The organism is Bradyrhizobium sp. WSM4872 (genome assembly GCF_055811715.1).
In genome coordinates this window covers 274,156-323,898 of sequence record NZ_JBVVPT010000004.1, presented here as the reverse complement: position 1 = coordinate 323,898, position 49,743 = coordinate 274,156, and the positions used below count along the sequence as shown (strand labels likewise).

The window sequence follows — 49,743 nt, the reverse complement described above, 5'->3', positions numbered from 1 at the left end:
TTGGCCATGCGGTCGGCGCTGGCGCGCGCCGCGCGGCGCCGCGGCGCGGCCGGGCGGGCGCCGGCCCCCCGGCTGGCGCTAGCGCCGCGCGGCGGGGCGCGCCCCGCGCGCGCCGGCCCCCCCTCGCCGAAGGCCAACTCGACGAGGCCACGGCCATGCTCGGCGCGCCCTGGTTCATCACCGGCGAGGTCATCCACGGCGAGAAGCGCGGCCGCGACCTCGGTTATCCCACCGCCAATATCCGCCTAGATGCCAATTGCGGCCTCAAGCACGGCATCTACGCGGTGCGGGTCGGCCGCGGCGCGGAGCGGCTGGACGGGGTCGCAAGCTTCGGCCGCCGCCCGACGTTTGATAATGGTGCGCCGCTGCTGGAGATCTTCCTGTTCGACTTCAAAGGCGATCTTTACGGACAGACGCTCGACTGCGCCTTTATCGGCTTCATCCGCGAGGAGCTGAAATTCGACAGCCTGGAGGCCCTGATCCGCCAGATGGACGACGATTCCGCCCGCGCCCGCGCCATGCTCGCCGCCGCCCCGGACGCGTTTCCGAGGCTTGGTGTCATCGATTGAGGTCGGAAACCGGCCCGCCGAACCTTTTGCGCTTCCCCCGCCCCCCTGCTATGGAGAGCCCATGTTTGCGCGGCGCATCATAGGGATTAGCGGCCCGGCTTCCGCCTGAGCCTTCGGCTCGGCGCAAGACCGGGATGTTGTCGTTTCACCCGCGATTCCGCATCGCCATCCGTTCCCGCGCCTTTCCGAGCCAGTCAGCCTCATGTCCGACAAGCCACAAAAGTCCCAAAAATCCGAAGCCAAAGACTATTCGAAAACCCTGTTCCTGCCACAGACCGAATTCCCGATGCGCGCCGGCCTGCCGCAGCGCGAGCCGGAGCTGCTGAAATACTGGAACGACATCGGCCTTTACGACAGACTGCGCCAGGAAGCCCAGGGCCGCGCCAAATTCGTGCTGCATGACGGCCCGCCCTACGCCAATGGCAACATCCATATCGGCCACGCGCTGAACAAGATCCTCAAGGACGTCGTGACCAAGAGCCAGCAGATGCTCGGCTTCGACTCCAACTATGTGCCTGGCTGGGACTGCCACGGCCTGCCGATCGAATGGAAGATCGAGGAAGAGAACTACCGCTCCAAGGGCAAGCAGAAGCCCGACTTCCGCGACTCCGCTGCGATGGTGGCGTTCCGGAAAGAATGCCGCGCCTATGCGACACACTGGATCAACGTGCAGCGCGAGGAATTCAAGCGCCTCGGCATCATCGGCGACTGGGATCATCCCTACCAGACGATGAGCTATCCCGCCGAAGCGCAGATCGCCCGCGAGCTGATGAAGTTCGCCGCCAACGGGACGCTGTATCGCGGCTCCAAGCCGGTGATGTGGAGCGTGGTCGAGAAGACCGCGCTCGCCGAGGCCGAGGTCGAGTACGAGGACTACACCTCCGACATGGTGTGGGTGAAGTTTCCCGTCACGTCCCCGGCCCATGGTGCGCTCGCCAATGCTTCGGTCGTGATCTGGACCACCACGCCGTGGACACTGCCCGGCAACCGCGCGATCTCGTTCTCACCGAAGATCGCCTACGGCCTCTACAAGGTGACGGATGCGGCCGCGGACAATTGGGCGAAGACCGGCGATCTCCTGATCCTGGCCGACGCGCTTGCCGCAGAGGTGTTCAAGCAGGCGCGCGTCACGGCCTATGAGAAGCTGCGCGACATTCCCGGCGACACCTTGGACGCCGTGGAGTGCGCCCATCCCTTGCGCGGCCTCGATGGCGGCTACGAGTTTATCGTGCCGCTGCTCGCCGGCGAGCATGTTACGGACGATACCGGCACCGGATTCGTGCACACCGCGCCGAGCCACGGCCGCGAAGACTTCGACGTCTGGATGGCCAATACCCGCGAGCTCGATGAGCGCGGTATCTCGACCGCTATCCCCTACACTGTCGACGAGAACGGCGCCTATACCGCGCAGGCCCCCGGCTTCACGGGCAAGCGCGTGCTCAACGACAAGGGTGAGAAGGGCGATGCCAATGAAGCCGTGATCAAGGCGTTGATCGAGGCCGGCAAGCTGCTCGCGCGCGGCCGCCTCAAGCACCAATATCCGCATTCCTGGCGCTCGAAAAAGCCGGTCATCTTCCGCAACACGCCGCAATGGTTCATCGCGATGGACAAGGACGTCAGCGAGAATGGCCATGCAAAAAAGGGCGATACGCTGCGGGCCCGCGCTCTGCATGCGATCTCGGTCACGCAATGGGTGCCGCCGTCGGGTGAGAACCGCATCAACGGCATGATCGCCAACCGCCCCGACTGGGTGATCTCGCGCCAGCGCGCCTGGGGCGTTCCGATCGCCGTGTTCGTGCGCGAGAAGAGCGACGGCTCGGCCGAGATCTTGCAGGACGAGATCGTCAATCAGCGCATCACTGAAGCCTTCATGGAGGAAGGCGCCGACGCCTGGTACATGGAAGGCGCCCGCGAGCGCTTCCTTGGATCGCGCGCGAAGGAAGACTGGAAGAAGATCGACGACATCTGCGACGTCTGGTTCGATTCCGGCTCCACACATGCCTTCGTGCTCGAGGATCGCCAGAACTTCCCGCAGCTCGGCAATATCGTCCGCAAGGTCGATGGCGGCGACGACACCGTGATGTATCTGGAAGGCAGCGACCAGCATCGCGGCTGGTTTCATTCCTCGCTGCTGGAAAGCGCCGGCACGCGCGGCCGCGCGCCCTACGACATCGTGCTCACCCACGGCTTCACGCTCGACGAGAACGGCCGCAAGATGTCGAAGTCGATCGGCAACACCGTCGAGCCACAGAAGGTGATCAAGGATTCGGGCGCGGATATCCTGCGCCTGTGGGTCTGCGCCACCGACTATGCCGACGACCAGCGCATCGGCCCGGAGATCCTGAAGAACACCATCGAGACCTATCGCAAGCTGCGCAACACCGTGCGCTGGATGCTGGGAACGCTGGATCACTACAAGCCGGCCGATGCAGTCGCCCCCGCCGACATGCCTGAGCTCGAACGGCTCATGCTGCACGAGCTCGCGGTGCGCGCCAATGTTATCCGCAAGGCCTATCAGGAGTTCGACTACAAGACCGTGGTCGCAACCCTGTCCGCCTTCCTGAACAGTGAGCTCTCCGCGTTCTATTTCGACATCCGCAAGGACACGCTGTACTGCGATCCGCCGTCCTCGCCGACGCGCAAGGCGGCGCTGACCACGATCGATCTGTTGTGCAGCTCGATCCTGAAATGGCTGGCGCCGATCCTCAGCTTCACCGCGGAGGAAGCCTGGCGCATGTACAGGCCCAACGCCGAGCCCTCGGTTCATCTGACGCAGTTTCCCGACGACCTCGAAAGCTTGCGCGACGACAAGCTCGCCGCGAGGTGGGAAGCGATCCGCAACGTCCGCCGCGTCGTCACCGGTGCGCTGGAGCTCGAACGCGCCGCCAAGAACATCGGCTCGTCGCTGGAGGCCTCGCCGGTCATCTATGTCGCCGACCGCGACATGCTTGCGACGTTGTTCGACGCCGACCTCGCCGAGATCTGCATCACCTCGAACTACGAGGTGCGGGAGGACGAGGCGCCGGCTTCCGCATTCCGTCTCGATGCCGTGCCAGGCGTCGCAGTCGTGGTGGAGAAGGCCGTCGGCACGAAATGCGCCCGCTCCTGGAAGATTTCGCCGGCGGTGGGTGAAGACCCCGAATATCCCGACGTCACCCCGCGCGACGCCAAGGCGCTGCGTGAATGGAAGGCCCTGGGGGTCAGCGTTTAACTCTGCGTCGTCCCGGCGAAGGCCGGGACCCATAACCACGACCGCCAATTGCAGCGAAGGCCGATGACCACGAGTCCCTCAAACAACTTCCGCCTCGGAGTATGGGTCCCGGCCTTCGCCGGGACGACGGCGGTGTTTGTGGTGGCGACAGAGATCTCCCCTGCATGACCCCGCTCCGCGCCGGCATCCTCGCGGCCCTGGTCACGCTCGTGGCCGACCAGGCCTCAAAGCTCTGGCTGCTGAACGTGTTCGACCTCGCCCGTCGCGGCGCGGTCGAGGTGACGCCGTTCTTCGACCTGGTGCTGGCCTGGAACATCGGCATCAGCTTCGGCTGGCTCCAGAACGACGGCCAGGCTGCGCAAATGGCGCTGATGGCCGTCAAGGTCCTCGCCGTGGTCGCGCTGGCGATCTGGATGGCCCGCTCGCACACCCTGCTGGCAACCATCGCCCTCGGCCTGATCATCGGCGGCGCCATCGGAAATGGCATCGACCGCCTGGCCTACGGCGCGGTGGTCGATTTCGCCCTGTTTCACGTCGAGATCGGCGGAAAAACCTATAATTGGTACGTGTTCAACCTCGCGGACGTCGCCATCGTTGCTGGCGTGGCGGCGCTATTGTATGATTCCTTCCTGGGGGTACCCGCCGCAAAAGCGCCCTGATCCCGGCCGATACGGACCGGCAGGCGGAACCTTGCTTTTGCGAGGGATTATGCCGCGCGAGAGCGGCAAACTGCCACAATTTGGAACAGGTACAGTGATGCGCAGCTCGAAGACCAGCAGTTCGATGGTTGGAGACCCCCGGCAGGGGTTCTGGCGGGCGTTGAAATTGTCCGCTGTCGCGCTCGGCATCGGTCTCGTCATGTCGGCTGGCGCCGCTCGCGCCGGCGACGACGGCGAGGACGATGACGACATGACCTTCGAAGAGAAGCTCATCGACAATCTGATGTCCGGCATCGGCGCCAAGAGCATGGAGAAGAAGGGTATCGAATACCGCGAGCGGTCGCCGCTGGTGGTACCACCCAAGCTCGACCTGCCGCCACCCGCCGGCGTTGAAGCCAAGAACGCACCGAACTGGCCGAAGGACCCTGACGAGAGGCGCCGCAAGGAGGCCATCGCGCAGCGGAAGAAGGCCGTCAAGGCCACGGAGAGCTGGCAGGCAGGCCGGGCGTTGTCGCCCGCCGAGATGGAGGTCGGCAGGACAGCCGCACCCGAGCGCACGAGCAATGATCCTATTCAGCCGGGCACCAACGGCAATCCGTCGCTCAGCCCGGCCCAGCTCGGTTTCACCGGCGGCCTGTGGGGCATGATGTCGAACAACAAAGGCGAGGCCAAGCAATTCACGACCGAGCCGCCGCGCCAGTCCCTGGTCGAGCCGCCGCCGGGCTACCAGACGCCGTCGCCGAGCTACGCCTATGGCGCCGGAGAGGACAAGACGAGGCGGACCTATTTCGACATCATGTCCGGCAAGGACAAGGAACAATAGCCTCCTGTCCCTTTGCGACATCCCGACAGACCCGGTCCCGCGCCGGCGGCTCGTGTGCGCCGGACGCGGTCTTTAATTGCTTATCAGTAACTTGCGCCCGAGTTGAGTTCTCTGCTTCGTGACGCGAAGCGTTTGCCGCACGGTGTACCATGCCGTGCCTCCGAGCCGGACATCCGGGCTCGGCCTTTCAGAAGGATCATGATGTCCTCTTACCGATCGGCTGCCCGCCTCCTTGCCGCGCTGCTTTCGACGAGTGTTCTGACGGCCGGCGCATCCCTTGCGCAGACCACGGTGACATCGGCTCCGCCCGCCAGCTTCACGCTTGCTAATGGCATGCAGGTCGTGGTGATTCCCGACCACCGCACGCCCGTCGTCACGGAAATGATCTGGTACAAGGTCGGCTCGGCGGACGAGACGCCGGGCAAGTCCGGGCTCGCGCACTTCCTCGAGCACCTGATGTTCAAGGGCACATCGAAGCATCCGGTCGGCGAATTCTCCCAGACCGTGCTCCGCGTCGGCGGCAACGAGAACGCCTCGACCTCGGTCGACTACACCAACTACTACCAGCGGGTGCCGAAAGAGCAGCTGCCGAAGATGATGGAGTTCGAGGCCGACCGCATGACCGGCCTGATCCTCAAGGACGAGAACGTGCTGCCGGAGCGTGACGTCGTGCTCGAAGAGTACAACATGCGCGTCGCCAACAATCCGGACGCGCGGCTAAACGAGCAGATCATGGCCGCGCTCTATCTCAACCATCCCTACGGCCGGCCGGTGATCGGCTGGCACCAGGAGATCGAGAAGCTCGATCGCGAGGATGCGCTAGCCTTCTACCGCCGCTTCTATGCGCCGAACAACGCGACCCTCGTGATCGCCGGCGACGTCGAGCCCGCCGACATCCGCCCGCTGGTCGAGCGCAATTTCGGGTCCATCCCGGCCCAACCGGCGATCCCGGCGCGCCGCGTCCGCCCGCAGGAGCCGGAGCCCGCGGCGCCGCGCACCGTGACCCTGGCCGATCCGCGCGTCGAGCAACCCGGTTTGCGGCGCTATTACCTGGTGCCCTCGGCGACCACGGCTGCAGCCGGCGAAAGCGCGGCCCTCGACGTGCTGGCGCAGCTGATGGGCAGCGGCAACAATTCCTATCTCTACCGCGCGCTCGTGGTCGACAAGCCGCTCGCGGTCTCCGCCAGCGCCAGCTATTCGAGCATCTCGCTCGACCCGACCCAGTTCGCGATCTCGGCTTCCCCCAAATCCGGCGTCAGCTTCGCCGAGGTCGAGCAGGTGATCGACGGCGTCATTGCCGACATCGCGCAAAATCCGATCCGTGCCGAGGATCTCGAGCGGGTCAAGACCCAGCTCATCGCCGAGGCCATCTACGCCCAGGACAACCAAGCGGTGCTGGCACGCTGGTATGGCGGTGCATTGACCACAGGCCTGTCGATCGAAGACATCCGGAGCTGGCCCGATCGCATCCGCGCCGTCACCGCCGAGCAGGTCCGCACCGTCGCGCAGAAATGGCTCGAGAAGAAGCGCTCGGTGACGGGCTATCTGATCAAGGACACCGGCGCCGCCAAGCGCGAGGAGAAGCGTTCGTGACCTATCCCTTCCTTCGACGTGTTGCATTCTCCTTTGCCACCGGCGCGGCACTCGCGCTTGCTACCGTCTCTCCGTCGCAGGCGGCTGCAAAGATCCAGCACTTGACCTCGCCGGGCGGCATCGAAGCCTGGTTCGTGCAGGATGCGACCGTGCCGCTGATCGCCATGGAATATTCCTTTGCCGGCGGCTCGGCCCAGGATCCCAAGGACAAGTCGGGCGTCGCCAATCTGGTCGGCGATCTCCTCGACGAAGGCTCCGGCGATCTCGATTCCAAGACCTTCCATGAGCGGCTCGATCGCCGCGCCATCGAGCTCTCTTTCAGCGCCACCCGCGACACGTTCCGCGGCAGCCTGCGCATGCTGCGCGACAACAAAGACGAGGCCTTCGACCTGCTGCGAAGCGCGCTGACCTCGCCGCATTTCGAAACCGCCGACGTCGAACGCATTCGCTCGCAGGTAATCTCGGGCCTGCGCCGCGAGACCACCAACCCGACCTCGCTGGCGAGCCGCAAATTCCTGGAGGTTGCCTTCGGCGATCATCCCTATAGCCGGCAGTCCAACGGCAACCTCGACAGCGTTCCAACCATCACGGTTGCCGACATGAAGGATTATGTCGCCCGCGTGCTCGCCAAGGACACGCTCAGGATCGCGGTGGTTGGCGACGTGGATCCCGATTCGCTCGGAAAGCTTCTCGACCACACGTTTGGCAGCCTGCCCGCCAAGGCTAACCTCGTGCCGGTCCCCGACGTCGAGGCCGCCAAGCCGCCGCAACGCGCCTTCGTGGCGCTCGACGTGCCCCAGACCGTGATCACCTTCGGCGGCCCCGGGGTGAAACGCAGCGATCCGAACTTCATGGCAGCCTATGTCGTCAACCACATCCTCGGCGGCGGCGGGTTGTCCTCGCGGCTCTATCGCGAGGTGCGCGAGAAGCGCGGGCTGGCCTATTCGGTGTTCGAATCGCTGCTCTGGATGGAGCATTCGGCGGTCTTCATTGGCAATACCGGCACCCGCGCCGACCGCGCCGGCGACACTATCGACGCGATCGACAAGGAAGTGCGCCGGATCGCCGAGGAAGGCCCGACGCAGAAGGAGCTCGACGAGGCCAAGTCCTACCTCAAGGGCTCGCAGATGCTGGCGCTCGACACCTCCTCGAAGCTCGCGCAGGCGCTGCTGCAATATCAGCAGGACAAGCTGCCGATCGACTATATCGAGAAGCGCAACGCCGTCGTCGATGCGGTCACCATGGACGACGCCAAGGCGGCCGCAAGGCGCCTCTGGGGCCAGGGCCTGCTGACCGTCGTCGTCGGCCGCGCTCCGCAGGCCGCGGCGCAACCGGCAGCCACACCGGCGACGAAGTCGAACTGACGTCTTTCTTACGCTTCCTGAAATGGCCGGGCTCGCCCGGCCATTTGCATTTCGGGGCGCCATTGCCGAACTTGGGCGTCCGGGATATGTCCGGGCATCACGAATGGTGCCACCATGCTGCGGATATCCCGCGATCTCGTCATCGACGAGGACGACATCGAGATCGGCTTTGTCCGCGCCTCCGGCCCGGGCGGGCAGAACGTCAACAAGGTCGCGACCTCGGCGCAATTGCGCTTCGACACCCGGAAGCTGACGCTGCCGGAGGATGCCGCGTTGCGCCTCGCCCGGCTCGCAGGGCAACGCATGACCAAGGACGGCGTGATCGTGATCCAGGCCCAACGCTTCCGCACGCAGGAGCGCAACCGCCAGGACGCCATCGACCGCCTTACGGAGATGCTCGGCGAAGCCATGGTCCGGCCGAAGCCGCGACGCGCGACAAAGCCGACCTTTGGCTCCAAGCAGCGCCGGCTCGAGGGCAAGAAGCGCCGCAGCGACATCAAGTCGAAGCGCGGCGGGCATTTCGACGACTAGCAGAGACTGCAAAAGAACTCCGGCCGCACGGCGACCGGAGTTCTGCCGTCTCACTCCATTGGCTAGTAGCGCTTGCCCGTGGCTGCACCGCCTGTCGCGGACTCGTCGGCCGTCCCTTTGTGTGCAGCACTGCCCGTGGTGCCAACCGTGCCCCTGGTGCCCTTCGTCGGCTTCATGCCCGTCGTCTCGCCTCCCGCGCCCGGCTGGGCGCTCATCTCCTCGTCGCCGCTGCCCATCGTGCTACCTTGCATGGGTTTGCTTTGCACCGTGCCGCTAGACTTGGCGCCAGACGACGTACCTTGCGCGAGAGCCGGTGTCACAATGAGGGCCGAGACGGCGCATGCGATTGCGGAGGTCTTCACCAACTTCATCCATTTCTCCTGGATTTTCGCGATGATCGGTTCGGCGGCTTGATGCGCCGTCCGCCCGAGCCGAACCAATCCATCGCGTTGAGCTCGAACGGCGCGACCGCGATGCAATCTGCCTCGTGTGGTGATCGTTTAGGGATTTGACGGCGGTTTCGCGGAATTGTCCTCCGCATATGCGGCAGCGCGGAACAACGCTGCCCGCGCGCATCTCCGCACGCAGCGAAACAGCCCGCTACTACCACGGCTTGTTTTGCCGCGCCTAGAATTTGCGCACGCTGAATTGACGTGGATGGGCGGACTTTTGACGATGCGCGCGATCGTGCTGGGGTTGTGCACCGCGATGGTGCTGGCGATGCGGGTGGCCGAGGCGCAAATGCCCTTGCCGGCTGCAAAGCCGCCGGATGGCGCGACACTGTTCAAGCAGCAATGCGCGGTGTGCCACACCATGAACCTGTCAGAACCGGTGCGGCAGGGTCCGCCGCTGGTCAGGATCGTCGGGCGGCCCGCCGGCAAGGTCGAAGGCTTTCACTATTCAGAGCCCCTCGCACAAGCAGCCTTCGCCTGGGACGAGACGAAGCTAGACGCCTGGCTGACCGATCCGCAAACCGTGATTCCCGGCGTGGTCATGGTCTACCGGCAGGCGAAGCCGGAGACGCGCGCCGCCATCATCGCCTTTCTTAAGGAGCAGAACTGAATGGCAAAGCCGGTCCATTCCATGATCCGCGCACTCGACGAGGCGCGCTCGCTCGACTTCTACCAGCGGGCCTTTGGCCTGGAAGTCACCGACCGTCTGAAGTTCGCAGACTTTGCCCTGATCTATCTGCGTCATCCCTCCTCATCCTTCGAGTTGGAGCTGACGGTCAATTTCGATCGCAAGGAGCCGTATGCGCTCGGCGACGGCTACGGACATCTCGCCGTGGTGGTCGAGGATCTCGATGCCGAGCATGCCCGCTTCGGGCGCCAGAAGCTCGCACCGGGCCCGCTGCGCGACTTCAAGCACGACGGCAAAACGCTCGCGCGCTTCTTCTTCGTCAGCGACCCCGACGGCTACAAGATAGAGGTGATCCAGCGCGGCGGACGTTTCAACTAACCAAATCAAAAATCAAGATCAACGGAGGAATGCCATGAGAGAAGTCGATCGTCGAAGCAAGCACAGCCGCCGCGTCTTTCTCAAGGGCGCCGCGACCGCCGTGCCGGTCGCGGCAGTCGCGGCCAGCGTCGCCGTCAGCGTCGAGGGCGCATGGGCCGACGAGACCAGTGCGCTTTCGCCCACAACGATGAAGACGCTGCTGAAGGTCGCGCGCGACATTTATCCGCACGACGTCCTCGGCGACAGCTACTACATCACCGCGATCAAGCCGTGGGACGGCAAGGCGGCGAAGGACGCGTCCGTCAAGTTGCTGATCAGCGACGGCATCACACGGCTCGATCAGAATGCGCGTGATCGCCACAAGGTGGCTTACGCCGAAGTGCCCTGGGAAGCCGACCGCGTGGTGCTCCTGAAGGAGATCGAGCAGAGCGAGTTCTTCCAGAAGGTGCGCGGCGATCTCATCGTCTCTCTCTACAACCAAAAAGAGGTCTGGCCGCGGTTCGGCTACGAGGGCTCCTCGGCCGAGCACGGCGGCTACATCAACCGCGGCTTCGCCGACATCGACTGGCTGCCGAAGGCTTAACGTCCACCCCAACGGTTCAGGAGAACGCATATGGCAAAATTCGATCTGAACGACTCCGGCGTTGTGGTGATCGTCGGCTCCGGTGCCGGCGGCGGCACACTGGGCAACGAACTCGCACAGAAGGGCATCAAGGTCGTCATTCTCGAAGCAGGTCCCCGCATCGAAAATCAGGACTTCGTCAATGACGAGTGGGAGAGTTTCTCCCAACTCGCGTGGACCGATGCCCGCACCACATCGGGAACATGGCGCGTCGCAAAAGACTTCTCGGGTCTTCCCGCCTGGATCGTCAAAGCGGTCGGCGGCTCGACCACACACTGGGCCGGCGCATCGCTGCGGTTCGAGGAGCACGAGTTCAAGGTGAAGAGCACCTACGGCAACCTTCCCGGCGCCAACCTGCTGGACTGGCCGGTCACGCTCGCCGAGATGGAGCCGTGGTACGCCAAGGCCGAGAACAAGATGGGCGTGACCCGCACCAACGGCATTCCCGGACTTCCCGGCAACAATAACTTCAGGGTGATGGAGGCCGGCGCGAAAAAACTCGGATACAAAACCGTGCATACCGGCAACATGGCGATCAACAGCCAACCGCGCGATGGCCGCGGCGCCTGTCAGCAGATCGGCTTCTGCTTTCAGGGCTGCAAATCAGGCGCGAAATGGTCGACGCTCTACACCGAGATCCCCAAGGGCGAGGCGACCGGCAATCTCGAGGTCCGCCCCGCGAGCATGGCGGTCAAGATCGAGCATGACGCGGGCGGCAAGGTCACCGGCGTGGTGTACGCCGACGAGACTGGCGCGATGCAGCGCCAGAAGGCCCGCATCGTTGCGGTGGCCGGCAATTCGATCGAAAGCCCGCGGCTGCTGTTGAACAGCGCATCCACGATGTTTCCGGACGGCCTCGGCAATTCATCAGGCCAGGTCGGCCGCAACTACATGCGCCACATGACCGGCAGCGTCTACGCCGTGTTCGAGAAATCGGTGCACATGTATCGCGGCACCACCATGGCCGGCATCATCCGCGACGAGGCCGCAAATAATCCGAAGCGCGGCTTCGTCGGCGGGTACGAGATGGAGACATTGTCGATCGGCCTGCCCTTCATGGCGGCGTTCCTCAACCCCGGCGCCTGGGGACGCCCGTTCACCGCAGCGCTCGACGGCTATCCCCGGATGGCCGGTATGTGGCTCGTCGGCGAGGACATGGCGCAGGAAACCAACCGCATCACGCTCGATCCGACCGTGAAGGACAAGTTTGGCCAGCCGGTCGCAAGCGTGCACTTCGACGATCATCCCAACGATCTCGCGATGCGCGCTCACGCGTACAAGCAGGGTGCGGCGGTCTACGACGCCGTCGGCGCCACCGTGAGCTATCCGACACCGCCCTATCCGAGCACGCACAATCTCGGCACCAACCGGATGAGCGAGAAGCCGCGAGACGGCGTGGTCAACAAGTTCGGCCAGAGCCACGACGTCAAGAACCTGTTCGTCTCCGACGGCAGCCAGTTCACCAGCGGCGCAGCCTGCAATCCGACGCTGACCATCGTCTCGCTCGCGATCCGGCAGGCGGATTACATTGCGGGTGCGATGCAGAAGAAGGAGATTTGATCCAATCTCGTTCGTCGTCCTGGCGAAAGCCAGGACCCGTTGCCCCGGGAAGGAGTTCGGCGAAGGCTCGTTGTTCGGGACTCATACCGCCCATCGCTGATGGATTCCGCGGTATGGGTCCTGGCCTTCACCAGGACGACATCAGGGCTATTCCGCTGCATCGAGGATGGGCGCAACCGTCGTCTTGAACGCCTGCACCGGCGCTGCCGTCTTGGAGCGGTAGATCAGGCAGGAGCAGCGCAGCAACGAAGCGAAATTGTTGACCTCGCCGTGATGGTCGAGCACCTCGGTGTAGAGCGTCGTCAGGAACTTGCCGACGCTCATGTTCTCCTTGGCCGCGATCTCCTCCAGCGTGTCCCAGAATGCCATTTCCAGCCGGATCGAGGTGCAATGCCCACCGATCCGCAACGAGCGGGTCTGGGATTCGTAGTCGCCTTGGGGCTGATGCGCGAAGAGATGGCACATGGCGTCCTCCCGTCCTGTTGCCTTTTTTCGCGATTCTACACCGCAGCCCGGCACCCCACAATCGGGACGGCAGCCGGGTATTGATCCATCCAGTTGCGCGATTTTCTCGAACGTCCAATCCCTTCAATGCGATAGACGGCCCTTTTCCCCAACCCGCCATGTTCCTGTTGCCCAACACATGCTTTTGACGCAACACGGCCTAGAATATCGCTGTCAGCGAATCCAGGTCGAAGCCCAAGTTTCATGCCCGTCCGCCAATTGCCAGAACAGGTCGTCAACCGCATCGCCGCCGGCGAGGTGGTGGAACGGCCCGCGAGCGTGGTCAAAGAACTGGTCGAGAACGCTATCGATGCCGGCGCGAGCCGGATCGACGTCTTTACCGATGGCGGCGGGCGTCGGCGGATCGGCATCACCGACGACGGCGGCGGCATGACCGCCAGGGATCTGTCGCTGGCGGTCGAGCGTCACGCCACCTCCAAGCTCGACGACGAGGACCTGCTCCAGATCCGCACGCTCGGATTCCGCGGCGAGGCGCTGCCCTCGATCGGCTCCGTGGCGCGGCTCGCCATCACCACGCGGCACGCCGGCGAGCCGCACGCCTGGGCGCTCAATGTCGAAGGCGGCGAGAAGTCCGAGATCATGCCGGCCGCGCTCGCGCATGGCACGCGGGTCGAGGTCAACGACCTCTTCTACGCGACGCCGGCGCGGCTGAAGTTCTTGAAGACCGACCGGACCGAGGCGGAAGCGATCCGTGAGGTGGTGCGGCGCCTCGCGATGGCGCGGCCCGAAATCGCCTTCACGCTCGCGGGCGAAGAGCGCGCCCCGGTGACCTGGGCTGCGGCACTGCCCGGCGTCGCCGGTCGCCTGACGCGTCTCGGCGACATCCTGGGGGCGGAGTTCCGCAGCCATGCCATCGAGGTCCACGCCGAGCGCGAGGGCGTGGTGGTCGCCGGCTATGCCGCGGCGCCGGCGCTGACCAAGGCCAACGCGCTCGGGCAATATCTCTTCGTCAACGGCCGCCCGGTGCGCGACAAGTTGATCCTAGGGGCGGTACGCGGGGCCTATGCCGACTATCTGCCGCGCGACCGTCATCCGGTGCTGGCGCTGTTCGTCACGCTCGATCCGCGCGAGGTCGACGCCAACGTGCATCCGGCCAAGACCGAGGTGCGGTTTCGCAACGCCGGCCTGGTACGCGCGCTGATCGTGCACGGATTGAAGGAAGGGCTGGCACGGGAGGGCCGGCGCACCGCCGCCAACAGCGGCGGAAGCGCGCTGTCGTCGTTCCGCCCCGCATTCACGCAGCGCCCGGCAAGCTGGGACTGGCGGGCGTCGCCAGCCGCTCCGGTCGCGCCGATGCCGTCATTCGACGGCTCCGCCGTGCCGGCATTTACCGAACGCGCGCAAGCGGCCTTCGATGTCGGCGCACCCAGCGCGGACGTGCGGGTCGAATCCCAGCCGGTCAGTGACTTGGTCGATCGCCCGCTCGGCGCTGCGCGCACCCAGATCCACGAGACCTATATCGTCTCGCAGACCCGCGACGGCCTGATCATCGTCGACCAGCACGCAGCGCATGAACGCATCGTCTACGAGCGGCTGAAAGCCTCGCTGGCTGCCAACGGCGTGCAGCGGCAGATCCTGCTGATCCCCGAGATCGTCGAGATGGACGAGGCCACGGTGGAGCGCCTGCTCGAGCGCAGCGAGGAGCTGGGGTCGTTCGGTCTTGCGATCGAATCCTTCGGCCCCGGCGCGGTCGCGGTGCGCGAGACGCCGTCGCTGCTGGGCAAGGCCGACGCGGGCGGGCTGTTGCGCGATCTTTCCGAGCACATGGCCGAGTGGGACGAGGCGCTGCCGCTGGAGCGCCGGCTGATGCACGTCGCCGCCACCATGGCCTGCCATGGCTCGGTGCGCGCCGGCCGCAGGCTGCGGCCGGAGGAGATGAACGCCCTGCTCCGCGAGATGGAGGACACCCCGAACTCCGGCCAGTGCAATCACGGCCGCCCGACCTATGTCGAGCTGAAGCTGTCGGATGTCGAGAAGCTGTTCGGGCGAAGGTGACCTTCGAAGTTACGGCCGCTTCAAAAACACGAACTCCGTGTCGTCATAAGCGCGCCGCTCCAATTCCTCGAAGCCCTCCGGCGTGACGAACTGCGCCGCCTTCGCCTCTTCCACGACGAGCAGCGCGCCCGGCGTGAGCCAGCCGCCGTCGCGCAAGCTCGCAAGCGCCTTCTCCGCAAACCCGTTGCCATAGGGCGGATCGAGGAACACCAGCGAGAACGGCTCGACCGGATGCGCAGGCCCGAGATCGGTCGCGTCTCGACGATAGACTTTTGTCACGCCACCCAAGCCCAGCGTCTCGACATTGTTCCGCAGCAGGGCGCGCGCTTCCGCGCCGTTGTCGACGAACAGCGTGAACTTCGCGCCGCGTGACGAGGCCTCGATGCCCAGCGCGCCGGTGCCGGCGAAGAGATCGAGCACGCGCGCATCCGCAATCGGATCGTCATAGGCGTGCACGAGGATGTTGAACACGGACTCGCGCAGGCGGTCCGCCGTGGGGCGGATGTCGCGCGAGGACGGTGAGGCCAGATTGCGCCCCTTCAATCGACCGCCGACGACGCGCAACCTCAGTCCTCCTTCGGCGCCAGGTCGCGCTTGCCGTGATAGCCGCGCTTGGGACGGCGCGGCGGACCGTAGCCGCTCGCCTCAGCCTCGTTGCGCTCGCGCGCTTCCTCGCTCCCGGTGCGCTGCACCAGCACGCGGCGGCCCTTGCGGTCATTGATCACGCCGCGCTTGCTCGCCGGCTTCTTCTCGCGCGGCGCGTCGTCCCCCTCATGCGAGGCAGATTTCTGCGGCACGTCGAACTGCGCGCCCGATTTCTCGATGATCTTTTCGCCGAGCTGGTCGCGCAGCACGCGGGACTTGATCTCCTCGACCTGACCTTCGGGGACCTCGCCGAGCTGGAACGGGCCGTAGGACACCCGGATCAGCCGGTTCACCTCGAGTCCGAGATGAGCGCAGACGTTGCGCACTTCGCGGTTCTTGCCCTCGCGGATCGCGAACACCAGCCAGACATTGGCGCCCTGGTCACGCTCCAGCGTGGCGTCGATCGGACCATATTTGACGCCCTCGATCTCGATGCCGTTCTTCAGTTCGTCGAGCTGCGCCTGCGTGACGTCGCCATGGGCGCGGACACGGTAGCGGCGCAGCCAGCCGGTGTCCGGCAGCTCGAGGGTGCGCGCGAGCCCGCCATCATTGGTGAGCAGCAGCAGGCCCTCGGTGTTGAAGTCGAGCCGGCCGATCGAGATCAGCCGCGGCAGGCCTTCGGGCAGATTGTCGAACACGGTCGGACGTCCCTCGGGGTCGTCATGCGTCGTCATCAGGCCGCGCGGCTTGTGATAGAGGAACAGCCGCGTACGCTCGCGCTCCGGCAACGGCTTGCCGTCGATGGTGACGACATCGTTCGAGGTGATGTCGAGCGCAGGCGAATTGATCACCCGGCCGTTAACGCTGACGCGGCCCTGCGTGACCATCTCCTCGGCATCGCGGCGCGAGGCGAGGCCCGCACGCGACAGCACCTTGGCGATACGCTCGCCGGCCTTCTTCGGCTTGGTCTCTTCCTCGCGGCGCGGCCGCCGCTCGGAATCACGATCGCGCTCGCGATAGGCGCCGCGACCGCCGAAGGCGGGACGCTTCTTGAAGATCCTGCTCTCGTCCTCGTTTTCGCGGCGTGGACGATCGCCGGAACGCGCTTCGCTGCGGGGATGCTCGTGCCAGTCGGAGCGGCCTTCGGAGCGCTCGCGCGGACGATCGAATTTCGGGCGATCGCCGCCGCGATCGAACCTCGGACGATCATCGCGTGGCCGATCAAACTTGGGCCGATCGAATTTGGGCCGCTCACGGAACGGACGATCACCCGATGGACGATCGTCGCGCGAACGCGAAAAGCGCGGACGGTCTTCGCCGCCGCCTTGCCGATCCTCACGCTTCTGCCAGGGCTTGTCCTGACCGCGGTCGCTGCCGCCAAAATCCTTGCGCGGACCCCTGCTGAAGTCCTTGCGCGGCGGCCGGTCGCCGCGCGGAGCCGCATCGCGCTTCTGCCAGGGTTTTGAATCGCTGCGCTCGGTCCGATTGCGGTCCGGTGCGCCGCGCGAAAACTTTCGCTCGCCGTCGAACTTGCGTTCCGGACGGTCGCCACGTGGCGCGTAAGGTCGCTTGTCGCCAAACTTCGCGTCACCGGTTCGGCCGGCCGGACGGGACTCGTCGCGATCCCTGCGCGGCGGACGGTCATCACGCCCATAGGACGGGCGATCACCGCGCGGCTTGAATGGCCGCTTCTCGCCATCGCGCGAGGGGCGATCGGAAAACGGACGGTCTTCACGCGGCTTGAAGGGCCGATCGCCACGCGGCTTGAAGCTGCGCTCGCCACGATCCTCGCCGCGCGGCCGGTCTTCGCGCGGCCGGTCTTGGCGATTGAACTTCGGGCGGTCGGCGAAATCGCGTCGGGGCGCATCACCGTCCTCGCGGCGGCGGACCGGACGGCTGTCGCGGTCGCCTCGGGGCGGGCGGGCATCGCCCTTGCCCTCGAAGCCGCGCTTGGCGAACTTCTTGTCGGGCCCGCGGGGCTTGCCGGAGCGGCCCTTCGCCGGGCCGCCCTTGGCCGGGCCGCGATCACGCCGGCCGCGGGAATCGTTGTCTTTGTCGCTGTCGCGAGGCATGAATAATCTCACTCAGGGGGTGGCCAGAAAGCATTGTGCGCGCTCGTCTCGAGCCGCATGCTCAGGCAAATTCGGTAAGCACTTCTGCTGAAGGCGCAGCTACTAGCAGGTTTCTCGCGATGATACGAGGCTTGAAAGCCCCCTCTTTCATGGATTTGGCGCTCAAAACGGCCGAAAACGCCGGAAAGGCGGGCGAAGTTCCGATCGGATGCGTCGTGGTCCGCAATTACGAGGTCATCGCCACCGCGGCGAACCGGACGCTGACCGACTACGACCCCACGGCGCATGCCGAGATCGTCGCGCTGCGCGAGGCGGCCAAAAAGATCGGCAGCGAGCGCCTGGTCGACTGCGACCTCTACGTGACGCTGGAGCCGTGCACCATGTGTGCGGGCGCGATCTCGTTTGCAAGGGTGAGGCGCCTGTATTACGGCGCCGCCGACCCCAAGGGCGGCGCGGTCGAATCCGGCGTGCGGTTCTTCACCTCGCCGACCTGCCATCACGTCCCGGATGTCTATTCCGGGGTCGGCGAGAGCGAGGCGGCGCGGCTGCTCAAGGACTTCTTTCGCGAGCGGCGCTGATTGCTCCACCCTCCGTGTCATGCCCCGCGAAAGCGGGGCATCCAGTACGCCGAGGCGTATCGATCAATCATGACCGCCTCGGAGTACTGGATCGCCCGCCTTCGCGGGCGATGACAGTTGAGTGTGTGGCGAGCAGCGGGGCCTAAGCCGCGAAGAACTCGCGCAGCGCCTTCGCGGTGACGTCGGGGTTCTCCTCGGTGAGGAAGTGCCCCGAATCCACCGGCATGCCTTCGACGTTGGTCGCCCATTGCTGCCAGATGTCGAGCGGGGTGGCGGCGGCTTGGGCCACGCCGGCATTGCCCCACAGCGCCAGCATGGGAATGGTGATCTTCTTGCCGGCCTCGAAATCGGCCTTGTCGAGATCGTAGTCGAAATAGGCGCCGGCGCGATAATCCTCGCACATCGCGTGCACGCGGGCGGGATCGCGGAACGGGGCGATGTAATGTTCGAGCGCGCGCGCGTCGATGGCATCGAGCGTCTTCGACTTGGTCTGGCTCGCCATCTTGAAGCGCAGGAAGAACTCGCCGTTGCTCGCAATCAGCGTCTCCGGCAATGGCGCGGGCTGCGCCAGAAACGTCCAGTGATAGATCTTCAGCGCATAGGCGCGGTTCATCCGCTCCCAGTAATTATAGGTCGGCAGGATATCGAGCACCGCAAGCTTCGACAGCCGGCCGGGATGATCGAGCGCCAGGCGATAGGAGACGCGGCCGCCGCGATCATGGCCGGCGAGCGCGAAGTGCACGTGGCCGAGACGCTCCATCGCCTCGACCATGGCCTTGGCCATCGCGCGCTTGCTGTAGGGGATGTGCAGCGCGTCGCTCTCGGGCATGTCGGACCAGCCATAGCCGGGCAGATCGGCGATGATCAGCGTGAACTGGTCGGCCAGCTGCGGCGCGACTCGGTGCCACATCACGTTGGTCTCGGAGAAGCCGTGCAGCAGCAACAGCGGCGGTCCCTTGCCGCCGACGCGGGCGAAGATGCGGCCGAAGGAGGTGTTGATCCATTCGGAGGCGAAGCCGGGATAGAGGTCGGCGAGATCGGACATCTTCTGCATCCTTATCTGTCAGCGCTGGATTTGCTCGGTCTTGGGGTGCCCCAAAACAAAAAGTCGAAAAACAACCCCATGCACAGTAGCTAAGTCCAACCGCCGCCTACACAATTTCGGAGTGCCGGCGGCGCAGCCCCACATTGCGCGCGTGTGCGAAAAAAGCCTGTCAGTTCTTGGCTTTCTCGGCGTCCACCGCCTGCCAGCCAATGTCGCGGCGGCAAAAACCTTCCGGCCAGTTGATGCGGTCGACGGCCTGATAGGCGCGCGCCTGCGCCTCCGTCACGGTCTTGCCGAGCGCGCAGACATTGAGCACGCGGCCGCCATTGGCGAGGATGGCGCCGTCCTTCTCGACCGTGCCGGCGTGGAAGATCTCGGCGGTCTCGACCCTGGCGGCGTCATCGAGCCCCTCGATCCGCGTGCCTTTCTGATAGTCGCCGGGATAGCCCTTCGCCGCCATCACCACCGTGAGCGCGGCCTCCGGATGCCAGCGCAGGTCGAAGTTCTTCAACTGCCCGTCGCAGGCGGCGAGGAAGGCCGGCACGATGTCCGACATCATCCGCAGCATCAGCACCTGGCACTCGGGATCGCCGAAGCGCACGTTGAACTCGAACAGTTTTGGGCCCTGCGTCGTCAGCATGATGCCGGCGTAGAGGATGCCGCGAAACGGCGTGCCGCGCTGCTTCATGCCTGATACCGTAGGCCTGATGATCTTGGCCATGATCGCGTCATGGATCGCCGGCGTGACCAGCGGCGTCGGCGAATAGGCGCCCATGCCGCCGGTGTTCGGACCGACATCATGGTCGAACACGCGCTTGTGGTCCTGCGCGGAGGCCAGCGGAATGGCGGTCTCGCCGTCGCACAGCGCGAAGAAGCTGATCTCGCGGCCCGGCAGAAACTCCTCGATCACGACCTCGGCGCCGGCCTCGCCAAAGGCGCCCTCGAACATCATGGCGATGGCGTCCTCCGCCTCGCGCACCGACTTGGCGACGACGACGCCCTTGCCGGCCGCAAGACCGTCGGCCTTGACCACGATCGGCGCGCCCTGGCTCTGGACGTAGGCACGCGCATCGGCGGCGTTGGTGAAGCGCTTGTAGGCGCCGGTCGGAATGCCGAATTCGGTGCACAGCGCCTTGGTAAAGCCCTTCGAGCTTTCGAGCTGGGCCGGGATCCTGTCCGGCCCGAACGCCTTGATGCCGGCGGCGGTGAGGTCATCGACGATACCGGCCGCCAGCGGCGTCTCCGGGCCGACCACCACGAGCTCGACCGCATTCGCCTTGCAGAACTCGATCACGGCGGCATGGTCGGCGACATCGAGCGCCACGCATTCCGCCTCGCGCGCGATCCCGGCATTGCCCGGCGCGCACCAGAATTTGGTCACCAGGGGGGAGGCCGCGATCTTCCACGCCAGAGCATGTTCGCGGCCGCCGGAACCAAGCAGGAGAATGTGCATCGAAGGCTCGAAAATGAGGGGTTTGCTGCGGGCGGAGGTCGCACGAATCGGGGTGGGGCTCAAGGGGGGCTGACAATACCCCACCAAAAGGTATCTCTTCGAATCCCAGCAGTGCGCCCCCGCGCTCATAAAGAGACATTTTGACTATTTGGATCTAGTACAAACGGCGATTAGAAATCCCTGCGATTCCATTTTGCATATGTGCCAGTCGTGAGGCCAATCCATTCCCGACTTTTGCGGTCAATAAGCGCTGATCTGGATTGGCATTCTTTTACGACTATCAATCCGGCGCGGGGCAACGTTCTTGTACCGCTTTACGTAAAGGCGTCTGAATCTGAGCGGGCGCGTTCCCTATGTAACGCAACGCAGATTGGCGCTTAGTGGTTTGAAGGTTCTCCAAATATCGAATCCCAGCCGCGACTGAGAACGTATCGTTGGCCTTTTGAAGGAAGTTGCTTGCGAGCGCAGTCCAAATAACCGCGGGTTGGCCGTTTGTGTTCGACCACTGTCGAATTGCGTCAACGGCGCGTGGATGTCTTTGCAAAGCTACAGCGCTCTGTTCATTCGTCTCAGGGTTTATGAAGCCAATCCCTTTTCGGCTCGGCATATCCTCTCGTAAGCGCAAGTCCTCTTTGGCAGCGGTCAGCTGGCGATGCGAGCAAACTGCAGTGTACGTTGTGCAGAGCGCGCCCGAAGTTTCGTCGATGACTAGCGTGAGCCGGCCGTCTCGCGAAACGCGACTAAATTCAAGATGAACCATCGGCCCATTCGGTTCGAATGCTCCAGCAATACCAAGGTCGCGAGGATCCCAAATCAGCGACCCCCAGCCCAATACCAAGACGGTCAATTTCAGAAACTCCATTTTCGAGCGTCCACACGCTTTTTCAGTGTACAGGCCCATTTTACTCGTATATATGAAAAATGTACGCAATAAATAATCATGGAAGGTGTAATATGCCTCCTCAGGCTAGAGAAAAATTCGTAGATTTGGCAGAAAAGCGAGTAAATAAGGCGATCAAAGATATCCAGCTGATTGGAAATCTGTCTAATCGTTCGAACTACAAGTACGAAGAGGACGATGTGCGAGCAATATTTACTGCCTTGGAGCGTGAAATAAAGCGCGCCCGAGAGCGCTTTATTTCACACCTTGGCGCCACAGCTGAAAAGCCATTTCAGCTTAAAATTTAGGAAAAGATCCAATGACTGAATGGGTTATGGACCCCCTCACGGGGAACAGGATGCAGCGTGGCGCCAGCCCCGCACAGCATGTAGTAAAGGGCGACCTTGATACACTGACACGGGAAACGTGCCAGAATTGTAAAGACCAGCTCCTCTCGGGCGGAAAGCCGGCAAGGATCAAATACACGCTGATCGAACTGACCGGCACACATAAAGCTGATTTTCTCGAGGCGATGGACTGGAAAGGCCTCAGGAAGCATTTGGAGGCATGCACGAACGATCCGGGTGAAGCCGGTCCGCGTATGCGTAGAGGGCTTGCAGCTGTAGAAAGCTCCGACAAGCCCTTGCGCTGCCTTCGGGTGGAGGACTTCGGTACTCGTGGCCTTCAGGGTGACGATTTCGACGAAACCAAAAACTTCTGCCTTCTTTGCAGGGCTGAATTCCGCACTTCTAACGAAGGCAACCGCGGCGGAAGCTATGGCCTCGGAAAGGCAGTTCTCTGGAAGTTTTCAGCAATTGCAACGGTCTTGCTCTCGTCGGTCGTTCATGGCGCGGAATCAAAGGGCGTTAGGATCTTCGGCCGGACGGATATCCCGAGCCATGGAATCGCAGGGGATCGCCAGTACGAGAGCGGTGGCTGGTTCGGGAACAAGAAGCAGCAGAAGTCTGACGGATCGACATTTGCTGAGTCTGTCTTTGGCGACAAGAAACTTGCGCGGGCTCTACTACTGGATCGGACGCATTCACCTCACACCGGAACATCGGCACTCATTGTTGGGTTCTATGAGCCCGACGAGGAGTCGGTTCGGGGGCTCAACGACATTGCGCAGGGAATCCTGGAGAGCGCCGAAAGATGGTTCTGGCCCAGCATGATGGGAAAGAAGCCCTCAATGGAGGTGGAAGTCTGCGTCGAACGTAACGGAAAGCAGGCATTTTCCAAGAAGGCCAATCCGAATCCAACGTGGGAGCCGTTCATTCGCGCTCGTGCTGAGGCGGTGACCGGCGAGACGGCGAAGACGGAAGGAGAAGTTTCCGAAGTTTCCATCAGCTTCAAGGTGCCCTCGCGGGAATGGCCCGCGAAGGATGCTCATCCAGAATTAACAACGCAGCTGAACTTGCGGGTTACCCGTGGCGGCGAGGATCTTCAGGAGCATGAGAAAGCAAATTGCGTCGCAGTGTTTCGCGGCGCCGAGATGGTTGTCAAATACGTTCCATCGAGACGGAAGCCGCTCGACAACAAGCCATTCTTTGGTGTCCTGCTAGCTGGCAAAGCGGTAGCGTCAGATTCTGATGACACGAAGGCCGAGGAGTTCTTCAGGGCTTCCGAACCACCTTTGCATGACAATTGGGAGTACTCTGAAGCGGTCAAACACGCTTACAAGACTGGGGCCAAGCAGAGGCTGACTAGCTTGTGGAGCATGTTGCACGAGAAAGTATTCGCTCTGATTGACGAGAACGTCGTTCCGAACGAACGAGGTCCCGATCTGTTGGCCCGACTTTTCCCATTCGGGCAATCAAGCAAGCCGACGAACAAGAAGAAGAATGTGGTCACGACAACCATCTCTAGCTCCGTGTACCTTGGAGGTCAGTGGAAGGTGGAAGGAGTCGTTGCGAGGGTCGAGCCAGACGGGAAATCCTGGGAAGCACGTATTGGTTTTGTGGCGGCAACCGACTCTGGTGCTGGCGAGTACTTGAAAATCGCCAAGCTGAAAATCACCGACAAGCGCGCAAAGGCAGAGGCTCTCGGACCACCGGCGATCATCACTGTTCAAGGCTCTCTGAAGGAATTCACCTTTGAGGCGTTGCTGGATCCGCCTCCCTCTCTTCGAAAGAAGGACCTGGATCTCACTGCAATCCGTTTCTCAAACTAGTGAAGATGAAAATGGCTTCGATCATACTGCCCTATAAGAACTTAGGCGAAACACTCGCTGTGCACTGGGACCTCTCTAAGATCCCGCATACCGTCACCGGAGAGCACTCGGTACTTGTAGACACTTCGAAGGTGGGCACATCGATCTCAATTCCCATCGAAGCCCAGATCCCAGGGTCGATATTAGACCTCTTTCCTCCGGCAGAGCGGAAGAAGCCTCCATTCGAGGTTGTCGCCACGGTCCTTTCGATCGACGCTGGACTTCGCCAGCGAATAGCTATGAAGCAGCAGAAAGCGAATCTTTATTCCAGCACTATCACTCTGGACCTCAGCCAGATTACAGAATCCGCGGATCTATCCATATATGCTGTTCGCACATCTAACGGATCGGCTAAAGGTCTCGCAAGATATCCCGGATCGCGCCTAGCATGGTCTCCTTTGTACCAGATCCGTTTTGTCGAACGACCCAAGAAGGGCAACTTTCTCAGGACCGTATGGGAGGATTTCGGTAACAGTGCTGTCGTTCCGACCAATTTCGAGAAAAGTCTGTATTACGTTGATACGGAGACTGACCCTCCAGTGCTCTACCTGAATAAGCTTGCAAGTTCCCCGCTGATCAAACTCTTCGAAACTCAAGCGCATGGGCATGCGAAAGCCTTGCCCCGAGATGTGCTCTTTCGCTCACTTGGAACGAGCGTGTGGCTTGTCCTCGCCCAATCGGCGCTGGAAGCGCTTCACAACGAGGCAATCGAGTCCGGAGTACCAGTCGATCTAGATGGCGCTTTCGGGGGAAGCTGGAAACAGGAAGTGATCGAACTTCTCGCACCACGTGCGCTTCCTTCGATGATGCCCGAAGACGCGGTACGAGATTTCTGCTCCAAGATGAACGAGAGCAGGTACTTCGAAAATGCACTCTTAAGAGCTCAGTTGGCCATCCAAGCCGAACAAGAGCTGCTGGAGTACTATGAAAAGTTCGCCGAGAGGGAGTTTGCAAATGGCTGAGGAAATGAAACGATACGAACACCTGCTCAGCTCGTCAGAGTTGAAGGCTGCCTTAGAGCAAAAGTTAAAGCTTCCAGTCCAAAGCACCGGGGAGACGGCCAACCTTGAACCTGTGGAAAAGACCTTCAAGCGGTTAAAATCCAACAGCGGCACGAAGCGGACGGACTACGATCTGGAGATGTGCGAGGTGTTGCATAAGCAACTGAAACACCTTTCAGGCGCACTCAAGCTGGACATGCGCTTTTGGCAATGGCTGGCTGTTGAGCGATTTTCTGATTTCGTTTGGCTGCGCTGGTTGGGTGAGATTCCGGAGGACACCGAGGCTGCGCTGAGTCGCGGAGGAATGGCCGAAAGGTTCCTCGGCAACAGAACTCTTCGGGGGAGGAATCGTAATGCGTTTTCACGCCTCTTCTTTACGGCTGAGATTCTTTACGACAAGACGCTCGGGTACAAGCTAGCTACCTCTGCGTTTGCGAATCAGGATAGGCATCAGGCGATTTTCGAACGAGAAATGGGGTTGGTTCCTGCTGCGGCTAGAGCTCTCATCAAGGTGACGCGAGGTCTGGGAAGCGATGAAATAAAGTCAATCGCGAAGAGGCTCAATCACATAGGATCGTCGTTAGTCCTCGAGACGGTCGACGAGAAGGAACTTCTAACTCTACTCAAATAGGCAAAAATGCAAACGCTGGGGCTGCTGGAATCATCGAACTACCGCCTCGAGAGCACGCGGAGTTCGAAACTCACTCTTGATGCTCATCCTGAGTCTTGTTCGACCTCGGAACTCGCAAAGTATCACCGAGATTCCTGCGATCAGCCTATCGCTGTTGATCTCTTTTCTGGAGCCGGTGGACTGAGCTTGGGCCTACGAAACGCCGGCTTCAAGGTTATCCTCGGCATTGACCGCGATCAATTCGCTGTAGAGACTCATCGCTCGCATTTCGGCGGCGCGTCAGTTTCGGCGGATATCTCGGATGAGAATGTGCTGGACGAGCTCCTGGAGCCATTGCGCGGCAAACGAATTGATCTCCTAGCTGGAGGGCCTCCCTGCCAGCCATTCTCCAAGCCTGCTCGATGGATAAGGTCATCTTTTGTTGAGGGGAACGGTTCGCTGCGAGATCACCGGCGCGAGCTTTGGCGATCATTTCTTTACGCAGCCGAGATTCTTCAGCCGCGTGCCATACTCATGGAAAACGTGCCCGATATCGCGACGAACGAAGATGGCATCATCTTGCGCGCCATATTCTCGCGGATGGAGGAGCTTGGATATTCGGTGGATTGCAAGTCCTATTTCGCGCGCGAGCTTGGTGTTGCCCAGCACAGACAACGGGTATTCGTCGCTGGGTTCAAAAACGGCGCACGCCTATTGGATTGGCCAGCGCCCTTGTTGAAAAGCAAGCAACAGACCCTGAGGGATGCCATTTCGGACCTTCCCCAACTTGAAGGAGGGTGGGATGAGCCGACCCCGCCCTATGGAGGACCTCTCACAGAGCTGCAAAGGGCCCTGAGGGGGTCCCTCCCGAACGAGTTGCTTTTTGATCACGTTACGCGAGCCGTAAGGAAGGATGATCTCGTCGCGTTTCGAATGATGACCGACAAGACTCGCTACGATGAGTTACCGGAAGAGCTGCGCAGATATGGCGCTACTAGCTTTACGGACAAGTACAACCGATTAGCATGGGACGAACCGTGCCGAACCATCGCGGCTCATTTATCTAAAGACGGGTACTGGTATATCCATCCCGATCAGCACAGGACTCTTTCGATCAGGGAGGCTGCTAGGGTGCAAACGTTTCCTGACTGGTTCAGGTTTGCGGGCCACCGAACAGCTCCCTTCAAGCAGATCGGGGAGGCAGTTCCGCCTCTTGTTGCGGAAGCGATCGGACGAAAGATCATCGAGTTTTTGGGCCCATCTCGTGGAAGGGGACGCCCGAGCTCGCGACTGGTCGACACCCACCTCAAAATTCGGGGCGCTCTCCGCAAATGGTTTGATAAAGAGGCCAAGCGAAATTCTCAGCGTCCTTGGCGGCTCGAATCGAGCATGTGGCTGAACTTGACGGGTGAACTATTGTTTGGCGAACGAGGCCAACGTGGGAAAGGCCAGCTATTCTGGCCGAATTTTCGCCAGGACTGGCCGGATCCTCGCACGTATCTGCGCGACACTCACCGAGCGAGCCATTTGCGCACTATCGGAATGGGCAAGATTAGCGCCACACTCGATTCTCTAGCAAAGCATCTTATTAGCTCTAAAGCTCCGGTAGTTCGGGAGTTGACGCAGACGGGGATCAGCGAGAGAACAGTTCGCCGCGCGATGGCTCTCAGCGGTAGCAGCAGGGAGCGCCCCAACGATCCAGCCCTTATTCGCGTAGCAGGTCGCGTTTTCGAGCGGGTGATCGGGCAAAAATCGAACGTCGAGAATCAAATTGCAACCGCACTGCTCGTCGGTGAGGACGAGGGCGCGCTTCTCTATGCAGCCGCTATTGAGCTCGGCGAAACAATCTGCACGACTGCGGCACCTGCTTGCATGTTGTGTCCGATCGAAGCGTACTGCTCGCACGTGCACAGGGACTGAACAGGAGCTTGTGGGTCCTTGGGAAAATCTACAACGAAAAAGATGAGGGCCCACCGGGGAGATATCATGTCCTCGGAAAAGCGCAGCGCGCTCATGTCGCGCATCAAAGGGCGCGATACTGGGCCCGAAAAGATCATCGCAGAATTTATTTCAAAGTTGGGGCTTCTCTGGGAGAGTCATTCAAAGGATGTGCCCGGACGGCCTGACTTTGTTTTCCGTGACCATAAGGTGGCGGTGTTCGTTGATGGAGATTTTTGGCACGGCTGGCGATTTCCAGCGTGGCGGCATAAGCTCTCTGAAGCTTGGGAAGCGAAACTTGCGGCGAACATAAAGCGCGATAAGCGGAACCGACGTAGCTTGCGCAGAGCAGGGTGGCGGGTGGTTGGCATATGGGAGCACCAGATTGAGCGCGACTTGCCGCTTTGCGTCGAACGCATAAGACGAGCGCTCGTAACGGATACAGCAGATGCCTCGCAGATCCACCATTCCATGTGTGCTCCTGCCAAAAGGCTCGTGTCGAGCCGTGAGACTTTGGTTTCCAAAGCGTTCCGCTCAAAGCATCGCTTGCGATGACAGCAAGGAAAACCATTCTGTTACTGTGATAGCGGTGCGTCGTAGCAATAGAAGGGTAGCGAAGCCGATTTGTCCTTATTTTTGAACCCACGCGAAGATCCCGCTCCGTCTCCCTTAGTGAGCGCCACTTCGTGCATGATGGTTTCAGCATCGGACCGAGATTCGCAGAGACGTCTGGCAAACTGAAGACCCCTGCTACAAAAGAGCCCTGACGCCAACGCAAACTCGCTAGGCTTTTAAATGCCGACGTCGTTGGTTCGCGGTACCCGCCCGACAGTATAGTCTTCCCAATGGCCTAGCTCTGCTTCCCCGCAATGATCTCCTGCAACGTCGCGACATGCCGCGCAAACGCGCCCCGGCCCGCCGCCGTCGCGGTGACGGTGGTCTGCGGCTTCTTGCCGACGAAGGCTTTGTCGACCGAGACGTAGCCCGCCTTGGCCAGCGTCTCGATGTGCGCACCGAGATTGCCGTCGGTCGCGCCGGTGAGCTTTTTCAGCCGCGAGAACTCCAGGCCGGTAGACACGGGCAGCGCGTTCAGCGCTGCCATGATCTTCAGCCGCAACGGCTGGTGGATGATGTCGTCGAGCTCGGCCATCAGATCCGCCGCATCCAGAGGCCGCCGAGGATCAGGCCTCCGCCGTTGACGAAGGCCATCCAGAGCGGAAACGCCTCGCCGATGTAGAAATAGCCGATCAGCGTCAGCGCGGAGATGCCGAGACCGATCGCGATGAAGGCATAGCCGAACCAGAGACCCGCCAGCGAATAGAACAGCATGAAGTAGAGCGGCCAGAACGTGCCGAGCTGGCGCGGGCCGAAATGACCGAGCAAATTGGTGCAGAGATAGCCGAAGGCGAAGAACAGCACGAACACCAGAAGCAGTCTGACGTTGAAGGCGGCGCCATGGGACTGATGCGGCGGATTGAAAATGCGCAGCGCCACCAGACCGCCGGCGCCCAAAGCGTCCGCGGCAACCCAGGCGTAGACCGCATAGACCGGCCAAAGCCAGGTCACAAGATTGGCCGCGAACACCAGGATGCCCCACCAGACGGCGGCGTGGCTCGCCAGCTCATAGAGCTGCGATTGCTTCACGCGCTGGACGATGTCGTCGATATCGGCCAGCGCCGCGGACGCCTCCTTGCTGTCGATCATGACTGCCCTGCCCCGCGCGTCGCGACGTCGTCGGCGATGACGGAAATCGCCTTGGGGCTGGTGACGATGCCCATGTGGTTGATGCCGTCGATGATCTTGACGTCGACCGACGGTTTGATGGCCTGCACGGTCTCCGCATACTTGTCCGAGATCATCATCTCGTCGTCGGCGCCGCCGAAGATCGTGATGGGGCGTGTCGTCGCCGGAAAATCGATGCGATAGCCGCGCGTCGCGAAATTGCGCGTCAGGCGATCGGAATAGGTGGCGACGAGGTACTTTGCCGAAGTCGCGGGCACGGCGAGCGCGAGCACCGGAAGCTGCGAACAGCAGTCGATGCCGAGCTTGCGCAGCGTGGCGAGCGCGAAGAAGCGCGGCAGGTCGACATTGGCCCAGCCGCCGGCATGCGGCTTGTTGGTCGGCGCGTCATAGCCGAGATAAGGCGCGAGCAGCACGGTGCGCACGAACATGTCCTGCATGATCGGCGTCGCGGCGACGCGCAGCGAGAAGCCGGCGCCGGCGGAATGGCCGATCAAGGTGAGCGGCAGCTCCGGCGCGGTCTTGCGGATTTGCGCGACGAAGTCGACGAGGTCGTCCTCGAGCTGGCCGACATACCCGATGTCGCCGCGCGTGCCGGAGCCACCATGGCCGCGAATGTCGAGCGCCCAGGTCTCCACGCCGCGCGAGGCGATGGCATGGGTCAGGGCATGATTGACGGTGCCGCTGGAGCCGGAGGAGCCGTGGATGAAGATCGCGCCTCGGCCGGTTGCAGGACCGCTGGCAGCGTAGTGGCGGAAGCCGATCCAGGTGCCGTCACGGGCCTGGAAGCGCTCCAGCGGCGGCAGCGTGGACCAATCGATCCCCTTGGCGGAGTCGGAGACCGATCGCATCTCCGGCGGCCGCTCCAGCGGTGTCGCGATCATCGCGGCCAGGACCAGCGCCACGGCGCCGACCGCGCACAAGGCCCATTTCAGTCCGCTCAAGATGCCGCGCAGCAGTCGAATTGCCATGACCCACTCCCCTCAAACCCATCAATATAGAGAACTCTATAAAACAGAGTACTCTCCTGGTCAATCCCCGGATTGGCGCGGCGCTGCAAAAATCCTTAACGTCGGGTCCGATCCCCACATGCCGAATCGTTTGCCGATGCCGTCAGCGGAACCCCTGCTCAACACTCCCGAATTCACCGTTTCCGAGCTCTCGCAGTCCCTGAAGCGGACGGTCGAGGACACCTATGGCCATGTCCGGGTCCGCGGCGAGATCTCCGGCTTCCGCGGGGCGCATTCCTCCGGCCATTGCTATTTCGCGCTCAAGGACGAGAGCGCCAAGATCGAGGCGGTGATCTGGAAGGGCGTGCACGGCCGCATGCGCTTCAAGCCCCAGGAGGGGCTCGAGGTCATCGCCACCGGCAAGCTCACGACCTATCCGGGCTCCTCGAAGTACCAGATCGTGATCGAGGCGCTGGAGCCGGCCGGCATCGGCGCGCTGATGGCGCTGATGGAGGAGCGCAAGCGGAAGCTCGCCGCCGAAGGCCTGTTCGACGAGGCGCGCAAGCAGCTGCTGCCGTGGCTGCCGGAGGTGATCGGCGTGGTGACATCGCCGACCGGCGCCGTGATCCGCGACATCCTCCATCGCCTGGAGGACCGCTTTCCCCGCCACGTGCTGGTGTGGCCGGTGAAAGTTCAGGGCGAAGGCTCGGCCGAGCAGGTCGCGGCCGCGATCCGCGGCTTCAATGCGCTGCCGGAGGGCGGCAAGATTCCGCGCCCGGACGTGCTGATCGTCGCGCGCGGCGGCGGCTCGCTGGAGGATTTGTGGTCGTTCAACGAGGAGATCGTGGTCCGTGCCGCGGCCGAGAGCATGATCCCGCTGATCTCGGCGGTGGGGCATGAGACCGACATCACGCTGATCGATTTCGTCGCCGACAAGCGGGCGCCGACGCCGACGGCGGCGGCCGAGATGGCGGTGCCGGTGCGCAGCGATCTCTTTGTCGAGGTCGGCGATCTCGGGCGACGCACCCGCGCCTATTGGCTGCGCAGCCAGGAGAGCCGCCGCAGCGAGCTGCGTGCGGCCGCGCGCGCGCTGCCGGCCGCCGGCGATTTGCTGGCGATCCCGCGGCAACGGCTGGATTCGGCGGGCGCGTCCCTGCCCCGCTGCCTCAAGGCCAACACCCATGCGCATTTCCGCAGGTTCACCGCCGCGAGCGCCAAGCTGACGCTGCGGGTGCTGCACGGCCAGATCGCGCAGGCCGATCATCGCCTCACCGTGTGCGGCGAACGGCTCGGGCTATCCACGCGCTCGCTGCTGCGGCGGCGGCGCGACCGCTTTGCCGGGCTGGAGGTGCGCTTGCGCGCCTCAAAGCTCTCCAATGCGCAGGCGCAGCGCAACGCGCTTGCGCGCCAGCGCGAGCGCACGCATCGCCTTGCCGAGCGCGCCGGCCGCGCGCTGGTGACGCTGTTGCAACGGCTGGATGCCCGCGTCGAGAACAGCGGCAAGCTGCTCTCCGCCTTGTCCTATCGCGGCGTGCTCGCGCGCGGCTTTGCGCTGGTGCGGGACGAAGCCGGCCATCCCCTGCATGCGGCAGACGCGATCGGGCCTGGTGCACGGGTCGAGATCGAATTTGCGGATGGCCGCGTGGGTGCGACCGCGGATGCGGATCGTGCAACACCGACGGCAAAGCGCGCGCCTTCGCAAGCGAAGGCGGCTGCGCAGGAGGCGAAGCCAGCGCCGAAGCGCGTGGGCAAGCCGGTGGATCAGGGGAATTTGTTTTAGGCGGGAGGGTGGCGCAACATTCTCGCCGTCGTCCTGGCGAAAGCCAGGACCCATACCGCGAGGTCTATCGGGTACGCGTGGTGTCAGTCCCGAACGACCAATCTTCGCCAAACACCTCCCTGGGGTAATGGGTCCTGGCTTTCGCCAGGACGACGCTGGGAGAGGTCCCAACCTCGTCATTGCGAGCGCAGCCCATTCAGACCCGTCATCCTGAGGTGCGAACCATGCGACGCAACGCGTCGCGTGGTGAGCCTCGAAGGATGAGCGGCCGCGATGGAGCCGGGCCGTCGCCCTTCGAGGGCCGCTGAAGAAGCGGCCACCTCAGGGTGACGGTGATGGATTGGCGCCGCCCTACCGGCAGGACAAGCCCGCGTCGATCGTGGTCCAGAAGCCGCAATGGCCCGGCGCACGCATTGGCGCGCCGGCATGGGCTTCGAACAGATGGGCTTCGAACAGGAAGACCGCGACCGTGAAGACGATCAGGGCGGAGGTGAACAGGACGAGGCGGTTGCGCATGGGATTGCGTTTAATCGACATCGTGGTCGAATGATGGCGTCGTCACGGGCTTCCGGGCTACGAGACCCCCTCTACCGCGCCAGCCACTCGACGACCTCTTTCTGCGACTCCGCGCGCGCGGCCGCATCGGTGCCGAGATGGCCGTGTTCGGGCGCGGCGGCATCAAGGCTGCCGCTCGCTGCATGCACCGGCGTGTTGGCGCGGTCGAAGTCGTGATAGGCGCCGGGATAGACCACGATGCGCGCGAGCGCGCTGCGGCCATGCGCACCATCGACCATCTGGCGGCAGGCCGGCGGCGACGAGACGTCGTCATTGCCGCCGATCAGCACCAGCGTCGGCACCCGTGTGCTCCAGCCCAGGCCTGCGGAAATCCTGCAGTCCGGGTAGAACGCGATCGCGGCGCGGAAATCCGGGCCCATTTCACGCGCGAGGTTTTGCGGACGCACGGCCCAGAGCAGCGCGCTGGCGCCATTCGCCCAGCCCATCAGGCTGACGCGGTCGCGCGCAACCCAACTCTGCCGCATCAACCAGGCGCGCGACGCCGCGATGTCGGTGACGCGTTCGCGCCGCGCCTTGACGTGCATCTCCTTGACGCGGCATTGCGGCCCGAGCTCGCGCGAGCCGTAGCTGTCAGGGAGCAGGACGGCATTGCCGGATCTGAGCAGCCGCTCGGCCCAGTCGCGATAGCGGGGCAGAACGGAATCGGAATGACCGCCGAGGCCGCCGCAGCCGTGGAGCGCGATCACGGTCGGAAACGGCCCGGTGCCCTCGGGCTTGTAGAGCTGCGCATGCAGCACGCCGGAGGCCAGCGGAATCTCGACCTGCTGCGGCGCCTGCGACGCGTGCGCGGCCGAGATCAGGAACGTCAGGAACAGGGCGGTGAACGGAAGGCGCATCGAACTTTGCCGTTGGATCCTTCGCTCAAGCACTATCATGCGGAATCGGCGCCAAAACATCACAAACCGGTGGGTTTACCGGGCGGACAAGCCACCCTATCTATGCTACATCCCATCCAACACATCGTGCCCTCCATGTGATCCCGGAGCGGCCTTCCACGGAGACTTTCGACCGTGCTGAACAAGTTCGGCCCCTCGGGCCATGGCGAAGCGCAGGTGCAGTATCTCGACGGCGATTTCCGCGTGATCTCGCCGGGGACCTTCGTGCGTTGCGCGATCACCGATACGCGCATCCCGCTCGACGAGTTGAAATACTGGAGCGTGGATTTGCAGGAAGCCTACGCCACGCCCGCCGCCGTGCTCGAACGGCATTACCCGGGCGCGCCCAAGCCGCAAGCGTGAGGCGGGGGGCGGTTGTTTCATTGAAGTCTCCTGATCGTGTGAGATCGATAGGAGCCCTGCGATGAATGGCGCGTGAATGTGCTCGTCGCCCTGGCGAAAGCCAGGGCCCATTACCCCGCCCGCGCATGTGAGGCACAGGCGGAGCCACAGTGAATCGCAAAACTAAATTCGGTGGCAATGGGTCCTGGCGTTCGCCAGGACGACAACGGGTTTCAGCGCCTTGAGAACCGCCGCTCGCGCGCCTTGTAAAGATGGTCGCTGATTAATTGCCGGAGCGCAGCCGGGTCGTCGAATTCGAGCTGGACGGCGAAAGGCACGATGCCATCCGGCACGCCTTCGCGGCCGTGCAGACGCGCGAGATCCTTTTCCGTCGTGACCAGTGTTTGCTGCGCGCGCCGCGCCTCTGTGGCGAGGGCTGCGATCTCGTCGTTTGAATACATGTGATGATCGGCGAAGGCGCGGGTGCGCGCGAGCTCGATACCGCCGGCACGCAAGCTGCGGAAGAACCGTTCGGGATCGCCGATGCCGGCGAACGCGAACACCGGCTTGCCCAGCAGTCTTGCGACCGATCCGGCGTCGGGTTTCAACCGCGCGCGCAGTTCCGGCTTGTTGCGCCTGGCAAGCTCGGCGGCGAGATCGTCGGCGGCGCGGCCGCCGCCGCTCACGACCAGCGCGTCGGTGCGCGCGAGCTGCGCCTTCAGCGGCGCACGCAGCGGACCGGCCGGAAACACCCTGCCGTTGCCGAGGCCGCGCTCGCTGTCGATCACGATCAGCGAGGTGTCCTTGAGGAGACGCGGGTTCTGGAAACCGTCGTCCATCAGGATCACGGTGGCGCCTTGCGATTTGGCCAGCACGACGCCGTCGAGGCGGTCGCGCGCAACCGTGACAGGAACGTCGCGCGCCATCATCAGCGGCTCGTCGCCGATATCGGACGCGGTGTGACGCATCCGGTCGACCATCACCGGGCCCTTGAGGCTGCCGCCATAGCCGCGGCTGAGCACCACCGGCGTCTCGCCGAGCTCACGCAGGAGCTTCGTGAGCGCCAGCACGGTCGGCGTCTTGCCGGCGCCGCCGACATGATAGTTGCCGACGCAGATCACGGGGATGCCGGCGTCGACGCCCTCGCGCAGCATCCGCCGTTCCGTGATCGCGCCATAGAGCGCACCCAGCGGCCCCAATGCGTACGATTCGAGCGAACGTGGCCGGTACCAGAAGGCCGGCTCACGCATTGGCGGCCCCCATCTCGATCCGCAACTGCAGAAGATAAGGCTCGAGCGCAGTCATGGTGCGGTTGAGCGCGCCGCCGAGATCCTCGACCACGCCGCCGCCCGACTGCTGGATCTTCTGGCGCAGGGCAGGATCGGCGAGCAGCTGACCGAGTTGCTTGATCAGCAGTTCCTGGGTGTCGGCCTGGCGCGCGCCGCCGCTGTGATCGAGCGCCTCGTAGACGTCGGCGAAATTGAAGACGTGCGGACCATGGACGATGGCCGCGCCGAGCTTGATCGCTTCGATCGGATTCTGGCCGCCGTGGTGGATCAGCGATCCGCCCATGAACACGATGTCCGAGAGGCGGTAGAACAGGCCGAGCTCGCCCATGGTGTCGGCGATGTAAACGTCGGTGGCCGCCGTCGGCAGCTCGTCGCGCGAGCGCAGGCCCGGCTTCAGGCCGGACGCCGTGATCAGGCCTGCGATCGAGGAGCCGCGATCCGGATGGCGCGGCACGATCACGGTCAGGAGCTGCGGGAAGAAACCGCTGAGGCTGCGATGCGCCGCCACCAGCATCTCCTCCTCGCCCGGATGGGTCGAGGCCGCGACGATGATCGGACGCCCGCGCGTCATCGCCGTCAGCCGTTCGAGCTTGGCGGGATCGGCCGGCGGCGCGGGAACGTCGAGCTTGAGATTGCCCGTGGTGACGACGTCGCGGCCGCCGAGCGCCGCGAAGCGCTGGGCATCGGTCTTCGACTGCGCCAGACAAATGTCGAACCGCGATAGCAGCGCCGAGATGGTGCCTTGCATGCGGCGCCAGCGCGGGAAGGAGCGCGGCGACATCCGCCCGTTGATCAGCACCATCGGCACGCGGCGCGCCGCGCCGGCCAGGATCAGGTTCGGCCAGAGATCGGATTCGATGAACAGCGCCAGGGACGGCTTCCAATGATCGAGGAAGCGCGCGACATAACGCGGGGAATCATACGGCACGTATTGATGGATGACGTCGGGCGGAAAACGCTTTGCGACAATTGCAGCGGACGTGACGGTGCCCGAGGTGAGCAGAATGCGCAGGTTCAGATCGCGCAGGCGCTCGATCAGTGCCGCCGCGGCGAGGACCTCGCCGACGCTGGCGCCGTGAATCCAGACCAGCGGACCATGCGGCCGCACGTCCCGGGACAGGCCCCGCCGTTCGCCGACGCGCGCGGGATCTTCCTTGCCCTGCTTCAGGCGCCGCTTGATCAGCACAGGCGCGAGCGGCACCAGGCCGCGCGCCAGGCGCCGGTACATCCGCAGCGTCAACGGCAGCGAGCCGGGCAGCGATTTAGGCATCTGCAGGTCCCGGCCGGCCGAGTTGCGCATAGGCGCGGCGGGTCGCCTCGTTCAAGGTCTCCTCCAGCTCGAGCCGCAGCGCTTCCATGGTGGCGGCGTTCGCGTCCGGCGGAACGTGGATTTCCTTGATGCCGACCAATGCGCCCCGCCCGAACGGCAGGTTGATGGTGGTGCGATCCCAGTTCTTGAGCCGGACGAAGCGGCTGGTCGCCATCGCAAAAGGCATGATCGGCCGCCCCGATTCCCGTGCCAGCATGATGATGCCGAGCCCGGCCACGCGCGAGCGCTTGGGGACGTCGGCGGTCAGCGCGACATTACAACCGTCCTGGAGCGTCCGCACCATTTCCTTGAAGGCGCCGACCCCGCCCTTCCGATGAAACGCGCCGCCATGGTCGCCGGACCCGCGGATGGTGCCGATGCCGAGCCGCTCGGCGGCAATCGCGTTGAACTCGCCGTCGCGGTGACGGGAGATCAGGACCCTGGCCTTGTACCAGTCCTTGTTCTTGATGAAGGGGGTGAGGAAATGCTGGCCGTGCCAGAACGCGAAGATCGCCGGGATCTGCGGCTCGACACGGTCGTAGACGTCGGGCGGATCGAACGTGAATTTGTTCGTCCGCCAGACCAGACGCAGATATTCCGCCGCCAGGATTCCGACGGCACGCTGGACGAAGCTGCTCCTCAGCGTATTGCGAAGCAGCTTTTTCAACGCGCCGGTTCTTGATTCGGGTCGAGCAGCCGGTGGAGATGGACGATGAAATAGCGCATCTGCGCGTTGTCGACCGTGCTCTGCGCCTTGGCGCGCCAGGCGGCGTGCGCGGTCGCGTAGTTCGGATAGAGGCCGACGATCTCGACGTCGTCGAGGTTCTTGAAGGTGTTGTGCTCGAGATCGACGAGCTCGCCGCCGACGACGAGGTGGAGCAGTTGTTGCGGGGCACTATCTGGCATCGGTTCTGTTCCTAACGGGCTGCCCGGCAAAGCAGTGTTCGACAAGCACGAGAAAGCGCTTCACGGCAAGGGGCGGTTTCGAAAATGCGAAACAATGTTCGCATGACGATCGCGACCCGCTGCCACCAGCACCCCATGCGTGACTTGCCGGCGGTTATAGAGGATGGGATCTCCGGAGAGATCGCTCATCCTACCATCGGCTTCCTGCACGATCAAATCGGCCGCGGCAAGGTCCCAATCATGACTGTTGCCGCCCGCAAAAGCCGCATCGAGCGCGCCATGGGCGACCCGGCACAGACGCAGCGCGAGCGAACCGATTCGCGGATGCAGCTTGATCTCGCCCAGTGAGGGCTTCAGGCGCTCGACCAGGGGCTTCGGACCCGCGACCCGCGAGAAGTCGAGCTCGGATCCCGCCGTCGCCCGCACCGGCAGCTGGTTGAGGGTCGTGCCCTGGCCGCGGGCGGCGAAGAAGAACTCATCGCTCGTCGGTGCGAACACCGCAGCCAGCACCGGCGAGGCATCCTCGACCAGCGCGACGCTGACGCACCATTCGTCGTGACCATTGAGGTAGTTGCGGGTGCCGTCGATGGGATCGACTATCCAGGTCAGCCGCCGCGACAGCCGCACCTCGTCGTCGGCGCTCTCCTCCGACAGCCAACCATAGTCGGGCGTCGCCGCGCGCAGGCGCGATTCCAGGAGATCGTTGACGGCAATGTCGGCTTCCGAGACCGGCGAGGACGCGCCCTTGGTCCACTTCTTCAGCTCGGTGCGGAACATCGACTGCGCCAGTGCGCCCGCCTCCCGCACCGTATCTTGCAGCAGCGCCGCGTCGCGCGTCAGGATGGCTTCACCTGTTGCGTTCGCGTCAACGTCCGCCAAGCGTCAAACCCTCGATGCGCACGGTCGGCGCATTGACGCCGTAGCGGAACTCGAGATTGTTCGCCGGCTGCATCGACTTGAAGATCTCGAACAGATGGCCGGCGATCGTCACCTCGCTCACGGGATAGGTGAGTTCGCCGTTCTCGATCCAGAAGCCGGAGGCGCCGCGGCTGTAATCGCCGGTCACGCCGTTGACGCCCGAGCCGATCAGATCGGTGACGTAGAACCCCTGCTTGATGTCGGAGATCAGTTCGGCCGGCGTGGGCGCGCCGGGTTCAAGATGCAGATTATACGGCCCGGGCGACGGCGAGGAGGAGACGCCGCGATGGGCGTGACCGGTGGTGGTGAGACCGAGCTCACGCGCGGTGGCGCAATCGAGCAGCCAGGTCGTCAGCACGCCTTCGTCGATCAGCGCGATCTTCTTCACGGCGACGCCTTCGGCGTCGAACGTCTGCGAGCGCAGGCCGCGTTTGCGCAGGGGATCGTCGATGATGCGGATGTTCTTGGCGAACAGCTGCTGGCCGAGCTTGTCCTTCAGAAAGCTGGTCTTGCGCGCGATCGAAGCGCCATTGATGGCGCCGACGACGTGACCGACCAGCGAGCCCGCGACGCGCGGATCGAACACCACGGGCACCTTGCAAGTCTCGACCTTGCGCGGATTGGCGCGGGCCACGGTGCGCTCGCCCGCGGAACGGCCGACGATCTCCGGTGACAAGAGGTCTGCACCATGCGGCGCCGAGGTGAAATCGTAGTCGCGCTCCATGCCGGTCCCGTCGCCGACAATGGCGGTGGCGGAGATGCCCTGGCTGGACCGCAGATAAGAGCCGTGGAAGCCGGTGCTGGTGACGAGCACCATGCCGCCCATGCCGGCGGAAGCCGAGGCGCCGCCGGATTTGGTCACGCCCTTCACAGCGAGCGCCGCGGCCTCGGCTTCGAGCGCGCGGCGCTCGAGTTCCGAGGTGGCGGGCACATCAGGGTCGAGCAGATCGAGATCGGGGAAGTCGCGCGCGAGCAGTGCCGGATCGGCAAGGCCGACATATTTGTCGTCGGGCGCGACGCGCGCCATCGCAACCGCTCGCTCGGCAAGCTTGGTCACGGCATCGCCGCTGGCGTCGTTGGTCGAGACCACCGCCTGGCGCCGGCCGACCAGCACGCGCAAGCCGACATCGTCGCCCTCGGAACGTTCGGATTCCTCGACCCGGCCGTCGCGCACCTCGACGCCTTGCGAGACGCCACGCACGGCGACCGCATCGGCCGCATCCGCGCCGGCGCGCCGGGCAGCCTCCACCAGCCGCTGCGCGAGATCGGAGAGCGCAGACTGGTCGAACAGGTCGCGGCTGGCTGTGGACGAATCCTTGGGCGAAAGCGTCGAGCTTGGTGAAGGGTTCACAAACGAAATCCTGTTGGGGCGGGCTGCGGGACCGGAACCCACAGATGTGCCCTGATCGCGCGGACTTCAAGCATTTTCAGCGCACCAAAAGCTCAGATTCGCACCTTGCGCGCAACGTCTCGTCAATCATGCGCGCCAAGGTCTTGTCAATCATGCGCGGCGGTGAGGTTGGATTAACCAGCCTTTTTAAGCGGTTTCGGAAAGGCGCGCGCTAAGGTCGTCGCATCGACCGGGAACATAATCCCGGCGGGGAGAACTAAAGCCGTGAGGCGTCAAACAGCAACAAGCGGGATCGCTCCCGCCGGGTCGAGCCGCTCCCTGCGGCTCGACCCCCTTTCCCTTCCGGTCCGCTTCGATGCGCATGATCCGCGCGCCGACGGATATGTCCGGCAGATCGAGCTTCATCGCGAACGTGTCGTGCTGCACCGTGCCGTCCGCGGCATGCGGATGGCGATCAACGTCCGCGTCAGCGACTTCACGGGCGTCGCGCTGCGCGGCAACGACGAGGCCCAGACCCTCGTCCTCGTGCATCGCGATCCCTCGCTCTCCATTCCGCTGCTGGTCAGCGCCGACGGCGACGAACTCGTTGAGGCCTGGGCGATCTGGAGCGAGCTGTTCGCGCTTCCGCAGCTCGACGAAGGCGCACGCAAGCCCGCGCCGCGCCGTCGCCGCGCCAACGCGATCCGCCACCGCCGTCCGAAATTTCTGATGCGCCGCCGCACCGGTGTCGCACGCGAGTTGTCGGTGCATCGCGATGAGCGCGAGATCATCGCGCGGACTTAAGCCGCGCGCAGCACCGCGTCGGTCAGCAAACCAGCAAACAGCAGAAATCCCGCGTCGCGGTTCGAATAGAATAGGCGTTTGCAGAGATCGCCGTCGCTGATATTCAGCCGCGCGATCTGCGAGGCCAGATGCACGGCGAAGGCGCCGAGTCCGAGCCAGGCCGGCCAGCGCGCATCGCCCGACGCCAGCGCCACGCCGATCAGCAGCACCGCGAGGCCGTAGAACAGGATCAGCGCCTGGTGCGTATGCGCGCCGAACAGGCGCGCGGTGGATTTGATGCCGATAAGCGCATCGTCCTCGGCGTCCTGATGCGCGTAGATCGTGTCGTAGCCGATCACCCAGGAAATCGCGCCGGCATAGAGCACGAGCGCGGTGACGTCGATGCGCCCGAAGGTGACGGCAAATCCCATCAGTGCGCCCCAGGAGAACGCGAGCCCGAGCACGATCTGCGGCCACCAGGTGATGCGCTTCATGAACGGGTAGATCGCGACGATCAGCAGCGAGGCGATGCCGGTCAGGATCGCAAAGCGGTTGAACTGCAACAACACCACGAGCCCGATCAACGCTTGCGCGACCATGAAGGCCAGCGCCTGCTTTGCGCTCACCTGGCCCGACGGCAGCGGCCGCGAGCGGGTGCGCTCGACCTTGTCGTCGAGGTCACGATCGGTGATGTCGTTCCAGGTACAGCCTGCCCCCCGCATGACGAAGGCGCCGATGAAGAACAGGATGATGGTGAGCGGCAGGCCGCGGACGTCATGCGCCATGCCGGCGGCGAGCGCCGCCGACCACCAGCACGGCATCAACAGGAGCCAGGAGCCGATCGGACGATCGAAGCGGGACAAGCGCAGATAAGGCCGCGCCCATTGCGGCGCGCGCGTATCGACCCAGTTGCCGGTGGAATCGGCAACTCGGGCGGATGTGCTAGTGCCCAGTTTTCGAAGTTCGTATTCCATCGCGGCGTATTCCGGTACGAACTTCGAAAACTACAAGGGCACTAGCAAGAAACTATAATTCACGTGCCGCTTATCTATCGATTTGAACTTCCTATGAGGATCTCGCGGCAGGCACCGTAGGAACTTCAAATCGGCGGCACGTGTATCATCGGGTCAGGACGTTGCCGTTGAGTGTGTCGAAGGTGCTGCCGCCCTTCTTGCCCGCATTGGCCTCGGGCGCCGAGCCCGAACCCAGCACTTCGCTCAGCGACGGACCGGCCGGACCGCGCGGCTGGTTCTGCATCTGCTGCGCAACATTGCAGACCTTCGCCGCCATGGCTTCGGTGTTCTTGTGGCCGTCCTTCATTTGCGCGCCGACTTGCGCCGGGATCCCGCACTTCGAGGCGTTGGCCTCGATGTACTTGATCATCTTGGTCTCGGCCTGGCTGAAGTTGCGGATCAGCTTGCAGGCCTCATCAGGCGGGGCGTGACGGTCGCTCGCGGCCTTGATCAGCTTGCCGCGCTTTTCGGCATCCTCGCGCAGAGGCATGAAGGCCTTCATGCAGTCCTCGCCGGGACCGGCTTGCGTCGGCGGGGCCGCGCTGAAGGCGCCGGCGCCACCGACGGGCGCGGCGCCGTTCACGGGGAAGGAGGATTGCGGCGCGCCGCCGACCGAGGCGACGGGCGCCGAGCCGTTCACGGGCGGAAACGCGGAACTAGCTGGGGCCTGGCCCGGCAGCGGCGCGGGGAAGCCCTGCGCATAGGCACAAACGGCGCCCATCGTGACCATGGCGGCAGTGATCGGAACCATCAAATGACGGATCATCAAGGCAGTCTCTCCGGCAGGAGCTTGCGGGGTTCGGCGTCTTCCCAATTGAAGCGCAACCAGCGTGCTCGCGATTTTACGATTCCCGCCGGCCCTTAACAACCCGTTGAATAGGGCGAGAGCGCGGCGCGCCGACGCACCATTTTGGCAAAATTTACCCCGAAAGTACTGCTTTCGGCTAAGAACGGCGCCAAATCGGACCTTTGAACCATGCCTTCCCACGATTTCCGCGGCCCCCGCCTGTTCGTCGACGCCCCCCTTGCCCAGGACGGCAGGGTCGAGCTCGACCGCGACCAGAGCAACTATCTCGGCAATGTGCTGCGGCTAGCCGCCGGGGCCGAGGTCTTGGCGTTCAACGGCCGCGACGGCGAATGGCAGGCTGCCATTGAAGGCCGCAAACGGCCGGACGGCCTCGTCATCCTCCAGCAGACCCGGCCGCAGGACCGGCTGCCCGACCTCGCCTACGTCTTCGCCCCGCTCAAGCATGCCCGGCTCGACTACATGGTGCAGAAGGCCATCGAGATGGGCGCCGCCAGCCTTCAGCCGGTTCTGACCCGGTTCACCCAGGCCTCCCGCGTCAATACCGAGCGGATGCGTGCCAATGTCGTCGAGGCGGCCGAGCAATGCGGCATTCTCAGCATCGCCACCGTTACTGAGCCGATGCCGCTGGAGCGCTTCCTCAGCCAGCGCACCGCCGGCAGGCTGCTGATCTTCTGCGACGAGGCGGCGGAGCTCGAAAATCCCATTCAGAGCCTGCAAGGCGCAGGCGCGGCGCAGGGAATCGACGTGCTGATCGGCCCCGAAGGCGGCTTTGCCGGGGAAGAGCGGGCCCTGTTGCTGCGGCAGCCGAAAATCCTGCGGCTGGCGCTGGGACCCCGGATCATGCGGGCCGATACGGCCGCGGTGGCCGCGCTGGCGCTGGTGCAGGCGGTGCTGGGCGACTGGGGTGGTGAACGCGGCTAAGGCAATATTTGGTTGGCCTTCAGCTGCCGATCATCCGAGCAGCCCAAGGCCACCGAACCAGGTAGAGGGCAACCGCACCGTGCTATTCGCCTCGTAGCGATCGGTTCAGAGTCTCGGAAGGCAACTCTCCGAAAGCCTCTCTGTAGCTCGCTGCGAACTCGCTGAGATGCCAGAAACCATGCGCAAGCGCACAGGACTTCACACTCCGGCCTGCTCGACCGGTACGCAGTTGCTTGCGCACCGACCAGAGGCGTAAGACTCGGCTATAGCGATGTGGGCTCATGCCGCAGATGGCCCGTGTCGCACTCTGGAGAGTCCGGACCGACACGCCCGCCTGCTCCGCCAGTTCGGTCGTCTTGTGCCAGATCATCAGATCGCGCCGGATCAGTTTCTCCATATCAGCCACGATCCGCCGATAATGCTCGCTGGTGGATGACACAGGTCCGCTTGCGACACTGGACCAGATCGCCGCATCCATCGTGCTGAGCAGCGACTGTTCGACAAGTGCTTGCGAAGCCGGCTCGTTCAGAAAGTCTGGGTCATTTGCTGCGGTTTCAAGCGAGATCGAGATCAGACGGCGTAGCGAGGCAAGCACGTCCGGCGCCGGATTCAGCAAATGGCATCCATCGCCCAATTCAGGCAATGGCTCCCGCCCGGATGGACTGAAGTAGACCACTGCCAGCAGACGCCCCTCCGGCTCATGCACCAAGCAATCTGAATCACCTTTCAATACGAGGACAGAACCGCCCATCGATTGCCCGTTGATGCGGGCAGAGGTCACGTGATCCATCGGTACCGCCACTGCGGCAGCATTGGTGAACTGATAGCCTCGAATGATCCGGGGGAAGGTTTTCAACAGCGACAGGGTCAGGCTCGGCAAGGTGAGCCGGGCACGCATGATCGCTGTCACCCCGGCCGACAACGGCATGCTCGATGCGCCGGCGTATTTCTCGGTCTCGCCGAAATGATCGATGTCATACGAATTGAGCTCGAGCGCCGAGGACGGCTTGAGATCCTGGAACGACATCAAGCGATCCGCCGCTCTCTTTTGCATTCCCTCGCGAGCAGGGACTAGACGGCTTTGATCCATGTTCTGCTGCTTACCTGGCCTTCTTCTTGGAAACTGCGACTTTAGCGCCACGCAATCATCCGGCCCGTCGACGCCGGCGCGCCGGAGGTCGGGGCATTAAGAATGGCACGGACGATCAGAAGGTCGAGTGGATCGAATTCGTCTTAGTGCCGGAACATGTCGCAGATCGAAAACAGCATATAGGCCAGCGTGTGTCGCGCGACCGGATACCATCGGTTGCGTTGCACATGAATCGGAAACCAACTCGCATTGTAAACGAAGGCTCTGCGAACGGATCGTCCCCCTACCCAAATTGAGTATGCGACCGGTGGAGTATTCTCAAACGGGCCGAGCAGCTCGCGGATGGGGTGAGTCCGAAGGCGGCCGGAGCTTTCCGCCCCAGGCGACGCATTCCTCGTGGAAGCGCCCGGAGACGTCCCTGGCCCGAAATGAATGAGGGTAAGGCCTCCCTACCTGTCCCGGTCGGGCAGCCGCATGAACTTGGTATTATACTACCCCGAATCAGTGCGAGACCCGATTCGGGCTTCGCCTCCTGTGATGACCGCGCCTCGCTCCGACGCCGTTAAGCGATTGATCCTTTGGAGGTCGAAACCGCTTTCGGGCCATGCTAAGGCCTGCGGCAATTCGCTTCGCCTGCTTGCCCTGCCCGGTTCCACCGGGACGATGGACCCCGAGATGACCCCGACTGCCACCTCACATGCTGCCGGCTCCGCCGCCTGGGCGGACACGCTGCTGCTGTCGTTCGCGCAGGCCGGCTATGTCAGGGCCGAGCCCGCCATCCTGCAGCCGGCCGAACCGTTCCTGGACCTCTCCGGCGAGGACATCCGCAAGAGCCTGTACCTGACCACGGACCTCTCCGGCGAGGAGCTCTGCCTGCGCCCGGACCTGACCATTCCGGTGGCCCGCGATTACCTCGGCTCTGGCCGTGCCGGCCAGCCGGCCGGGTTCAGTTATCTCGGTCCGGTGTTCCGCTACCGCAACGGCCAGAGCAGCGAATTCCTGCAGGCCGGCATCGAATCGTTCGGCCGGCAGGACCGCGCCGCGGCCGACGCCGAGATGCTGGCGCTGGCGCTGGAGGCGACCGCAGCCTTCGGCGTCCGCGACGTCGAGATCCGCACCGGGGACGTGGCGCTGTTCAACGCGCTGCTCGACGCGCTCGACCTCTATCCAGTCTGGCGCCGCCGCCTGGTCAAGGATTTCAACCGCAAGATCAGCCTGGAGCAGGATCTGGAGCGGCTGGCAGCCGCGACCACCGCGACCCGCAGCGAATATGAGGGCGTGCTCGCGGCGCTCGCCGGCTCCGATCGCAAGGCGGCACTCGCTTTCGTCACCGATCTGATGTCGATCGCCGGCACCACCAATGTCGGCGGCCGCACCACCGCCGAGATTGCCGACCGCTTCCTCGAGCAGTCGACGCTGAAGGGCGGCGCGCTGCCGCGCGAGGCCATCGCCGTGCTCAAGCGTTTCCTGTCGATATCGGGTAACCCCGATGACGCCGTCGCCGAGCTGCGCGCGCTGACCAATGATGCAAAGCTCGACCTCAGTGCCGCGATCGACCAGTTCGAAAGCCGGGTCGGCTTCATGGCCGCGCGCGGCATCGATGTGAAGGGGACGCGTTTTTCGACTGCGTTCGGACGCGGGCTCGACTACTACACCGGCTTCGAATTCGAGCTGCATCACCGCGGCAACGGCGCCGAGCCGCTGGTTGCCGGCGGCCGCTATGACGGGCTGATGACCCAGCTTGGATCGGCCGAGCCGATTCCCGCGGTCGGTTTCTCGGTCTGGGTGGATGCGCTGACCCGGATCGGCCGCAAGGTGGGAGCTTAAGTCATGAGCGCGCCATTCGTTCTGGCCGTTCCCTCCAAGGGCCGCCTGCAGGAAAACACCGAGGCCTTCTTCGCCCGCGCCGGGCTGAAGCTGTCGAAGGCGGGTGGCGCCCGCGACTATCGTGGCACGCTCGCGGGCCTCGACAATGTCGAGGTCGCCTATCTCTCGGCGAGCGAGATCGCCTCGCAACTGTCCCGCGGCTCGGCGCATCTCGGCGTCACCGGCGAGGACCTGGTGCGCGAGACCATCGCGGACGCCGACAAGCGCGTCGCCCTGATCGAAGGCCTCGGCTTCGGCTATGCCGACGTCGTCGTCGCGGTGCCGCAGGCGTGGATCGACGTCCGCACCATGACCGACCTCGACGACGTCACCACCGGCTTCCGCGAGCAGCATCACATGCGGATGCGGGTCGCGACCAAGTTCATCAACCTCACCCGCGCCTTCTTCCAGAGCCAGGGCATCACCGATTACCGCATCGTCGAGAGCACGGGCGCGACCGAAGGCGCGCCGGCCGCCGGCAGCGCCGAGTTGATCGTCGACATCACCACGACCGGCGCGACCCTCGCCGCCAATGGATTGCGGGTGCTCGACGACGGTGTGATCCTGCGCAGCCAGGCCAATCTGGTCGCCTCGAGGGACGCCGATTGGTCGCCGCAGGCGCGGGAGACCGCGCGAATCATCCTCGATCACATCGCGGCGCGGGCGCGGGCCAACAAATACCGCGAAGTCCGCACCCGCTTCCGCCAGTGCGACGCGGCCATGCTCATCGAGGCCCACGAGCGCTTCGGCGTCGAGGCCCCGTTCGGCGGGCCGACCTCGTCAGGCATGCTCACGCTGCACTGCCCGCCGGGCCAGCTCTATGCACTCGCGAGCTTCCTGCGCGGACATGGCGCCGAGACCGTCTCGGTGGTTTCGCTGGACTACGTGTTCGACCGGGAGAACCCGCTGTTCGCCAGGCTCGAGGCGTTCCTGCGGCAGTGAGCCCAAAGTTTGATGAGCAATTCCGTTCAGCGTAGCGACAGCAAACGGCAGCTACCATATGCTGTCGAGATGACCTTGCAAGAGAACCTGATCGCCTCTGGAACCTTGATCGATGACGCTGGGCCCTGACGTTTCCGGCATGACGACCACCGCGGCAAGCGCCGCCGCGAAGGGACTGTCGATTGTCGTCCCCGTCTACAACGAAGCGGCGGGCCTCGCCGCCCTGCACCAGCGCATCTGCGATCTCGCAAAGACCTTGCGGCAGCGCTATCGCTTGGCTTGCGAGGTCGTCTATGTCGACGACGGCAGCGCGGACGCGACGCTGTCAATCGCCCGCTCACTGCCGGCCGACGCGGTCGACGTCCAGGTGGTGTCGCTCTCGCGCAATTTCGGCAAGGAGGCCGCGCTGATGGCCGGCCTCGACCATGCCCGGCTCGGCGCGGTGCTGTTCATGGACGGCGACGGCCAGCATCCGCCGTCGCTGGTCGAGCGACTGGTGCGGCACTGGATCGAGGACGGCTACGACGTCGTCTATACCGCCAAGGCGCATCGCGACAACGAGCCGTTCCTGCGGCGGCTCGCCGGACGCGGCTTCTATGCGCTGATCAATTGGGGCGCGCGCCAGAAGATACCAGAAGACGCCGGTGACTTCCGCCTGCTATCGCCGCGCGCGGTCGCAGCACTGAGGCAGCTGCCCGAGCGCAACCGCTTCTTCAAGGGCCTCGCGAGCTGGATCGGCTTCCGCCAGATCCGCGTTGATTACGAACCGGCGCCGCGCACCCATGGCGTGACAACCTTCAGCGCCGCGCGTCTGCTTGGTCTTTCGATCGAAGGCGTCACCTCGTTCTCGGTGGCGCCGCTGCGCTTCGCCAGCCTGCTCGGCGTGATCCTCGCCGGCGGAGCGTTCCTGTTCGGTCTGTCGATCCTCTGGGAGGTCTTGACCACCGGCAAGCAGGTGCCCGGTTATCCCTCACTCGTGATCGGCCTGATGACGATCGGGGGCGTGCAGCTCATCATGATCGGCATCGTCGGCGAATATATCGGCAAGATCCTGTCCGAGCTGAAGGCGCGGCCGATCTACTTCGTCGCCGAGCACAGTGAAAAGCATTTCGAGACCGACAAGGCCCAGGACGCTTCAAGCCAGGACGCTTCAAGCCTGGACGCTTCAAGTCTGGACGCCTCGAAGAGGACGGCGGCCGAATGAGCGCGGCCGCGCCGCCGCGGCGGATCTGGCTCTGCGCCGACGATTACGGCATCAGCCCGGGCGTCAATCGCGCCATCCGCGACCTGATCGAACGCGGCCGTCTCAACGCCACCTCGGTGATGATGGTGGGACCTGCGGTCGAGCGCAGCGAGATCGAGGCGCTCCAGGCAGCAGCGCAAGCGAGCCCGCGCTGCGCGATCGGATTGCACGTGACGTTGTCGGCACCGTTCCGGCCGCTCACCATGCATTTCCGTCCGCTCGACGGCGACATGTTTCTCCCGTTTCCGAAGCTGCTGCGCGCGGGTCTTGCGCGAAGGCTCGACCGCGAGTTCTTTCGCAATGAGGTCAAGGCGCAGCTGGCAGCCTTCGCGAAAGCGTTCGGGCGCGCGCCTGACTTCGTCGACGGCCATCAACATGTGCAGCTCTACCCGCAGGTGCGCGACGGATTTGTCGACGCAGTCGCCGAAGCCGCGCCAAAAGCCTGGGTGCGCCAGGGCGGCCGCGACCTGCCGCTGATGCAACGGCTGGCCTCACCGAAAGCCATGGTGCTCGATATCCTCAGCGCGCAATTCCGCCGCCGTGCCGGCAACGCGGGCCTCAGCTTCAATCCCGGTTTCGCCGGCGCCTATGATTTCACGCTAGCCGCCGATTTCGGTGCGCTGATGCGGCAATTCCTCGAAGGCCTGCCGGATGGCGGCCTGATCATGTGCCATCCCGGCTTCGTCGACGACATCCTCACCGGGCTCGACCCCATGACGGATGTCCGCGAACGCGAGTACGCCTATCTCGCCGGCGATGCCTTTGCGCGCCTGCTGACGGACAGCGGCGTCACGCTGGGGTGAAACCGACGAAAGCTTGCGAGAAAGCCGCCCGCGAGGCAGCTTGTCGCATACCGAAATTTAATCCAGCCGGCACTGTTGGGGCCACAATGGAACCCTACATCTGCCTCGCGCTTGTTTGCGCGAGGGAGACTGACCATGACGCCGCAGGAACGCCAACTCGTCGACGAGCTTTTCGACCGGCTTTCGAAATTGGAAAATGCACCGCGCGATCCCGACGCGATCGCCGCGATCTCCGACGGCCTGCGCAAGGCCCCCGGCGCGATCTATGCGCTGGTGCAGACCGTGCTGTTGCAGGACGAGGCGCTGAAGCGCGCTCGCAACCGCATCCAGGAGCTGGAGGCGGCGCAGGCGCCCGAGCAGGCGCAGTCCGGCGGTTTCCTGGACACCATGCGCGACACGCTATTCGGCGGGGGTCCGTCGCGCGGCTCGGTTCCGAACGTGCCGCCGCGTGACTCGCGGCCGGTGTGGAACAGCGGTCAGGCGATGCAGCAGACCCAGCCAGGTTACGGCCAGCCGCCCTATGGGCAGGCTTACGGCCAAGGACCGGGGCAAGGCTATGGCGCGCCGCCGGTCGGCGGTGGCGGCGGTTCGTTCCTCGGCACGGCGGCGGCAGCCGCGGCCGGCGTCGTCGGCGGGTCGCTGCTGCTCTCCAGCATCCGCGGCATGATGGGCGGATCGCATCAGCAGGCCTTCGGCGACACCAATGCCCTGGGCGACCGCAGCGCTGGTGGAAGTCCCTGGAGCGGCAACGATCAGTCCGGCGGCTCGCTCGCACGCGATGCCGGCCTCGACGACATCGGCTCGAACCGCGATCGTGGCGATGCATCCCGGCAGGGCTTCGCCGACCACGCTTCGAACGACGACCAGAATTACAACGATCAGAACGACAATGACGACAATGTCGACCTCGCCGACGACAGCGATTTCGGCGGCGGAGACGATGGCGGCAGCGATTACGCCTGACGCTTCTTATCCTTC

At 63.9% G+C, this 49,743-nt stretch carries 49 protein-coding genes; 28 read left to right on the top strand and 21 right to left on the bottom strand.

Features of this window, described 5'->3' with window-relative positions; all coding sequences use genetic code 11:
• The 7 genes from AC0L3C_RS09025 to arfB all read left to right on the top strand — a co-directional run.
• On the top strand, positions 1–569 hold a 569-nt coding region (locus AC0L3C_RS09025), incomplete at its 5' end, for a riboflavin kinase (RefSeq protein WP_473407718.1).
• Between the two features lie 202 nt (positions 570–771).
• On the top strand, positions 772–3,780 hold the full coding sequence (gene ileS, locus AC0L3C_RS09020; RefSeq protein WP_473407717.1) for an isoleucine--tRNA ligase: 3,009 nt from the start codon (positions 772–774) through the stop codon (positions 3,778–3,780).
• A gap of 164 nt (positions 3,781–3,944) precedes the next feature.
• Complete coding sequence (gene lspA / locus AC0L3C_RS09015) at positions 3,945–4,439, top strand: signal peptidase II (protein WP_473262562.1); 495 nt, start codon at positions 3,945–3,947, stop codon at positions 4,437–4,439.
• 97 nt (positions 4,440–4,536) lie between these two features.
• Positions 4,537–5,262, top strand: a complete 726-nt coding sequence (locus AC0L3C_RS09010) for a hypothetical protein (RefSeq protein WP_473262720.1) — start codon at positions 4,537–4,539, stop codon at positions 5,260–5,262.
• A gap of 198 nt (positions 5,263–5,460) precedes the next feature.
• Positions 5,461–6,855, top strand: a complete 1,395-nt coding sequence (locus AC0L3C_RS09005; RefSeq protein WP_473262561.1) for a M16 family metallopeptidase — start codon at positions 5,461–5,463, stop codon at positions 6,853–6,855.
• Complete coding sequence (locus AC0L3C_RS09000) at positions 6,852–8,219, top strand: M16 family metallopeptidase (protein WP_473407716.1); 1,368 nt, start codon at positions 6,852–6,854, stop codon at positions 8,217–8,219. The genes AC0L3C_RS09005 and AC0L3C_RS09000 overlap by 4 nt, the downstream gene beginning before the upstream one ends.
• Before the next feature lie 114 nt (positions 8,220–8,333).
• Positions 8,334–8,750, top strand: a complete 417-nt coding sequence (gene arfB, locus AC0L3C_RS08995) for an alternative ribosome rescue aminoacyl-tRNA hydrolase ArfB (protein WP_247352946.1) — start codon at positions 8,334–8,336, stop codon at positions 8,748–8,750.
• A 62-nt stretch (positions 8,751–8,812) separates the two neighbouring features.
• On the opposite strand, the gene AC0L3C_RS08990 is transcribed toward arfB, so the two are convergent.
• Positions 8,813–9,121: a hypothetical protein gene (locus AC0L3C_RS08990; protein ID WP_473407715.1), complete on the bottom strand. Its 309-nt coding sequence runs from the start codon at positions 9,119–9,121 to the stop codon at positions 8,813–8,815.
• A 304-nt stretch (positions 9,122–9,425) separates the two neighbouring features.
• Here AC0L3C_RS08990 and AC0L3C_RS08985 point away from each other — a divergent pair, with 304 nt between their 5' ends.
• From AC0L3C_RS08985 to AC0L3C_RS08970, 4 genes are read left to right on the top strand one after another with little or no spacing between them, the layout of a single operon-like run.
• On the top strand, positions 9,426–9,812 hold the full coding sequence (locus AC0L3C_RS08985; protein WP_473262558.1) for a c-type cytochrome: 387 nt from the start codon (positions 9,426–9,428) through the stop codon (positions 9,810–9,812).
• Positions 9,813–10,208, top strand: a complete 396-nt coding sequence (locus tag AC0L3C_RS08980) for a VOC family protein (protein WP_473262557.1) — start codon at positions 9,813–9,815, stop codon at positions 10,206–10,208.
• Positions 10,209–10,242: 34 nt separating this feature from the next.
• Complete coding sequence (locus tag AC0L3C_RS08975; RefSeq protein ID WP_473407714.1) at positions 10,243–10,791, top strand: gluconate 2-dehydrogenase subunit 3 family protein; 549 nt, start codon at positions 10,243–10,245, stop codon at positions 10,789–10,791.
• A gap of 30 nt (positions 10,792–10,821) precedes the next feature.
• On the top strand, positions 10,822–12,390 hold the full coding sequence (locus tag AC0L3C_RS08970; protein WP_473262556.1) for a GMC family oxidoreductase: 1,569 nt from the start codon (positions 10,822–10,824) through the stop codon (positions 12,388–12,390).
• A gap of 147 nt (positions 12,391–12,537) precedes the next feature.
• On the opposite strand, the gene AC0L3C_RS08965 is transcribed toward AC0L3C_RS08970, so the two are convergent.
• Entirely contained in the window at positions 12,538–12,855 is a 318-nt protein-coding gene (locus AC0L3C_RS08965) for a ribbon-helix-helix domain-containing protein (protein ID WP_018453472.1), read from the bottom strand.
• 243 nt (positions 12,856–13,098) lie between these two features.
• On the opposite strand from AC0L3C_RS08965, the gene mutL reads away from it, so the two are divergent.
• Positions 13,099–14,910, top strand: a complete 1,812-nt coding sequence (mutL, locus tag AC0L3C_RS08960) for a DNA mismatch repair endonuclease MutL (protein WP_473407712.1) — start codon at positions 13,099–13,101, stop codon at positions 14,908–14,910.
• A 9-nt stretch (positions 14,911–14,919) separates the two neighbouring features.
• Here mutL and rsmD read toward each other — a convergent pair whose 3' ends face one another.
• Together rsmD and AC0L3C_RS08950 are read right to left on the bottom strand one after the other, a co-directional pair.
• Entirely contained in the window at positions 14,920–15,474 is a 555-nt protein-coding gene (rsmD, locus tag AC0L3C_RS08955; protein WP_473262554.1) for a 16S rRNA (guanine(966)-N(2))-methyltransferase RsmD, read from the bottom strand.
• 2 nt (positions 15,475–15,476) lie between these two features.
• Complete coding sequence (locus AC0L3C_RS08950) at positions 15,477–17,567, bottom strand: pseudouridine synthase (RefSeq protein WP_473407711.1); 2,091 nt, start codon at positions 17,565–17,567, stop codon at positions 15,477–15,479.
• Between the two features lie 119 nt (positions 17,568–17,686).
• Here AC0L3C_RS08950 and AC0L3C_RS08945 point away from each other — a divergent pair, with 119 nt between their 5' ends.
• Complete coding sequence (locus AC0L3C_RS08945) at positions 17,687–18,145, top strand: nucleoside deaminase (RefSeq protein ID WP_007596901.1); 459 nt, start codon at positions 17,687–17,689, stop codon at positions 18,143–18,145.
• Positions 18,146–18,287: 142 nt separating this feature from the next.
• Here AC0L3C_RS08945 and AC0L3C_RS08940 read toward each other — a convergent pair whose 3' ends face one another.
• The 3 genes from AC0L3C_RS08940 to AC0L3C_RS08930 all read right to left on the bottom strand — a co-directional run bounded on the left by AC0L3C_RS08940 (position 18,288) and on the right by AC0L3C_RS08930 (position 21,505).
• Positions 18,288–19,190 (bottom strand): alpha/beta fold hydrolase, encoded by a 903-nt coding sequence (locus AC0L3C_RS08940; RefSeq protein WP_473407710.1) that lies wholly within the window; start codon positions 19,188–19,190, stop codon positions 18,288–18,290.
• A 169-nt stretch (positions 19,191–19,359) separates the two neighbouring features.
• Entirely contained in the window at positions 19,360–20,643 is a 1,284-nt protein-coding gene (gene purD / locus AC0L3C_RS08935) for a phosphoribosylamine--glycine ligase (RefSeq protein ID WP_473407709.1), read from the bottom strand.
• Positions 20,644–20,923: 280 nt separating this feature from the next.
• Positions 20,924–21,505: a hypothetical protein gene (locus tag AC0L3C_RS08930; protein ID WP_473407708.1), complete on the bottom strand. Its 582-nt coding sequence runs from the start codon at positions 21,503–21,505 to the stop codon at positions 20,924–20,926.
• Positions 21,506–21,597: 92 nt separating this feature from the next.
• Between AC0L3C_RS08930 and AC0L3C_RS08925 the strand changes: the two genes are divergently transcribed.
• The 6 genes from AC0L3C_RS08925 to AC0L3C_RS08900 all read left to right on the top strand — a co-directional run bounded on the left by AC0L3C_RS08925 (position 21,598) and on the right by AC0L3C_RS08900 (position 27,836).
• Positions 21,598–21,831: a hypothetical protein gene (locus AC0L3C_RS08925; protein ID WP_473407707.1), complete on the top strand. Its 234-nt coding sequence runs from the start codon at positions 21,598–21,600 to the stop codon at positions 21,829–21,831.
• Between the two features lie 11 nt (positions 21,832–21,842).
• Positions 21,843–23,693: a hypothetical protein gene (locus AC0L3C_RS08920; protein ID WP_473407706.1), complete on the top strand. Its 1,851-nt coding sequence runs from the start codon at positions 21,843–21,845 to the stop codon at positions 23,691–23,693.
• An 11-nt stretch (positions 23,694–23,704) separates the two neighbouring features.
• Positions 23,705–24,694 (top strand): hypothetical protein, encoded by a 990-nt coding sequence (locus AC0L3C_RS08915; protein WP_473407705.1) that lies wholly within the window; start codon positions 23,705–23,707, stop codon positions 24,692–24,694.
• Positions 24,687–25,364: a DUF6339 family protein gene (locus tag AC0L3C_RS08910; protein ID WP_473407704.1), complete on the top strand. Its 678-nt coding sequence runs from the start codon at positions 24,687–24,689 to the stop codon at positions 25,362–25,364. Before AC0L3C_RS08915 ends, AC0L3C_RS08910 begins: the two co-directional genes overlap by 8 nt.
• Before the next feature lie 6 nt (positions 25,365–25,370).
• Positions 25,371–27,263: a DNA cytosine methyltransferase gene (locus AC0L3C_RS08905; RefSeq protein WP_473407703.1), complete on the top strand. Its 1,893-nt coding sequence runs from the start codon at positions 25,371–25,373 to the stop codon at positions 27,261–27,263.
• A gap of 66 nt (positions 27,264–27,329) precedes the next feature.
• Entirely contained in the window at positions 27,330–27,836 is a 507-nt protein-coding gene (locus AC0L3C_RS08900; RefSeq protein WP_473407702.1) for a very short patch repair endonuclease, read from the top strand.
• 295 nt (positions 27,837–28,131) lie between these two features.
• On the opposite strand, the gene AC0L3C_RS08895 is transcribed toward AC0L3C_RS08900, so the two are convergent.
• The 3 genes from AC0L3C_RS08895 to AC0L3C_RS08885 are packed head-to-tail and all read right to left on the bottom strand — an operon-like array spanning position 28,132 to position 29,992.
• Positions 28,132–28,431 (bottom strand): winged helix-turn-helix domain-containing protein, encoded by a 300-nt coding sequence (locus AC0L3C_RS08895; protein WP_473407700.1) that lies wholly within the window; start codon positions 28,429–28,431, stop codon positions 28,132–28,134.
• Positions 28,431–28,985: a hypothetical protein gene (locus AC0L3C_RS08890; protein WP_473407699.1), complete on the bottom strand. Its 555-nt coding sequence runs from the start codon at positions 28,983–28,985 to the stop codon at positions 28,431–28,433. Before AC0L3C_RS08890 ends, AC0L3C_RS08895 begins: the two co-directional genes overlap by 1 nt.
• Entirely contained in the window at positions 28,982–29,992 is a 1,011-nt protein-coding gene (locus AC0L3C_RS08885) for an alpha/beta hydrolase (RefSeq protein ID WP_473407698.1), read from the bottom strand. Before AC0L3C_RS08885 ends, AC0L3C_RS08890 begins: the two co-directional genes overlap by 4 nt.
• 118 nt (positions 29,993–30,110) lie before the next feature.
• Between AC0L3C_RS08885 and xseA the strand changes: the two genes are divergently transcribed.
• Positions 30,111–31,751, top strand: a complete 1,641-nt coding sequence (gene xseA, locus AC0L3C_RS08880; protein ID WP_473407696.1) for an exodeoxyribonuclease VII large subunit — start codon at positions 30,111–30,113, stop codon at positions 31,749–31,751.
• Between the two features lie 351 nt (positions 31,752–32,102).
• Here xseA and AC0L3C_RS08875 read toward each other — a convergent pair whose 3' ends face one another.
• Both AC0L3C_RS08875 and AC0L3C_RS08870 read right to left on the bottom strand, forming a co-directional pair.
• Positions 32,103–32,267, bottom strand: coding sequence for a hypothetical protein (locus AC0L3C_RS08875; RefSeq protein WP_473407695.1), 165 nt, complete (start codon positions 32,265–32,267; stop codon positions 32,103–32,105).
• Positions 32,268–32,338: 71 nt separating this feature from the next.
• Positions 32,339–33,163: a dienelactone hydrolase family protein gene (locus AC0L3C_RS08870; RefSeq protein ID WP_473407693.1), complete on the bottom strand. Its 825-nt coding sequence runs from the start codon at positions 33,161–33,163 to the stop codon at positions 32,339–32,341.
• 174 nt (positions 33,164–33,337) lie between these two features.
• On the opposite strand from AC0L3C_RS08870, the gene AC0L3C_RS08865 reads away from it, so the two are divergent.
• The gene (locus tag AC0L3C_RS08865) at positions 33,338–33,565 is read left to right on the top strand and encodes a DUF2093 domain-containing protein (RefSeq protein WP_007596922.1); all 228 of its coding nucleotides are present in this window, start codon (positions 33,338–33,340) and stop codon (positions 33,563–33,565) included.
• A gap of 212 nt (positions 33,566–33,777) precedes the next feature.
• On the opposite strand, the gene lpxK is transcribed toward AC0L3C_RS08865, so the two are convergent.
• Genes lpxK through AC0L3C_RS08835 form a run of 6 tightly spaced genes read right to left on the bottom strand, consistent with a single transcriptional unit; the run spans position 33,778 to position 39,317 of the window.
• Positions 33,778–34,794 carry a tetraacyldisaccharide 4'-kinase gene (gene lpxK, locus AC0L3C_RS08860; RefSeq protein ID WP_473407692.1) on the bottom strand — a complete coding sequence of 339 codons (1,017 nt, stop codon included), beginning with the start codon at positions 34,792–34,794 and terminating at the stop codon, positions 33,778–33,780.
• Entirely contained in the window at positions 34,787–36,133 is a 1,347-nt protein-coding gene (locus tag AC0L3C_RS08855) for a 3-deoxy-D-manno-octulosonic acid transferase (protein ID WP_473407691.1), read from the bottom strand. The genes lpxK and AC0L3C_RS08855 overlap by 8 nt, the downstream gene beginning before the upstream one ends.
• Positions 36,096–36,809: a lysophospholipid acyltransferase family protein gene (locus AC0L3C_RS08850; protein WP_027520420.1), complete on the bottom strand. Its 714-nt coding sequence runs from the start codon at positions 36,807–36,809 to the stop codon at positions 36,096–36,098. The genes AC0L3C_RS08855 and AC0L3C_RS08850 overlap by 38 nt, the downstream gene beginning before the upstream one ends.
• Positions 36,806–37,048: a DUF4170 domain-containing protein gene (locus tag AC0L3C_RS08845; RefSeq protein WP_007596929.1), complete on the bottom strand. Its 243-nt coding sequence runs from the start codon at positions 37,046–37,048 to the stop codon at positions 36,806–36,808. Before AC0L3C_RS08845 ends, AC0L3C_RS08850 begins: the two co-directional genes overlap by 4 nt.
• A gap of 60 nt (positions 37,049–37,108) precedes the next feature.
• Complete coding sequence (locus AC0L3C_RS08840; RefSeq protein ID WP_473407690.1) at positions 37,109–37,927, bottom strand: inositol monophosphatase family protein; 819 nt, start codon at positions 37,925–37,927, stop codon at positions 37,109–37,111.
• The gene (locus AC0L3C_RS08835; protein ID WP_473407689.1) at positions 37,914–39,317 is read right to left on the bottom strand and encodes a TldD/PmbA family protein; all 1,404 of its coding nucleotides are present in this window, start codon (positions 39,315–39,317) and stop codon (positions 37,914–37,916) included. Before AC0L3C_RS08835 ends, AC0L3C_RS08840 begins: the two co-directional genes overlap by 14 nt.
• A 264-nt stretch (positions 39,318–39,581) precedes the next feature.
• Between AC0L3C_RS08835 and AC0L3C_RS08830 the strand changes: the two genes are divergently transcribed.
• Positions 39,582–40,100, top strand: a complete 519-nt coding sequence (locus AC0L3C_RS08830; RefSeq protein WP_473278637.1) for a DUF6101 family protein — start codon at positions 39,582–39,584, stop codon at positions 40,098–40,100.
• Here the strand turns inward: AC0L3C_RS08830 and ubiA are convergent.
• Together ubiA and AC0L3C_RS08820 are read right to left on the bottom strand one after the other, a co-directional pair.
• Positions 40,097–41,053: a 4-hydroxybenzoate octaprenyltransferase gene (gene ubiA, locus AC0L3C_RS08825; protein ID WP_473407687.1), complete on the bottom strand. Its 957-nt coding sequence runs from the start codon at positions 41,051–41,053 to the stop codon at positions 40,097–40,099. The two genes, AC0L3C_RS08830 and ubiA, sit on opposite strands and share 4 nt — an antisense overlap.
• A gap of 145 nt (positions 41,054–41,198) precedes the next feature.
• On the bottom strand, positions 41,199–41,858 hold the full coding sequence (locus AC0L3C_RS08820; RefSeq protein ID WP_473265757.1) for a hypothetical protein: 660 nt from the start codon (positions 41,856–41,858) through the stop codon (positions 41,199–41,201).
• A gap of 210 nt (positions 41,859–42,068) precedes the next feature.
• On the opposite strand from AC0L3C_RS08820, the gene AC0L3C_RS08815 reads away from it, so the two are divergent.
• Positions 42,069–42,821, top strand: coding sequence for a 16S rRNA (uracil(1498)-N(3))-methyltransferase (locus AC0L3C_RS08815; RefSeq protein ID WP_473407686.1), 753 nt, complete (start codon positions 42,069–42,071; stop codon positions 42,819–42,821).
• An 82-nt stretch (positions 42,822–42,903) separates the two neighbouring features.
• Here the strand turns inward: AC0L3C_RS08815 and AC0L3C_RS08810 are convergent, their stop codons facing one another.
• Positions 42,904–43,848: a helix-turn-helix domain-containing protein gene (locus AC0L3C_RS08810; protein ID WP_473407685.1), complete on the bottom strand. Its 945-nt coding sequence runs from the start codon at positions 43,846–43,848 to the stop codon at positions 42,904–42,906.
• A gap of 738 nt (positions 43,849–44,586) precedes the next feature.
• On the opposite strand from AC0L3C_RS08810, the gene AC0L3C_RS08805 reads away from it, so the two are divergent.
• The 5 genes from AC0L3C_RS08805 to AC0L3C_RS08785 all read left to right on the top strand — a co-directional run bounded on the left by AC0L3C_RS08805 (position 44,587) and on the right by AC0L3C_RS08785 (position 49,728).
• A complete protein-coding gene (locus AC0L3C_RS08805; protein ID WP_473407684.1) occupies positions 44,587–45,738 on the top strand; it encodes an ATP phosphoribosyltransferase regulatory subunit in 1,152 nt (383 codons plus the stop codon).
• A gap of 3 nt (positions 45,739–45,741) precedes the next feature.
• A complete protein-coding gene (gene hisG, locus AC0L3C_RS08800) occupies positions 45,742–46,719 on the top strand; it encodes an ATP phosphoribosyltransferase (protein WP_473407683.1) in 978 nt (325 codons plus the stop codon).
• A 112-nt stretch (positions 46,720–46,831) separates the two neighbouring features.
• Positions 46,832–47,923, top strand: a complete 1,092-nt coding sequence (locus tag AC0L3C_RS08795) for a glycosyltransferase family 2 protein (protein ID WP_473407682.1) — start codon at positions 46,832–46,834, stop codon at positions 47,921–47,923.
• Positions 47,920–48,765 carry a ChbG/HpnK family deacetylase gene (locus AC0L3C_RS08790; RefSeq protein WP_473407681.1) on the top strand — a complete coding sequence of 282 codons (846 nt, stop codon included), beginning with the start codon at positions 47,920–47,922 and terminating at the stop codon, positions 48,763–48,765. The genes AC0L3C_RS08795 and AC0L3C_RS08790 overlap by 4 nt, the downstream gene beginning before the upstream one ends.
• A gap of 135 nt (positions 48,766–48,900) precedes the next feature.
• A complete protein-coding gene (locus AC0L3C_RS08785; protein WP_473407680.1) occupies positions 48,901–49,728 on the top strand; it encodes a DUF2076 domain-containing protein in 828 nt (275 codons plus the stop codon).
• Positions 49,729–49,743 lie beyond the last annotated feature (15 nt).

What these genes read in the sequence shown, in the direction of transcription:
- ileS (WP_473407717.1), top strand. Translation starts at nt 772, where the DNA reads ATGTCCGACAAGCCACAAAAGTCCCAAAAATCCGAAGCCAAAGACTAT.
- lspA (WP_473262562.1), top strand. Translation starts at nt 3,945, where the DNA reads ATGACCCCGCTCCGCGCCGGCATCCTCGCGGCCCTGGTCACGCTCGTG.
- AC0L3C_RS09010 (WP_473262720.1), top strand. Translation starts at nt 4,537, where the DNA reads ATGCGCAGCTCGAAGACCAGCAGTTCGATGGTTGGAGACCCCCGGCAG.
- AC0L3C_RS09005 (WP_473262561.1), top strand. Translation starts at nt 5,461, where the DNA reads ATGATGTCCTCTTACCGATCGGCTGCCCGCCTCCTTGCCGCGCTGCTT.
- arfB (WP_247352946.1), top strand. Translation starts at nt 8,334, where the DNA reads ATGCTGCGGATATCCCGCGATCTCGTCATCGACGAGGACGACATCGAG.
- AC0L3C_RS08990 (WP_473407715.1), bottom strand. Translation starts at nt 9,121, where the DNA reads ATGAAGTTGGTGAAGACCTCCGCAATCGCATGCGCCGTCTCGGCCCTC.
- AC0L3C_RS08985 (WP_473262558.1), top strand. Translation starts at nt 9,426, where the DNA reads ATGCGCGCGATCGTGCTGGGGTTGTGCACCGCGATGGTGCTGGCGATG.
- AC0L3C_RS08980 (WP_473262557.1), top strand. Translation starts at nt 9,813, where the DNA reads ATGGCAAAGCCGGTCCATTCCATGATCCGCGCACTCGACGAGGCGCGC.
- AC0L3C_RS08975 (WP_473407714.1), top strand. Translation starts at nt 10,243, where the DNA reads ATGAGAGAAGTCGATCGTCGAAGCAAGCACAGCCGCCGCGTCTTTCTC.
- AC0L3C_RS08970 (WP_473262556.1), top strand. Translation starts at nt 10,822, where the DNA reads ATGGCAAAATTCGATCTGAACGACTCCGGCGTTGTGGTGATCGTCGGC.
- AC0L3C_RS08965 (WP_018453472.1), bottom strand. Translation starts at nt 12,855, where the DNA reads ATGTGCCATCTCTTCGCGCATCAGCCCCAAGGCGACTACGAATCCCAG.
- mutL (WP_473407712.1), top strand. Translation starts at nt 13,099, where the DNA reads ATGCCCGTCCGCCAATTGCCAGAACAGGTCGTCAACCGCATCGCCGCC.
- AC0L3C_RS08950 (WP_473407711.1), bottom strand. Translation starts at nt 17,567, where the DNA reads ATGCCTCGCGACAGCGACAAAGACAACGATTCCCGCGGCCGGCGTGAT.
- AC0L3C_RS08945 (WP_007596901.1), top strand. Translation starts at nt 17,687, where the DNA reads ATGATACGAGGCTTGAAAGCCCCCTCTTTCATGGATTTGGCGCTCAAA.
- AC0L3C_RS08940 (WP_473407710.1), bottom strand. Translation starts at nt 19,190, where the DNA reads ATGTCCGATCTCGCCGACCTCTATCCCGGCTTCGCCTCCGAATGGATC.
- purD (WP_473407709.1), bottom strand. Translation starts at nt 20,643, where the DNA reads ATGCACATTCTCCTGCTTGGTTCCGGCGGCCGCGAACATGCTCTGGCG.
- AC0L3C_RS08930 (WP_473407708.1), bottom strand. Translation starts at nt 21,505, where the DNA reads ATGGAGTTTCTGAAATTGACCGTCTTGGTATTGGGCTGGGGGTCGCTG.
- AC0L3C_RS08925 (WP_473407707.1), top strand. Translation starts at nt 21,598, where the DNA reads ATGCCTCCTCAGGCTAGAGAAAAATTCGTAGATTTGGCAGAAAAGCGA.
- AC0L3C_RS08920 (WP_473407706.1), top strand. Translation starts at nt 21,843, where the DNA reads ATGACTGAATGGGTTATGGACCCCCTCACGGGGAACAGGATGCAGCGT.
- AC0L3C_RS08915 (WP_473407705.1), top strand. Translation starts at nt 23,705, where the DNA reads ATGGCTTCGATCATACTGCCCTATAAGAACTTAGGCGAAACACTCGCT.
- AC0L3C_RS08910 (WP_473407704.1), top strand. Translation starts at nt 24,687, where the DNA reads ATGGCTGAGGAAATGAAACGATACGAACACCTGCTCAGCTCGTCAGAG.
- AC0L3C_RS08905 (WP_473407703.1), top strand. Translation starts at nt 25,371, where the DNA reads ATGCAAACGCTGGGGCTGCTGGAATCATCGAACTACCGCCTCGAGAGC.
- AC0L3C_RS08900 (WP_473407702.1), top strand. Translation starts at nt 27,330, where the DNA reads ATGTCCTCGGAAAAGCGCAGCGCGCTCATGTCGCGCATCAAAGGGCGC.
- AC0L3C_RS08895 (WP_473407700.1), bottom strand. Translation starts at nt 28,431, where the DNA reads ATGGCCGAGCTCGACGACATCATCCACCAGCCGTTGCGGCTGAAGATC.
- AC0L3C_RS08890 (WP_473407699.1), bottom strand. Translation starts at nt 28,985, where the DNA reads ATGATCGACAGCAAGGAGGCGTCCGCGGCGCTGGCCGATATCGACGAC.
- AC0L3C_RS08885 (WP_473407698.1), bottom strand. Translation starts at nt 29,992, where the DNA reads ATGGCAATTCGACTGCTGCGCGGCATCTTGAGCGGACTGAAATGGGCC.
- xseA (WP_473407696.1), top strand. Translation starts at nt 30,111, where the DNA reads ATGCCGAATCGTTTGCCGATGCCGTCAGCGGAACCCCTGCTCAACACT.
- AC0L3C_RS08875 (WP_473407695.1), bottom strand. Translation starts at nt 32,267, where the DNA reads ATGCGCAACCGCCTCGTCCTGTTCACCTCCGCCCTGATCGTCTTCACG.
- AC0L3C_RS08870 (WP_473407693.1), bottom strand. Translation starts at nt 33,163, where the DNA reads ATGCGCCTTCCGTTCACCGCCCTGTTCCTGACGTTCCTGATCTCGGCC.
- lpxK (WP_473407692.1), bottom strand. Translation starts at nt 34,794, where the DNA reads ATGCGTGAGCCGGCCTTCTGGTACCGGCCACGTTCGCTCGAATCGTAC.
- AC0L3C_RS08855 (WP_473407691.1), bottom strand. Translation starts at nt 36,133, where the DNA reads ATGCGCAACTCGGCCGGCCGGGACCTGCAGATGCCTAAATCGCTGCCC.
- AC0L3C_RS08845 (WP_007596929.1), bottom strand. Translation starts at nt 37,048, where the DNA reads ATGCCAGATAGTGCCCCGCAACAACTGCTCCACCTCGTCGTCGGCGGC.
- ubiA (WP_473407687.1), bottom strand. Translation starts at nt 41,053, where the DNA reads ATGGAATACGAACTTCGAAAACTGGGCACTAGCACATCCGCCCGAGTT.
- AC0L3C_RS08820 (WP_473265757.1), bottom strand. Translation starts at nt 41,858, where the DNA reads ATGATCCGTCATTTGATGGTTCCGATCACTGCCGCCATGGTCACGATG.
- AC0L3C_RS08815 (WP_473407686.1), top strand. Translation starts at nt 42,069, where the DNA reads ATGCCTTCCCACGATTTCCGCGGCCCCCGCCTGTTCGTCGACGCCCCC.
- AC0L3C_RS08810 (WP_473407685.1), bottom strand. Translation starts at nt 43,848, where the DNA reads ATGTCGTTCCAGGATCTCAAGCCGTCCTCGGCGCTCGAGCTCAATTCG.
- AC0L3C_RS08805 (WP_473407684.1), top strand. Translation starts at nt 44,587, where the DNA reads ATGACCCCGACTGCCACCTCACATGCTGCCGGCTCCGCCGCCTGGGCG.
- hisG (WP_473407683.1), top strand. Translation starts at nt 45,742, where the DNA reads ATGAGCGCGCCATTCGTTCTGGCCGTTCCCTCCAAGGGCCGCCTGCAG.
- AC0L3C_RS08795 (WP_473407682.1), top strand. Translation starts at nt 46,832, where the DNA reads ATGACGCTGGGCCCTGACGTTTCCGGCATGACGACCACCGCGGCAAGC.
- AC0L3C_RS08790 (WP_473407681.1), top strand. Translation starts at nt 47,920, where the DNA reads ATGAGCGCGGCCGCGCCGCCGCGGCGGATCTGGCTCTGCGCCGACGAT.
- AC0L3C_RS08785 (WP_473407680.1), top strand. Translation starts at nt 48,901, where the DNA reads ATGACGCCGCAGGAACGCCAACTCGTCGACGAGCTTTTCGACCGGCTT.